General features: G+C 38.8%; 57 protein-coding genes, 3 pseudogenes and 1 riboswitch (2 of these 61 running past the window's edge). Of the genes and pseudogenes, 41 read left to right on the top strand and 19 right to left on the bottom strand.

Features of this window, described 5'->3' with window-relative positions; translation table 11 throughout:
- From TSYNT_RS12125 to TSYNT_RS08580, 15 genes and pseudogenes are all read left to right on the top strand, one after another.
- Positions 1-107, top strand: partial view of a M56 family metallopeptidase gene (locus TSYNT_RS12125; RefSeq protein WP_059033127.1) — the 3' end only. 139 nt of this gene lie to the left of the window's left edge; 107 of the gene's 246 nt are visible here — the last part of the coding sequence; its start codon lies off the left edge, out of view; its stop codon occupies positions 105-107.
- 139 nt (positions 108-246) lie between these two features.
- Positions 247-372 (top strand): hypothetical protein, encoded by a 126-nt coding sequence (locus tag TSYNT_RS12050; protein ID WP_272947405.1) that lies wholly within the window; start codon positions 247-249, stop codon positions 370-372.
- A gap of 111 nt (positions 373-483) precedes the next feature.
- Positions 484-708, top strand: a pseudogene (locus TSYNT_RS08645) (DNA methyltransferase); the annotation flags it as partial.
- 150 nt (positions 709-858) lie between these two features.
- On the top strand, positions 859-1,347 hold the full coding sequence (locus TSYNT_RS08640) for a type IV toxin-antitoxin system AbiEi family antitoxin domain-containing protein (RefSeq protein WP_238142678.1): 489 nt from the start codon (positions 859-861) through the stop codon (positions 1,345-1,347).
- Between the two features lie 184 nt (positions 1,348-1,531).
- A pseudogene (locus TSYNT_RS08635) lies at positions 1,532-2,176 on the top strand (terminase TerL endonuclease subunit); the annotation flags it as partial.
- A 596-nt stretch (positions 2,177-2,772) separates the two neighbouring features.
- Positions 2,773-4,704: an oxidoreductase gene (locus TSYNT_RS08630; RefSeq protein WP_059033122.1), complete on the top strand. Its 1,932-nt coding sequence runs from the start codon at positions 2,773-2,775 to the stop codon at positions 4,702-4,704.
- Between the two features lie 368 nt (positions 4,705-5,072).
- Positions 5,073-6,065, top strand: coding sequence for an Rpn family recombination-promoting nuclease/putative transposase (locus TSYNT_RS08620; protein ID WP_059033119.1), 993 nt, complete (start codon positions 5,073-5,075; stop codon positions 6,063-6,065).
- Between the two features lie 165 nt (positions 6,066-6,230).
- A complete protein-coding gene (locus TSYNT_RS08615; protein ID WP_059033117.1) occupies positions 6,231-6,473 on the top strand; it encodes a hypothetical protein in 243 nt (80 codons plus the stop codon).
- 200 nt (positions 6,474-6,673) lie between these two features.
- Positions 6,674-6,901, top strand: a complete 228-nt coding sequence (locus tag TSYNT_RS08605; protein WP_059033113.1) for a hypothetical protein — start codon at positions 6,674-6,676, stop codon at positions 6,899-6,901.
- 95 nt (positions 6,902-6,996) lie between these two features.
- Positions 6,997-7,278, top strand: coding sequence for a hypothetical protein (locus TSYNT_RS08600; protein ID WP_238142676.1), 282 nt, complete (start codon positions 6,997-6,999; stop codon positions 7,276-7,278).
- 23 nt (positions 7,279-7,301) lie between these two features.
- Positions 7,302-7,559 (top strand): annotated as a pseudogene (locus tag TSYNT_RS08595) (Gp37-like protein); the annotation flags it as partial.
- A 48-nt stretch (positions 7,560-7,607) separates the two neighbouring features.
- Complete coding sequence (locus TSYNT_RS08590; RefSeq protein WP_238142674.1) at positions 7,608-7,889, top strand: hypothetical protein; 282 nt, start codon at positions 7,608-7,610, stop codon at positions 7,887-7,889.
- 241 nt (positions 7,890-8,130) lie between these two features.
- The gene (locus tag TSYNT_RS11835) at positions 8,131-8,304 is read left to right on the top strand and encodes a hypothetical protein (protein WP_162780997.1); all 174 of its coding nucleotides are present in this window, start codon (positions 8,131-8,133) and stop codon (positions 8,302-8,304) included.
- Positions 8,305-8,390: 86 nt separating this feature from the next.
- On the top strand, positions 8,391-8,846 hold the full coding sequence (locus TSYNT_RS08585) for a hypothetical protein (RefSeq protein ID WP_059033111.1): 456 nt from the start codon (positions 8,391-8,393) through the stop codon (positions 8,844-8,846).
- 337 nt (positions 8,847-9,183) lie between these two features.
- Positions 9,184-10,224, top strand: coding sequence for an Rpn family recombination-promoting nuclease/putative transposase (locus TSYNT_RS08580; RefSeq protein ID WP_059033109.1), 1,041 nt, complete (start codon positions 9,184-9,186; stop codon positions 10,222-10,224).
- A 169-nt stretch (positions 10,225-10,393) separates the two neighbouring features.
- Here the strand turns inward: TSYNT_RS08580 and TSYNT_RS08575 are convergent, their stop codons facing one another.
- Both TSYNT_RS08575 and TSYNT_RS08570 read right to left on the bottom strand, forming a co-directional pair.
- Positions 10,394-11,350, bottom strand: coding sequence for an L-lactate dehydrogenase (locus TSYNT_RS08575; protein WP_059033107.1), 957 nt, complete (start codon positions 11,348-11,350; stop codon positions 10,394-10,396).
- 218 nt (positions 11,351-11,568) lie between these two features.
- Positions 11,569-11,850: a hypothetical protein gene (locus tag TSYNT_RS08570; RefSeq protein WP_059033105.1), complete on the bottom strand. Its 282-nt coding sequence runs from the start codon at positions 11,848-11,850 to the stop codon at positions 11,569-11,571.
- 196 nt (positions 11,851-12,046) lie between these two features.
- Here TSYNT_RS08570 and TSYNT_RS08565 point away from each other — a divergent pair, with 196 nt between their 5' ends.
- Positions 12,047-13,453 (top strand): B12-binding domain-containing radical SAM protein, encoded by a 1,407-nt coding sequence (locus TSYNT_RS08565; protein ID WP_059033103.1) that lies wholly within the window; start codon positions 12,047-12,049, stop codon positions 13,451-13,453.
- A 42-nt stretch (positions 13,454-13,495) separates the two neighbouring features.
- Here the strand turns inward: TSYNT_RS08565 and TSYNT_RS08560 are convergent, their stop codons facing one another.
- The 4 genes from TSYNT_RS08560 to TSYNT_RS08550 form a co-directional block, all read right to left on the bottom strand.
- Positions 13,496-13,843 carry a hypothetical protein gene (locus TSYNT_RS08560; RefSeq protein ID WP_238142673.1) on the bottom strand — a complete coding sequence of 116 codons (348 nt, stop codon included), beginning with the start codon at positions 13,841-13,843 and terminating at the stop codon, positions 13,496-13,498.
- Complete coding sequence (locus tag TSYNT_RS11995) at positions 13,819-13,980, bottom strand: hypothetical protein (protein WP_238142672.1); 162 nt, start codon at positions 13,978-13,980, stop codon at positions 13,819-13,821. Before TSYNT_RS11995 ends, TSYNT_RS08560 begins: the two co-directional genes overlap by 25 nt.
- Positions 13,981-14,142: 162 nt before the next feature.
- Positions 14,143-15,549: an ISLre2 family transposase gene (locus tag TSYNT_RS08555; RefSeq protein ID WP_059033101.1), complete on the bottom strand. Its 1,407-nt coding sequence runs from the start codon at positions 15,547-15,549 to the stop codon at positions 14,143-14,145.
- 267 nt (positions 15,550-15,816) lie between these two features.
- Complete coding sequence (locus tag TSYNT_RS08550) at positions 15,817-16,113, bottom strand: helix-turn-helix domain-containing protein (RefSeq protein WP_059033099.1); 297 nt, start codon at positions 16,111-16,113, stop codon at positions 15,817-15,819.
- Between the two features lie 187 nt (positions 16,114-16,300).
- Here TSYNT_RS08550 and TSYNT_RS08545 point away from each other — a divergent pair, with 187 nt between their 5' ends.
- From TSYNT_RS08545 to TSYNT_RS08495, 11 genes are all read left to right on the top strand, one after another.
- Positions 16,301-16,501: a helix-turn-helix domain-containing protein gene (locus tag TSYNT_RS08545; protein WP_059033098.1), complete on the top strand. Its 201-nt coding sequence runs from the start codon at positions 16,301-16,303 to the stop codon at positions 16,499-16,501.
- Between the two features lie 46 nt (positions 16,502-16,547).
- A complete protein-coding gene (locus TSYNT_RS08540) occupies positions 16,548-17,735 on the top strand; it encodes a MalY/PatB family protein (RefSeq protein WP_059033096.1) in 1,188 nt (395 codons plus the stop codon).
- A gap of 28 nt (positions 17,736-17,763) precedes the next feature.
- Positions 17,764-19,101 carry an APC family permease gene (locus TSYNT_RS08535; RefSeq protein WP_059033094.1) on the top strand — a complete coding sequence of 446 codons (1,338 nt, stop codon included), beginning with the start codon at positions 17,764-17,766 and terminating at the stop codon, positions 19,099-19,101.
- Positions 19,102-19,361: 260 nt separating this feature from the next.
- Positions 19,362-20,693, top strand: coding sequence for a type I glutamate--ammonia ligase (gene glnA / locus TSYNT_RS08530; RefSeq protein WP_059033091.1), 1,332 nt, complete (start codon positions 19,362-19,364; stop codon positions 20,691-20,693).
- A gap of 71 nt (positions 20,694-20,764) precedes the next feature.
- The gene (gene gatC / locus TSYNT_RS08525; protein WP_059033089.1) at positions 20,765-21,052 is read left to right on the top strand and encodes an Asp-tRNA(Asn)/Glu-tRNA(Gln) amidotransferase subunit GatC; all 288 of its coding nucleotides are present in this window, start codon (positions 20,765-20,767) and stop codon (positions 21,050-21,052) included.
- Positions 21,053-21,065: 13 nt separating this feature from the next.
- The gene (gene gatA, locus TSYNT_RS08520) at positions 21,066-22,529 is read left to right on the top strand and encodes an Asp-tRNA(Asn)/Glu-tRNA(Gln) amidotransferase subunit GatA (RefSeq protein ID WP_083497720.1); all 1,464 of its coding nucleotides are present in this window, start codon (positions 21,066-21,068) and stop codon (positions 22,527-22,529) included.
- Positions 22,530-22,538: 9 nt separating this feature from the next.
- Positions 22,539-23,969, top strand: a complete 1,431-nt coding sequence (gene gatB, locus TSYNT_RS08515; RefSeq protein WP_059033087.1) for an Asp-tRNA(Asn)/Glu-tRNA(Gln) amidotransferase subunit GatB — start codon at positions 22,539-22,541, stop codon at positions 23,967-23,969.
- Between the two features lie 84 nt (positions 23,970-24,053).
- The gene (locus TSYNT_RS08510) at positions 24,054-24,821 is read left to right on the top strand and encodes a transposase (RefSeq protein ID WP_059033085.1); all 768 of its coding nucleotides are present in this window, start codon (positions 24,054-24,056) and stop codon (positions 24,819-24,821) included.
- Between the two features lie 55 nt (positions 24,822-24,876).
- On the top strand, positions 24,877-25,077 hold the full coding sequence (locus tag TSYNT_RS12120) for an RNA 2'-phosphotransferase (RefSeq protein WP_420340975.1): 201 nt from the start codon (positions 24,877-24,879) through the stop codon (positions 25,075-25,077).
- A gap of 216 nt (positions 25,078-25,293) precedes the next feature.
- Positions 25,294-25,815, top strand: coding sequence for a sigma-70 family RNA polymerase sigma factor (locus TSYNT_RS08500; RefSeq protein WP_059033082.1), 522 nt, complete (start codon positions 25,294-25,296; stop codon positions 25,813-25,815).
- Complete coding sequence (locus TSYNT_RS08495; protein WP_059033080.1) at positions 25,812-26,885, top strand: DUF4179 domain-containing protein; 1,074 nt, start codon at positions 25,812-25,814, stop codon at positions 26,883-26,885. Before TSYNT_RS08500 ends, TSYNT_RS08495 begins: the two co-directional genes overlap by 4 nt.
- 77 nt (positions 26,886-26,962) lie before the next feature.
- On the opposite strand, the gene aspA is transcribed toward TSYNT_RS08495, so the two are convergent.
- From aspA to TSYNT_RS08460, 7 genes are all read right to left on the bottom strand, one after another.
- On the bottom strand, positions 26,963-28,363 hold the full coding sequence (gene aspA, locus TSYNT_RS08490; RefSeq protein ID WP_059033078.1) for an aspartate ammonia-lyase: 1,401 nt from the start codon (positions 28,361-28,363) through the stop codon (positions 26,963-26,965).
- A gap of 36 nt (positions 28,364-28,399) precedes the next feature.
- On the bottom strand, positions 28,400-29,125 hold the full coding sequence (gene cuyB / locus TSYNT_RS08485; RefSeq protein WP_059033076.1) for a cysteate racemase: 726 nt from the start codon (positions 29,123-29,125) through the stop codon (positions 28,400-28,402).
- A 64-nt stretch (positions 29,126-29,189) separates the two neighbouring features.
- Complete coding sequence (locus tag TSYNT_RS08480) at positions 29,190-30,425, bottom strand: dicarboxylate/amino acid:cation symporter (RefSeq protein ID WP_059033075.1); 1,236 nt, start codon at positions 30,423-30,425, stop codon at positions 29,190-29,192.
- A gap of 188 nt (positions 30,426-30,613) precedes the next feature.
- Positions 30,614-32,629, bottom strand: coding sequence for a sigma-54 interaction domain-containing protein (locus tag TSYNT_RS08475; protein WP_059033073.1), 2,016 nt, complete (start codon positions 32,627-32,629; stop codon positions 30,614-30,616).
- Positions 32,630-32,940: 311 nt separating this feature from the next.
- Positions 32,941-33,843: an ABC transporter substrate-binding protein gene (locus TSYNT_RS08470; RefSeq protein ID WP_059033071.1), complete on the bottom strand. Its 903-nt coding sequence runs from the start codon at positions 33,841-33,843 to the stop codon at positions 32,941-32,943.
- Between the two features lie 13 nt (positions 33,844-33,856).
- Positions 33,857-34,507 (bottom strand): ABC transporter permease, encoded by a 651-nt coding sequence (locus tag TSYNT_RS08465; protein ID WP_059033069.1) that lies wholly within the window; start codon positions 34,505-34,507, stop codon positions 33,857-33,859.
- Complete coding sequence (locus tag TSYNT_RS08460; RefSeq protein WP_059033067.1) at positions 34,504-35,637, bottom strand: ABC transporter ATP-binding protein; 1,134 nt, start codon at positions 35,635-35,637, stop codon at positions 34,504-34,506. The genes TSYNT_RS08465 and TSYNT_RS08460 overlap by 4 nt, the downstream gene beginning before the upstream one ends.
- 106 nt (positions 35,638-35,743) lie before the next feature.
- A riboswitch (cyclic di-AMP (ydaO/yuaA leader) is annotated at positions 35,744-35,876 on the bottom strand.
- A gap of 654 nt (positions 35,877-36,530) precedes the next feature.
- Here TSYNT_RS08460 and TSYNT_RS08455 point away from each other — a divergent pair.
- Complete coding sequence (locus TSYNT_RS08455; protein ID WP_059033065.1) at positions 36,531-36,869, top strand: encapsulin-associated ferritin-like protein; 339 nt, start codon at positions 36,531-36,533, stop codon at positions 36,867-36,869.
- 16 nt (positions 36,870-36,885) lie between these two features.
- Positions 36,886-37,674: a family 1 encapsulin nanocompartment shell protein gene (locus TSYNT_RS08450; RefSeq protein ID WP_059033063.1), complete on the top strand. Its 789-nt coding sequence runs from the start codon at positions 36,886-36,888 to the stop codon at positions 37,672-37,674.
- A gap of 50 nt (positions 37,675-37,724) precedes the next feature.
- On the opposite strand, the gene TSYNT_RS08445 is transcribed toward TSYNT_RS08450, so the two are convergent.
- From TSYNT_RS08445 to TSYNT_RS08420, 6 genes are all read right to left on the bottom strand, one after another.
- Positions 37,725-39,146, bottom strand: a complete 1,422-nt coding sequence (locus TSYNT_RS08445; RefSeq protein ID WP_059033061.1) for an FAD-binding oxidoreductase — start codon at positions 39,144-39,146, stop codon at positions 37,725-37,727.
- Positions 39,136-40,134 (bottom strand): electron transfer flavoprotein subunit alpha/FixB family protein, encoded by a 999-nt coding sequence (locus tag TSYNT_RS08440; protein ID WP_059033059.1) that lies wholly within the window; start codon positions 40,132-40,134, stop codon positions 39,136-39,138. The genes TSYNT_RS08445 and TSYNT_RS08440 overlap by 11 nt, the downstream gene beginning before the upstream one ends.
- A gap of 14 nt (positions 40,135-40,148) precedes the next feature.
- A complete protein-coding gene (locus tag TSYNT_RS08435) occupies positions 40,149-40,943 on the bottom strand; it encodes an electron transfer flavoprotein subunit beta/FixA family protein (protein WP_059033057.1) in 795 nt (264 codons plus the stop codon).
- Between the two features lie 45 nt (positions 40,944-40,988).
- On the bottom strand, positions 40,989-42,566 hold the full coding sequence (locus TSYNT_RS08430) for an L-lactate permease (protein WP_059033055.1): 1,578 nt from the start codon (positions 42,564-42,566) through the stop codon (positions 40,989-40,991).
- Between the two features lie 126 nt (positions 42,567-42,692).
- Entirely contained in the window at positions 42,693-43,388 is a 696-nt protein-coding gene (locus tag TSYNT_RS08425; RefSeq protein WP_059033053.1) for a FadR/GntR family transcriptional regulator, read from the bottom strand.
- Positions 43,389-43,403: 15 nt separating this feature from the next.
- Positions 43,404-44,153 carry an acyl-ACP thioesterase domain-containing protein gene (locus tag TSYNT_RS08420; protein ID WP_059033248.1) on the bottom strand — a complete coding sequence of 250 codons (750 nt, stop codon included), beginning with the start codon at positions 44,151-44,153 and terminating at the stop codon, positions 43,404-43,406.
- 310 nt (positions 44,154-44,463) lie between these two features.
- Here TSYNT_RS08420 and TSYNT_RS08415 point away from each other — a divergent pair, with 310 nt between their 5' ends.
- The 12 genes from TSYNT_RS08415 to TSYNT_RS08365 form a co-directional block, all read left to right on the top strand.
- Positions 44,464-46,032, top strand: coding sequence for a sigma 54-interacting transcriptional regulator (locus TSYNT_RS08415; RefSeq protein WP_059033050.1), 1,569 nt, complete (start codon positions 44,464-44,466; stop codon positions 46,030-46,032).
- On the top strand, positions 46,025-47,200 hold the full coding sequence (locus tag TSYNT_RS08410) for a trans-sulfuration enzyme family protein (protein WP_059033049.1): 1,176 nt from the start codon (positions 46,025-46,027) through the stop codon (positions 47,198-47,200). Before TSYNT_RS08415 ends, TSYNT_RS08410 begins: the two co-directional genes overlap by 8 nt.
- Before the next feature lie 39 nt (positions 47,201-47,239).
- A complete protein-coding gene (locus TSYNT_RS08405; protein ID WP_059033048.1) occupies positions 47,240-48,442 on the top strand; it encodes a M20 family metallopeptidase in 1,203 nt (400 codons plus the stop codon).
- A gap of 18 nt (positions 48,443-48,460) precedes the next feature.
- Positions 48,461-49,861, top strand: a complete 1,401-nt coding sequence (locus tag TSYNT_RS08400; RefSeq protein WP_059033047.1) for a YfcC family protein — start codon at positions 48,461-48,463, stop codon at positions 49,859-49,861.
- Positions 49,862-50,051: 190 nt separating this feature from the next.
- Entirely contained in the window at positions 50,052-51,137 is a 1,086-nt protein-coding gene (locus tag TSYNT_RS08395) for a copper amine oxidase N-terminal domain-containing protein (protein ID WP_059033046.1), read from the top strand.
- A gap of 81 nt (positions 51,138-51,218) precedes the next feature.
- Complete coding sequence (locus TSYNT_RS08390; RefSeq protein ID WP_059033045.1) at positions 51,219-52,583, top strand: sigma-54 interaction domain-containing protein; 1,365 nt, start codon at positions 51,219-51,221, stop codon at positions 52,581-52,583.
- 240 nt (positions 52,584-52,823) lie between these two features.
- On the top strand, positions 52,824-54,206 hold the full coding sequence (locus tag TSYNT_RS08385) for a tryptophanase (protein WP_059033044.1): 1,383 nt from the start codon (positions 52,824-52,826) through the stop codon (positions 54,204-54,206).
- Between the two features lie 90 nt (positions 54,207-54,296).
- Complete coding sequence (locus TSYNT_RS08380; RefSeq protein WP_238142670.1) at positions 54,297-55,337, top strand: sodium-dependent transporter; 1,041 nt, start codon at positions 54,297-54,299, stop codon at positions 55,335-55,337.
- A 23-nt stretch (positions 55,338-55,360) separates the two neighbouring features.
- Positions 55,361-55,657: an SLC5/6 family protein gene (locus TSYNT_RS11990; protein WP_238142669.1), complete on the top strand. Its 297-nt coding sequence runs from the start codon at positions 55,361-55,363 to the stop codon at positions 55,655-55,657.
- Positions 55,658-55,764: 107 nt separating this feature from the next.
- The gene (locus TSYNT_RS08375; RefSeq protein WP_059033043.1) at positions 55,765-56,199 is read left to right on the top strand and encodes a pilus assembly PilX family protein; all 435 of its coding nucleotides are present in this window, start codon (positions 55,765-55,767) and stop codon (positions 56,197-56,199) included.
- A 98-nt stretch (positions 56,200-56,297) separates the two neighbouring features.
- On the top strand, positions 56,298-57,113 hold the full coding sequence (locus TSYNT_RS08370) for a transporter substrate-binding domain-containing protein (protein ID WP_059033042.1): 816 nt from the start codon (positions 56,298-56,300) through the stop codon (positions 57,111-57,113).
- Positions 57,114-57,132: 19 nt separating this feature from the next.
- Positions 57,133-57,671, top strand: partial view of an ornithine cyclodeaminase family protein gene (locus tag TSYNT_RS08365; RefSeq protein ID WP_059033041.1) — the 5' portion only. Its footprint extends 478 nt past the window's final position; 539 of the gene's 1,017 nt are visible here — the first part of the coding sequence; its start codon is at positions 57,133-57,135; its stop codon lies beyond the right edge, outside the window.

The following is a 57,671-nucleotide window of genomic DNA, read 5'->3' as shown; positions in this document are numbered from 1 at the left end:
TTCTTGTATTAATAAGACTATTGATGCCTTTTGCCCCTGAAAGCAACCTAAGCATATTCAACCTTTTGCCAGGCAGCAAAGACAGCATATCACTTGTGAGGCCCTAATACCCAGCACAAAAGAAACGGAACCCTTTACTAAAAGGCAAATAGACATGGCAATAAACACGCAAATTGAGTTTTTCTGTGGTAAAGGCTCTATGCATATTTTTATGAAGGCAAAGAGCAAATTGAGAGGAGAATTATCATGATAAACATGTTTAAAAAGGGTTCATACAAACTATCGGCTATTGCTCTGATATTTTTCATAGCCCTTGGCTGCTGCACCCTTACAAATGCTGAGACTGGTACCAACACAGCTTTAAAGCCGTAAAAAAATACGGAAACAGAGCAATTTAGCTTTGATGAGGCCGAAAAAGTTTTTTCCACTTTAGATATAGCCATAGATTTTATTGACTTTGACCTTAAGGTGCCCGACAAGATGCCTACAGAGAAACCGGTGGCCCTTTGTGCATATCCCATACAAAATAGCAGCGCTCCCAATAGCATTGTTCTCGACCCTTTCTCTGGAAGTTTTTCAACAGGCATCGCTTGTGAGCAGCTAGATCGCATCTGCTATGCTATAGAACTAGACGAAAAATATGTAGATGTAGGAGTAAAAAGATGCGTTGAGTATGTAGGCTCGGATGATGAGGTAAAATGCACTTAAGAACACGCTTTGAAAAACAAAAGCGGGTCGCGAGGTGCAGAATGGTTATAATTGGAGAGTTGAAAAAAGAATTTCAGAGACGAGGAGGAATCCTCAAAACAGCGGAGCTCAATGAACTTGGACTTTCAAGCCGCCAAATAAAAAAAACTTTTGGATGCTGGAGTTATTACAAAGGTTAAACGTGGCTTTTACGAGCTGACAGACTATGTTAGCCGGGAAGAGGCGATTATAGCACGGCTATTTCCACAAGCGGTTATATTTCTCGAAAGTGCATTACTGCATTATGGCTATACAGATCGTATACCGATGGCGTGGCAAATAGCGGTTGATAAAAACAGTACAAAATCACAGTACGCAATTAAGTATCCCTTAATAGAGCCTTTTTATTTGGAGCCTAAATTTCTACAGGTCGGCATAGACAAAATAAAAATTGAAGGGGTAACTGTTAAAATATATGACAGAGACCGCACTATATGTGATGTCCTTCGCTATGAAAAGAAACTTGAGGAGGAAGTATTTACTAATGCTATAAAACGTTATATAAAAGATCCGAAGAAAAATGTGAGAAAGTTGTTTGAGTATGCTGAAATATTTAATATAAAAAATAAGGTGCAGACATATATAGGAGTGTGGCTGTAATGGGTAATATTGCGGCATCAGTTTTAGCAAGACTAAAAAACCAACCGAAAGAACAAGGCATCCCATTGCAACAGCTACTAAATTTATTTTGCCAAGAAGAATTTATTCGAAGGCTTTCTGGGAGCAACTATAAATAAAATCTTATTCTTAAAGGCGGTTTTCTATTGTATTCAATGTGGATGCGGAAAAAATCAAAGGCCGAGTATGCTTCGGCGGTTTGGATTTATCAAGTACCACTGATATCACAGCCTTTGTTTTAGTTTTTCCTCCCATACCAGGTGACGATAAATATTACGTCCTGCCCTACTTCTGGCTGCCGGAAGAGACCCTGGATTTAAAAGTGCGGCGAGATCATGTGCCTTATGATATTTGGCAAAGCCAAGGATACCTATTAACCACCGAGGGCAATGTGATACACTATGGTTTTATTGAAAAATTCATCGAGGAACTAGGCCAGGATTACAACATCCAGGAGATTGCCTTTGACCGCTGGGGAGCAGTGCAGATGGTGCAGAATTTAGAAGGGCTAGGCTTTACCGTGGTGCCTTTCAGCCAGGGTTTTAAGGATATGAGCCCGCCTACCAAAGAGCTGATGAAACTGGCCCTGGAGAAAAGAATTGCTCATGGTGGCTATCCGGTTTTATCCTGGACGATGGACAACATCCATATCCGCACTGACCCAGCGGGGAATATTAAATCGGATAAGGCGAAATCAACAGAGAAGATTGATGGTGCGGTGGCCTTGATTATGGTTTTAGATCGGTGCATCCGGAATGAAGGAGTAAGCGATAAATCGGTGTATGATGAACGGGGATTGCTAGCGTTTTAAACCTGCGGATAAGGTAGCCGAGCGCATCAATAGGGAATATGGGCATGAGTTATAAAATTATTTATACCGAAATGGCATCTCAAACGAGGTGCTTTTTTCATGCCCATTACTATAGGAGAGGTTATGTAAAATGGCGCAGGTAGGACTTGATGATTTACACTTTGCTATTTTAAGCGAAGACACTATAGTGTTTTGTAATATCTGCGTAAAAATTTTAAGAGAAAGCAGTAAGAGCACCTTGCAATTAGGTGCTTTTTTCATGCCCAAAAGGTGGTAAGGAACTGGCTAAAGGCTCGCACTCGCTTCAAATAAATATGATAATAATTTTGTTTGCTTTTTTGGGAAAACTCTGGTATACTTTTAACATAAGCAATATTAATTATCAATATTATAATAGATATTTTCTAAAATATTACTTTTCCTTCCGTTTACTCTAACCCTTCTTGAGTTTTACAACTTTTGTTTTCAGTCTTTCTACGTTCTTTTATTGTGTCCAAGTTTTAATATTTCCCCTAAATCAGCTTTTAACTATGGCTACATTTTGGTATAGTTATAGTTTTAAGAATAAAATTAAAGTTTAGAGAGGAGCTTATTTTATGAAATTTCCTGTATTGCTGTCACCCATTAAAATAGGGACTATGGAGGTTAGGAACAGGTTTGTGGTTCCACCCATGGGAACAAATTTTGCAAATCCGGATGGCAGTGTTTCAAAACAGTTGATTGATTATTTAGCTGCAAGATCAAAGGGCGGTTATGGCTTGATTATTGTTGAGGTCACCGCAATTGACCCCCTTGGAAAGGCTATACCGTGGCAGCCCGGCATATGGGATGACAAGTTTGTACCCGGCTGGAAGGAGCTTGTAGATGAAGTACATAAATATGGAGCAAAAATCGTTGTTCAGCTTCACCACGCAGGCAGGCAAACAACCCATGAAGTTATTGGAAGTCAGCCTGTAGCGCCATCACCCATCCCCTGCCCTGTAGATAGAGAAATACCTAGAGAACTTACCACAGAAGAAGTGTATGACTTAATTGAAAAATTTGGAGATGCAGCAGTAAGAGCCCGCGATGCCGGATTTGATGGGGTGGAAGTGCATGGAGCCCACGGCTATCTTATAGCTCAGTTTATGTCGGCATACTCCAATAAGAGAATAGACGAGTTTGGCGGAGACCTTACCAGCAGAATGAAATTCCCCGTGGACATTGTAAAGAATATCAGAGCCAAAGTAGGAAACGGTTATCCTATAATATTCAGATTCAGCGGTGATGAAAGAGTTCCGGGCGGAAGAACCATTGACGAGTCGAGAGTTGTGGCTGAAAAAATGGAGAAAGCAGGAGTGAATGCGCTTCATGTTTCCACCGGAGTCTATGGAAGCATACCGTGGCTTATTGCGCCATCTGCAGTTCCCCCTGCATATAATGTGTATGCGGCGGAAGAAATAAAGAAAGTAGTCAAAATACCGGTAATAACGGTTGGCAGAATAAATGATCCAAATCTTGCAGAGGACATATTAGAAGGCGGAAAAGCTGATTTGGTTTCTCTGGGCCGAGAATCTATAGCAGATCCCGAGCTTCCCAACAAAACAGCAGCAGGCATGATAAATGAAATTTCACCATGTATAGGTTGTATGCAGGCGTGCGTAGGCTACTTATTTGATCCGAAATACTTGAAGATTTCCTGCTTGGTCAATCCCTTTACCGGCAGAGAAGGAGAACTTAAAATCGAAAAAGCAGCAGCGCCTAAGAAGGTTGTCGTTGTGGGCGGAGGTCCCGGCGGTCTTGAAGCAGCATGGGTTGCAGCTAAGAAGGGTCACAAAGTCACGGTTTATGAAAAAGAGGAAGTGCTGGGCGGTCAGTATAGAATAGGCGCTATACCACCGACGAAACAGGATATACTTAAAGCCTTAAGATATTATATAACAATGGGCAAGAAATACGGAGTAGAGTACAAGATGGGGGTCGAGGCGACAGAAGAGCTTATCCTAGAGGAAAATCCCGATGCAGTTATACTTGCAACTGGCGGAGTGCCCTTAATGCCGAATATCAAGGGTATAGATAATCCGAAATTTGTAAAAGCCATCGATGTCTTGGAGGGCAAAAAAGAGGTTGGAATGAACGTCCTTGTAGTTGGCGGCGGTATGGTAGGCGTTGAGACTGCAGACTTTTTGGGCGAGCATCTTCACAAAGTAACTATAGTTGAAATGCTGCCAGAAATCGCAAAAGACGAGCAGGATGCGGTTAAGTATTTCCTTCTCAAGAGACTTAATGAATACGGTGTGAAAGCAATTACTGGCGCAACAGTAAAGGAATTCCTCGATGATGGTGTTGTATGTGAAAAAGACGGTAAAGAGGAAAAGATAGCAGGTTTTGACACTGTAATTCTTGCAATGGGTGCAAAAGCATATAATCCGCTAGAGGAAAAAATTAAAGGCAAAGTTCCGGAGCTTTATGTAATTGGTGATGCGGTTAAGGCAAGAAAGGCTGTTGAGGCAATCGAAGAAGGCGCAAGAGCTGCAGTAAAGATTTAAAAGAACAGAAAAAGAAGAACACAAGGGTCAGTCTCTCAAGAACACAAGGGGTCAGTCCCTCTGTGCTACAATCAAGAAGAACCAGCCTTAACCGGTTGGCTCTTCTTTTTTTATTACCAGAAAGAAGGCACAAACTGCACGCGGGGACGGTTCTTTTGTGTTGTTGCGCGCCACCACGCCAGGAGGAACACGCGGGGACGGTTCTTTTGTGTTCTTTTGTGTTGCTTTCACGCTGTTTGGGAATGACGAGCTGCTGACAACACAAGGGGTCAGTCCCTCTGCGCTCATCTGTCCTACTTGTTTCTTAAGATCTTACCCCCTACTATCTTCTTAAATTATAAGGTATAATAGGGTAAAGAGGTGATGAAATGGGAATCCAAAATCCCCATGACAAATTCTTTAAAGAAATATTCGGCAATGTAGAAGTAGCAGAGGACTTTTTTACTAACTACTTGCCTCAAAGCATATTAGACATTATAGACCTTAAAACTATTGAACTTCAAAAAGACAGCTTTATAAACAAGGACTTAGAAGAAAACTTTTCAGATCTTCTCTTTAAAGTAAACATAAATAATACACAAGGCTATATCTACTTTCTCTTTGAACATAAAAGCTATCCATCAAAGGACATAGCATTTCAACTCTTAAAGTATATGATAGAAATCTGGGAAGCAAAGGTTAGAAAGGAACAGCTAAATAAACTTCCAATAATAATACCTCTTGTAATATACCACGGAAAAGAAAGATGGAAAGCAAGTACCGCTCTTAAAGAGATGATAAATGGATATGATAAGCTTGCCGAAGATGTAAAGATATACATACCAAACTATGAATATTTACTTTATGATATATCAAGATTTACAGATGAAGAAATAAAAGGAAAAGCACAACTTAAAATATTCTTTACCACAGTAAGAGACATATTTACTAAAAGCGGTAAAGGAGCATGGGATTCTATTGATAGAGCAATAGCATATCTAAAAGAACTTGAAGATAAGCAAACAGCAACCGAATACTTTGAAACACTTATGCGCTATATATTCAGTGTAGACAAGAGCTTAACAAGCTCGGACGTTAGCAAGATAGTTAAGAAAATCGAAACTACTTACCCCGAAGGGAGTGAAGTTGTGATGACACTTGCTGAAAAACTTAGAGAAGAAGGCTTAAAAGAAGGGCTGGAAAAAGGTGAAGTAGCAGCTCTTGCGAAAACTGCACTAAAACTACTTAGTAGAAAGTTCGGCCCTTTGCCGGAAGAACTTAAATCCAAGATATCAAAGCTGGATTCAGTTACCTTAGAGATAATAATTGATGGCATCTTTGACTATGAAAGCTTAGATGATGTGAAAAAGTATATAAAATAAAGGTGTCAGGCACTCACTTATACACTTAAGTAAATGACACACGAGAGAACAGGAACATTTCGCTACTCGCTACTGCTAAGGTATGCAAAAGAACTAGGTGTGCAAAATATCGCAAGAAATTACCTAGAGATATTGCTGTGAAAAAATTAAAGCAGGTGAAGATTTATGGCTAAGAAGAATAATATAAATTCGGATACTGGTATGAGAAAAGCCAGGAAAGACCTTTATTCAAGCACAGAACTATTGTTGTTAGATGCGAAGGATGTCTTTAAAGGCTTAAAGGGAAAATATATCAAAGCGACAAATAACAAATCAGAAGGCATGCAGATAAGTGATGAGAAAGTAGATAGAGTAGCTAAGAAGATAATATCTAAGCACAGAAAGGCTTTTGAAGAGCTATCAAAGTAAAAAATCTGTTAGTAGATACTGTAAAAATAAAGATCCATTACATCTTACATCAGCTGTCTATGGGAATTGCGAATACTTTATAACCCGTGATGATAAATTTATAAAAACAGTAGAAAAAAACAGAGATAGATTAAAGGATACAATTAAGAATATTAAACTATACAATCCCATAGATTTTCTGAGAAAGGAGATGGACATTGATGTTATTGAATGAGAAAAGTAAATTTACAGATAGAGAAATTATAGAAAAAGGTTCTAGGGCGTTGATAAAGGAATTAGGATATTCTGGATTTTTAAGGTTTATACGCTATGCTGAGGGCATAAGCAAAGAAGATTATTTAAAACTAGAAGATGAAATCTTTGAGGGCATGTCTTTAGATGAGATATATGATAACGCAAAGAAGTATTGGGAAAGCAAAGAACGATAAGTTATCGGTTGGACGAGGAATAGAACCGCATACTTAAACCTTAAGCAGGCACCTTGCAATCAGGTGCTTTTTTCATGCCAAAAGGTGGTGAGAAATTGGCTAAAGAAACCGGGCAGCTAAATGTAAAAATAGGTCTGGACTCCATTGACTTTCAAAATGGAATAAGTAGTTTAAACCGAGAGATGAGAAAGGTGCAGTCCGAATTTAAGCTAGCAAGTGCCGAGATGGGAAAGCACGGTAAAGAATTAGACAGCTTAAAACTTAAATCTGATAGTCTAACCAAACAGACAGAGCTGCAAAGACAAAAGGTAAAGGCACTGGAAGAAGCCCATCAAAAGTCTGTAGAGACTAAGGGAGCCGATGCTAAAGCTACCTAGGATTTAGATAACTTGCTGAACACAAAAGGATTATATTGCTTCAATCCGAGGTACTTATCAAGGGTCCATTTCAGTATCAGAAGGACTGGGATGTGGGGGATATCGTGACTGTACAAAATAAGGATTGGAATATCACCATGGATACCCGTATTACAGAAGTAGAGGAAATTTATGAAGCCGGTGGCTTTAAGCTCAACGTTACCTTTGGCAAAAACACACCAACCCTTACTCAAAAGCTAAAGTCTATACTTCGAGAAATGAAAATTGAAAGCACAAGATAGGGCATCTAAAAAGCGGGTGCTTTTTTTGTATTTGATAGGAGGGAAAAAATGAGCGATAATAAACCGATTTATGATACAAGGGTAAGAAAGATAATAGAGCTCTTAAAGTTTATGACAAGGGATGAAGCTGCACAAAAGCTGGGATATAAGAACTATAGAAGTCTTGACATGTATATGAGAAGGAAGAACTTTAAATATGACAGCGAAAGCGGGCAGTATGTGCCAAATGAAAATATAGCAGATAAACTCAAAAGGACCCAAAAAGCTATGCACCCACAAAGGTTGCAAGCATCATCACTGCCTTTAAAAAGGCAAATGCAGACCCTATGATGATTGCAAAGCAAGAGGGATTCAAAGACCATAAGGAAATGGCAGAATACATGGCAAAAAGAGGCTATGAGTGGAATGCCTAAAAATTAATAAAAAATTTTGGATTTAACCTTTTAAAGCAAAGCGGGTATAATTATAATAGTAGTAATATAAGCTGTCTCGGCCAATAAAAAATTTTGATTTTCAATTCATTCTATTATATAATATTAACTAGGATAGCTAGATTGAAAGAGGTGATATTATGGCTACAGTTTCATTTTCAAAGGATTTTGCCATAACAAAAAAAGAGACGGTTGAAAGGCTAGAGAAAGGTATTCAAAACATCAAACCTTTAAATATAAACTCCAAAAATGCTATTTCAGATATGAGAAGGAGAGAAGAAAGATTATTGGCTATACTTCGCTCCAAAGCCTAATTGAATCTGAAGACATTGATGAGAGTTTATGGAGAGACTCGCTCTCTCTTTTTTGTTGTAATAAAGATGAAGATATTACCGATTTCATGAGGAATAAAGCTATCGAATATGAGAAACGAGATAAATGCAGGACTTATGTTTATTTTGATGAAGAATACCTTGAAGAAACAGGTAAACTTAAAGTGGTGGCATTCTTTTCACTGGCTTTAAAAACAATAAGAATTCCGGTAATAAATACTATGTCAAAAACACTTCAGAGGAAACTTGGAAAGCTGGCCGATAAAGACGAAAACATTGTAGCCTATTTAATAGGACAACTTGGAAGGTCTTCCGATTACGATAAATCAGTTATTAACGGGAAAAAGATACTTCAAGATTGTTATGATTTAATAGGCAGTGCTAGAGATATAGTAGGTGGAAGGCTTATACTTATAGAATGCAAGCGTATTGAAAAATTATGCCGATTCTATGAAAATGAAGGCTATATCGATATCACTGAAAACGGTGATGATTTGAAACAATATGTAAGGTTTATGAACTAATAAAATTAGAAAACCTTTATGAATTATAAGCTTATAAAACCTATCAGTATGCATAATGATACTCATTATATGAATGAAGACTAATTTAGGCATGTAAGGAGGCTCTAAACCCTTGATATAAGCGGGGTTAGGGCCTTTTTCTTATACATAAAAACAGTAACTGCACGCGTGGACGGTTCTTTTGTGTTCTTTTGTGTTGCTTTCACGCTGTTTGGGAATGACGAGCTGCTGGCAAGACAACACAAGGGGTCAGTCCCTCTGTCCTACTTGTTTCTTAAAATCTTAACCCTACTATCTTCTTAAATTATAAGGTATAATAGGGTAAAGAGGTGATGAAATGGGAATCCAAAATCCCCATGACAAATTCTTTAAAGAAATATTCGGCAATGTAGAAGTAGCAGAGGACTTTTTTACTAACTACTTGCCTCAAAGCATATTAGACATTATAGACCTTAAAACTATTGAACTTCAAAAAGACAGCTTTATAAACAAGGACTTAGAAGAAAACTTTTCAGATCTTCTCTTTAAAGTAAACATAAATAATACACAAGGCTATATCTACTTTCTCTTTGAACATAAAAGCTATCCATCAAAGGACATAGCATTTCAACTCTTAAAGTATATGATAGAAATCTGGGAAGCAAAGGTTAGAAAGGAACAGCTAAATAAACTTCCAATAATAATACCTCTTGTAATATACCACGGAAAAGAAAGATGGAAAGCAAGTACCGCTCTTAAAGAGATGATAAATGGATATGATAAGCTTACCGAAGATGTAAAAGCATACATACCAAACTATGAATATTTACTTTACGATATATCAAGATTTACAGATGAAGAAATAAAAGGAAAAGCACAACTTAAAATATTTTTTACCACAGTAAGAGACATATTTACTAAAAGCGGTAAAGGAGCATGGGATTCTATTGATAGAGCAATAGCATATCTAAAAGAACTTGAAGATAAACAAACAGCAACAGAATACTTTGAAACACTTATGCGCTATATATTCAGTGTAGATAAGAGCTTAACAAGCTCGGACGTTAGCAAGATAGTTAAGAAAATCGAGACTACTTATCCCGAAGGGAGTGAAGTTGTGATGACACTTGCTGAAAAACTTAGAGAAGAAGGTTTAAAAGAAGGTTTAAAAGAAGGACTAGAAAAAGGAATGGAAAAAGGGCTTGAAAAAGGGCTTGAAAAAGGAAAAAGGGAAGAAAGAATAACTACTGCAATAAAGCTTCTGACTAAAAAGTTCGGCCCTTTGCCGGAAGAACTTAAATCCAAGATATCAAAGCTGGATTCAGTTACCTTAGAGATAATAATTGATGGCATCTTTGACTATGAAAGCTTAGATGATGTGAAAAAGTATATTAACTAACTGAAAAGACCTAGTGCCCTACTTTTTCGAAAACAGACAGGTGCGGCAAAGAACACAAGGGGACTAAAGAACACAAGGGGACTGACCCCTTGTGTTCTTTGCCATTCCCTTGTGCCACTACACTATAAAATAAAGGAGTATAAGGACAGGACAAAACTGAACTTGATAATTATTTTAATTCATTTTCCACTTGCCTTATTGTTTCTTTTAGTTTAGTAGCTGATTCATTTAACATCAATTGTTCGTCTTCACTTATGTTAATATTAAATATTCTGTCTATACCTTTAACATTTACTACCGACGGTAAACTCAAAGCCACATCTTTTATTCCGTATTCGCCGTCTAGCACGCTTGAAACAGTCAATACAGAATTTTCGTTGCCCAGCATTGCTGAAAGAATGTTTGTTGTAGTAAGACCGATGCCATAATATGTTGCACCTTTCTTTTTTATTATCTCAGCACCCGCATCTCGAACATCTTCTATTAATTTTGACTTTTCTACAGCACCGTCCTTACCCGAATCTGCCCAAAATTCCTCTAATGGTTTACCGGCGATATTTGCAGTGCTCCACAAAGGCACTTCACTGTCACCGTGTTCACCTATTATGTAAGCATGAACATTTCTTACGTTGACTTCACAGTTTTTGCCAATTAAATACTTAAATCGTGCCGTATCCAGTGTTGTGCCTGTACCTATAACTTGATAACGAGGTAAACCGGATATCTTTTGAGCAAAGTAAGTAAGAATATCCACTGGATTCGATACTACCAAAATAATAGCATCACTGGTGTACTTGGTAACATTTACAATCACATCTTGAACAATCTTAACGTTGATTTTTGCAAGGTCTAGCCGCGACTGTCCGGGTTTTCTGTTGATGCCTGCAGTTATAACGACGATATCGGCATCTTTACAATCACTATATTCGCCTGCCCTAATGTCTACTTGCTTTACATAAGCAAGTCCATGGCTCATGTCCATAGCTTCTCCTTCAGCCTTGTCCCGATTGACATCGACAAAAACAATTTCAGATGCGATTCCGCTTACCACTGCCGTATAAGCAATAGTTGAACCTACGAAGCCCGCACCCACCATTACAATTTTCCCTTTTGCTTTCTTTTTCATAAGTTGTCCACTCCCCAGATCAGTTTCTGATTTATGTTATAATACAATCTACTACACATTGTATATATTATACATCCTGTTATATATAAGTAAATGAATAAGCAAGATAAATTTGGATAAATTTTCGCGGTTTTACAATACTAAGATATGATTTTAAGGCTAAATCTTATTAATGTGCCTTTTTTCACTAAATATCAATTATTAAATTAAGCTTGAAATTAACCGGCCTTTAAAGTGCTAGACAATACTATACTAATTACACCTAAAATGCCCATAATCACATCAAGTTGCCACCTAGGTTTAGATACAAGCATAAAATAAGTACCAGGAATTAACGAAAATAGTGCTATTAGACCCCATGGTGTGCCAATAAACGCATAAACAAACATGTTCAAAGCATTTTTTAGTATAAGCACATGAATAAACATAGCGACCGCATAGCCTACTATTCCAAGACCGATTAGGAAACGGACGACCTCAGCCCTTTTTGGTTTTTCCATAATTTTGGCCTCCAATAGAAATATTAAAATTTATTACATTATACCATATATTCACTAAGTATAAAATATTTATGTTTCTTATCTTTTACTGATAATAAGTAAAATCATCAGAAAATGTAATTTTGCAAATATTCGACATAACCTAAATAAAAGTGATACAATTATTTATATATTCTATTTACAGGAAGTGTGTGAGATGAAAGTAGTATTTATAACGCCGGCCAGTGATTTATGCCGGATGTTCCTCTACAGGTTGGGGAGCAAGGTTTACGGACAGAGAAACTCCATCACAGGTCCATTAATTCTTGGCAGAATATTAAAGGATGCAGGCCATGATGTCTCTGTATATGAAGAACTTTATGCAAATGTTGATTACTCCAAAATCATGGATGCTGATGTATACTGTATATCAACAATGACATCAACTGCTCCAAGAGCGTATTTTCTCGCAGATAGGTTACACAAAGAAACAAAAGGGCGTGTTATTATAGGTGGGATGCATGCAAGCGCATTACCTGAAGAAGCGGCTTTACACGCAGATCAAGTGGTTGTGGGAGAAGCTGAAACCGTAATACGCGACGTCATAGAAGGCAAAATCACCGACAAAATAGTTTATGCACCGCGCCTTGAAAATCTTGATGATGCACCGTTTCCTGATTATTCTCTTTTAAAAACTCCCTGCTCATGCGCAAATGTTATGACAACAAGAGGATGCCCTTTTTGCTGTTCTTTTTGCACTACTTCACGCATGTTCCATCCTTATAGGGAAAGAAGTGTTGATAGTGTGATGGAAGAACTTAGATACTATAAAAGCATTGGTTTTAAATACATGAACTTTGAAGATGATAATTTTACTGCAAATAAAAAAAGAGCAAAAGAAATTTGCCGTAGAATGATAGAAGAGGACCTTGTTTTTAGAGAAACATTTTTCTTTGGCAGGACCGACATGGCAAATGATGAAGAATTATTGGATCTTTTGGAAAGAGCGCATCTTACAAGGGTGCTTATAGGAATTGAATCGTTAAATCAAAAATCATTAGATACAATAAATAAACACCAGACGGTTGAAGATATAGAAAAATGTGCAGAGACTTTATCCCGCCACAAAATCAGAATTATTGCAAGTTTAGTGCTAGGCATTGATGATGACGGTAAAGAAGATATTAGAAAAAGTGTTGATTTTGCAAATAAAATCAATGCTTATCAGCTTCAGCCTGCAATTCTTACACCATTCCCGAAAACCGCAGTATATGAACAATATGAAAAAGAAAACAGGATGATGACAAAAGATTGGAGCCTATTTAATATGGCATATGTAACATTTATACCAAAAAAGATGAGCCCTTGGGAGCTCCAAATAGAAATAATAAGGGCATTAAAGAGATTTTATGCTTTTCTGCCGTCTTTTAAAATAGGAAAAATCTTTGGTATAGGTTATGGACTTCGCCGGTTGGGCATCTGGCTTATTGCAAAAATCGGAATCCCGGGAGTAAATCTTATAGCAAATTTTGCAAAAGGCACCTATATTTATAAACTAAAGCATATGACGCCTGAAGAAATTATAAAATCCGAAAATATTGGCACGCCAGCAACTAAATCTTAATAAGCAAATAAGCAAGTGCCTGGTAAGTTAACCGGTACTTGCTTATTTAAAGTACACAGCAATAAAACCTATTATGACCGTCACTATTAATCCAAATGCCCATTTTTGAATCCCAATGATTTCTTTATGAATGTCATCGAATTTCTCATCTACTTTATCAAACCTTGAGTCCATTTCCTTTCTCATAGACTCAAACTTAGCATCAGTTTTATCTGACAGAGCTTTTATTTCTCCATGGACTACCTCAAATTTTGTATCTACTTTATCAAACCTTGAGTCTATCTCTTTTTTTAGGGACTCAAACCTTGTATTAGTTTTATCTGATAGATCCTTTATTTCTCCATGAACTACCTCAAATTTAGTATCTACTCTATCAAATTTTGCATCCATACGTCTCTTAAATCGTTTATTTGCTGTGACAGATAAAAATATCCGGATGCATAAATCTTCGGTTCTGCAGGTCTTTTTGCGTTTTGTCCGTCATTTCCTGCGCCTCTGCCATCGATTTCCTTTTCCGCCATATCCATCACCTTCTTCCTTTCTATAACCATTATAGCATGAATTTCTATAATTTTCTATTAAACTGTCATCCTTGATCGCGTCAAGTAATCTTAGGTTTTTTTGTAAGACCTCTGCCAACCTTATACAGAACAAGCAAAAGAAATTAAATCTGTTTTAACTTATTGATTTTAAATACTGCAGCTTTCAAGAAGAGATTTAATGGCATCTGATGTAAAGCTCTTCTTGTAGTTTAAGATGGGAAGAGATGTCCCACCTGCACGTATCATTGAAGTTGCCTTCTTTAGTTTTTGTTTTTCATAAGAGATAACATCTGGTAAAAGGCTAATTGGTTCTAAAGATTTATAGCGCTCCTTTAATATGGCATCTTTAACAGATATGCCGCTTGCTTTTGCAGCGCGAAGCTTTCCCATTTTATGTGCCCCGGCTTTACTCTGCGATATAGGACCTCTTGAAAGCCTTTCTGAAAGCACATGGCTTACATGGCTTTCGGCACTGCAGCCTATGATTTCATCCTTGTAAATGCTGTAGGATAATATGCCGTCTAAGTTGCTATTTACGTAAGTTATGCATTTTTCTATCTGGTCTTTTGATTCTATCTGTGTTTTAAGTTTTTCATTTAGAATGTCATTTACTGTTTGTATATCTTTTTTAAAGATAGCTTTTAGCAGCTTTTTCTTTGATTTTTTATCGTCTTTTAACGCGGATGTTATGTATTTTTGAAGGTGAAAAAGGTCTAGGACGTAAACTGTATTGGGAAGGTAGTCTACGCCGAATTTTATCCATTTTGCTCCGTCACCAAAGATGTATATGCGTTCTATTTTGTCCTCCTCGTATGTATCTTTGATGTATTCCCATACTTTTTCCCATAGGTCTTCTATTTCTTCTTTCTCATATATCCCTGAGAAGTACATGGGGTTTTTAAGGGCATATCTTCCCTTTAAAGTTTCTTTTTTCCCTTCATGGACATATACGAGCTTTACTTCGCATGATTTGCCGTTTTGTAGATGTATATGATCTTCGTCCGCCTCTATATAAAGGGTATTTACAGTCTTTTTAGCATTTACTTTTTCATTTGATGCAATCTGTTTTGTCTTTCTTATGGTGTTCATTACCGTTTGGCGGCTAAGACTTGCTTTACCTGTATATCTTGTAAGTTCATCTTTAGTTTTTTGATATGAAAGGTTAGTTGAAATATCTACTATGTCAGCTCTTAATGCGGTATCTATCCTTTCATGTTTTTCTATTCCTATCGCATTATCTAAAAGATAAGCTCTTTTGCCTGTACTTTTGTTCTTGTAGTACCTTCTCTCGTAGTTTACGTCTCCAAAGGGTGTTACGATTGTCCTTTTACAGCCCTTTTGTACCACCTTCCAGTCCTTTCTCTTATCTTTGTCCTTGTATATCTTTTCATCTAGTTCATTTAGTACATCTTGGCATACATCTTTACCTAGATCGCTTAGTACTTCCTTTAGCTCTTGTTCAAATTCAGGGTATGTATAGCTCCCATCTAAAAGCTTAAATATTTTTTCTTCTACAAGCAGGAATTTATCCATTACAAGTCGAATTAGTTCCATAAAGACCTCACCTTTCTATGAGTTTATACTCATCCTGTGGAAAGGATGGTGAGGTCTTTTTTCTACGTCCGAATGAATTTTTCCTGCAAAAAACCTAGAAATATTTTACACTATCGTCATCCTTTCATCTTTATGAATTATTATAATTGGAAATGCATCTATCACTTTTAAGATTTTTGCTAAATACTTCAAGATGTTTAACGATAGTTTATATATCATAACTTTGGTATATCGATTAAGGAACAGGAAATCAGAAGCAAAAAGTGGCTAAAAGTTTTCTATGATATCATTTAATATTTTCAGTTGTTTAGGTGTAAGATTTTTTGCATTTTGCATAAGGCGCAGATACTCAGGAGGCATTTCTTCCGCATCTGTGCTAAAAAAGTCCACCAGTGTAATACCCAAAGCCTCACATATCTTTTCTAGTGTCTCGATGTCGGCTTTTCGGTTGTTATTTTCTAGTTTGCTTATGACAGGTTGAGATATGCCAGTAATTTCAGATAATTCATATGTTGTTATCTTCTTTGCCATCCTAATATCTTTAAGGTGTTTTCCTACATTCATATTTATAACCCCTCTAAAAAATTCCAAAATAGAATTTCGATATATTCATTTTACTTAAATAAGAGAGAAATAGCAAGGTATATCAAGAAAAGAACGAATAAATTAAGCCTATTAAGTTTATTTTGGAATTATTGATTTGAAAATTATTCTAATTAATTCTATAATAGAATTAAAAGGAGGCTCGCTTATGTTTGGCCAGAAGATAAAACAAATCAGAAAGCAGCATAATCTTTCTCAATCTGAGCTTGCAAGGAGGACTAAGATATTTAACCAATCTCAGATTAGCAAAATAGAAAACAATACGCGATTTCTGAAGGCCAATGAGCTAAAAATTATTGCTGAGGCACTGGGGGTGAGTATAACAGAGATATTGGACAAACCGGCCTAGGCCGGAAGAAAAATTCCAGACAATAAATGCAAAGGAGAGGGTTTTGTTGAAGTATGATTTTGATGAAATAATTGATCGCTCAGGAACAAATTCGGCGAAATGGGACAAGAATACGTTAAAAGAAATGTTCGGCGCAGAGGATGTTCTGCCTTTTTGGGTAGCCGATATGGACTTTAAGGCAGCTCAGCCTATTATCGATGCGGTGGTAAAGCGAGCTGAGCATGGGATTTATGGTTATAGCAGCAGAACTGATTCGTATTATGAATCGATAATAAACTGGACAAAGAGGCGGCATGGATGGGAAATAGAAAAGGAGTGGATTAATTTTACCCCTGGTGTCGTGCCTGCCATAAACTACGCAATTCAGGCTTTCTGCATACCCGGTGACAAAATAATAATTCAAAATCCGGTATATTACCCTTTTCATGACGCAATAAAAAACAACGGCTGTCACATAATAGACAGCACACTTAAATTTAATGGCGAATACTATGAAATGGATTTCGAAGACTTTGAAAACAAGGCGAAAGACCCAAAGGTCACGCTATTTATATTATGTAGTCCCCACAATCCCGTATCAAGAGTATGGACAAAAGAAGAACTGGAAAAAATAGGAGACATATGCTGCAGAAATAATGTTTTAGTTATTGCTGATGAAATTCACAACGATTTAGTTTTTTCAGGGTATAAGCACACCATGTTTGCATCTATAAAAGAAGAATTTGCCCTAAACTCTATCACATGCACTGCACCAAGCAAAACCTTTAACCTTGCCGGCATGCAGGCTTCCAATATCATTATACCAAATCCCCTGCTTCGAGAAAGATTTCAAAGGATTTTGGAGAAAAATGCAATCGGCGGTCAAAACCCCTTTAGTATTGTGGCGCTTGAAGCTGCATATAACGAGGGGGAAGACTGGCTAAATCAACTTTTGGCCTATCTTGAGGGGAATATTGAATTTATCCATGAATACTTAAAAAAGCATCTTCCGAAAGCAAAACTTATTGACCCACAAGGCACTTACCTGGGCTGGCTTGATTTTAGAGGATATGAAAAGGATGGCAAAAAACTAGAAAGCCTTGTTTATGGCAAGGGAAGGGTAGCGTTGGACGGTGGAACATGGTTTGGAAATGGAGGAGACGGATTTATAAGGCTAAACTTTGCATGCCCGAAAATATTGCTTAAAGAGGGGCTTGAGAGAATAGCCAAAGCAATAAATGAGGAATACAACTAAAATAAAACTTGCATAAGGAGAGAAGGCAATGGACGATACGACTGTCAGCACCAAGGATCTAAACAGGGTTCTAGGCAGATGGGACCTTATGGCGATGGCTGTAGGTCAAATTATCGGAGCAGGCATTATGTCGATGACCGGAATTGCTATCGGTATGACGGGTAAATCAGTATTCTGGGCGTTTCTGATTGCTGCAGTTTTTGTGCTTATACAGGAAATTCCTGTTATAATATTGGGCGGGACAGTGAGAATGAGAGGAGGAAATTATACTCAGATAGCATTTTTGACAAGTCCTAAGTGGGCCGGTATGTATATAATTACATATATCGTAAGCAATATATCAATAGCAATGTATGCACTTTCATTTGCTGATTATTTTCTGTCTCTTGTGCCGGGAGTGCCTCACAAACTTGTGGCCGGCGGCATAATGACGCTATTTTTTATAACGAACTATTTTGGAATACAGCAGGCTGCAAAGCTGCAAAACATAATGGTTGTGGTTCTGGCGACCGCTCTTGCGGTGTTTACAGCATTTGGAATACCTAAAGTGCAGCCGGGGTTTTTTAGCGAACCATATTATATGACGTCAGGCATAATTGGACTCCTTTCCACAGCTGCGTTTTTGACCTTTGCTACAGGTGGAGCAAGTATCATACTAAACTACGGAGCGGAAGCAAAAGATCCGGTAAAAGACATGCCATTTGTGATAGTAGTAGCGACATTGGGCGTTGCCCTTCTTTACGGTTTGATGTCAATTGTTGCAGCCGGAGTTCTTCCTGTGCCGGAGGTTGCAAATAAGCCGCTAACAGTAGTAGCGGCTGAAATCCTTCCAAAGCCTCTATATGTATTTTTTATAGTATGTGGAGCGCTTTTTGCACTGACAACTACCCTAAATTCTCAAATAGGCGGCATGACAAAACCAGTGCTTCAGGCATGTGTTGACGGCTGGTTTCCTAAAACCCTCGGCAGGCTTCATCCAAAATATAAGACGCCGGTTTACCTGCTCTTGCTTTTCTATATAGTTGGAATGCTGCCGATTTTGACAGGATGGGATATTGGATTTGTAGGAAACATGGTACTATTTATAAACCGGGGGTTTTTAATAGTTCTTTCTGTTTCCATAGTGAGACTGCCTAAGGTTATCCCTGAAATATGGAAAAAATCCAAGTTTCATGTAAGCAGTGGTATGCTTTGGTTTTTTGCGCTGATTTCTGTAGGAATAAATATAGTGCAAACCTTCCTGCTGGCAAGAAATATTTCTAAGGCTGCGGTTATCGGTAATCTCTGCATCTTTGCTTTTGCCATAGCCTACGGATTTCTTTTAGAGAAAAAAGTAACCATGGAAATCAGCTATGAAGAAAGCTAATTAGCCATGGTCACAATAAAAACTGAGCTTAATAGAATAATAACACAAACAGCATAACAAGACAACAAAAGGCCGGACTTTATTTAGAGTCCGGCCTTAAACATTTAATAAAAAATTTTTATTGCATTTGTAAATTGTTTTTGATAATATAAATTGTAATTTTTTGCAAAGGGGGAATGGCGTTCTTAACATTAAAAGCGTTAAGGCGCCTTTTTCTTATTTACATCCTAAAAATTTAATAAACGGGAGAGCGCATATTTATGCCAAAGTATTCAAAAGAAGATGTAATGCGAATGGCCAAAGATGAAAATGTCATGTTTATAAGGCTGCAATTTACCGACATATTCGGTGTGCTGAAAAATGTAGCTATAACAGTAAAAGAACTGGAAAAAGCTCTAAATAATGAAATCATGTTTGACGGGTCTTCTATTGAGGGATTTGTGCGCATTGAGGAATCAGATATGTATTTAAGACCTGACCCATCAAGTTTTGTAATATTTCCATGGGGGCAGAACAACGGCAAGGAAGCTCGCCTCATATGCGACACTTACAATCCTGACGGCACGCCGTTTATCGGATGCCCTCGGAATGTGTTAAAGAAAGCGCTGGCAGAAGCTGCTCAAATGGGCTATGAAATGTCGGTGGGACCCGAATGCGAATTTTTCTTGTTTTTAACGGATGCAGAAGGAAAGCCTACACTTAACACTCATGATAAAGCCGGTTATTTTGATTTAGCTCCGGTAGATTTAGGTGAAGATGCACGCCGGGATATGTGCCTTACGCTGCAGCAAATGGGTTTTGAAATTGAGGCATCCCATCATGAAGGCGCTCCCGGGCAGCATGAAATTGATTTTAAATATGATGATGCCCTTATGACGGCTGATAAGATAATGACATTTAAAATGGTGGTCCGCACAGTTGCCAAACGCCATGGTTTACATGCAACCTTTATGCCCAAACCTATATACGGTATAAGCGGCTCGGGGATGCATACAAACCAGTCGCTCTCTAAAAACGGTAAAAATATATTTGATGACCCCAGCGGTGTGCTAGGCTTGAGCCAAGAAGCTTATTATTATATGGGCGGCCTTATGAAACATGCAAAAGGAATAACGGCTATTACAAATCCGACAGTAAATTCCTACAAAAGACTTGTAACAGGCTACGAAGCTCCTCTTTATATAGCTTGGTCTCCTAAAAATCGCAGCCCGTTAATACGTGTTCCGGCAAAACGCGGATCTGCAACAAGACTTGAGCTGCGCAATCCGGATCCTACAGCCAATCCTTATCTTGCACTGGCAGTAATGCTAAAGGCCGGTCTTGACGGAATAAGAAATAAAATTCAACCACCTCCACCTGTTGATAAAAACATATTTGACATGAACCAGGATGTAAGAGCAGAGTATGCCATAGAAAGCCTGCCCCAGAATTTAGAAGATGCTATTTGCGAGATGGAAAAGGATCCTCTGATTCGCGAAGCCTTAGGTGAACATATTTATACTAAATATGTAGAAGCCAAAAAATTAGAGTGGGACGAATACAAGACAAAGGTATCTTTGTGGGAGATAGAAAGATATATAAGCGAGTTTTAACATATTTAGGAAGCGGCACTTTTGTTGAATCAGAAGCTAAATAGTGATAAAATGCCAGTGAGGTGTTGCAAATGAAAGTTAAACCGGAAGAAGTAGATTATATAGCTTCATTATCAAGACTAATACTTTCGCAAGAAGAAAAAGAAATATACGCAAATCATTTAAGCCAAATACTAGAACATGCCGAACGCTTAAAAGAACTAGATACAGATAACGTAAAACCTACAGCACATGTTTTACCCATGACTAATGTTTTTCGAGAAGACGAAGTCAAACCCTCCCTTGATAGAGGTGTATTGCTCAGCAACGCACCGGAAGTGGAAAGCGGCTGCTTTAAAGTGCCTAAAATTGTGGAATAAGGGGTGTAATTAGGTGGAATTATATAGACTTACTGCTTGCCAGGCTTATGATATGCTAAAAAAACGTGAAATAAGCTGCCGTGAGCTTACCCAATCGGTCATAAAACGTATCGAAGATGTGGAAAAAGACATTGATGCATATCTTTACCTTGATACTGAGCAAGCTCTCAAACAAGCTGACGAGGTGGATAGATTAATTGCATCAGGAAAAGAACTTGAACCCTTAGGCGGTCTACCGATAGGGATAAAAGACAATATGTGTACAAAAGGCATGACGACTACGTGCGCATCCAGAATGTTGGCAAATTTTGTTCCGCCTTATGACGCTACTGTAGTTAAAAAGCTCAAAGATAGACATGATATAATTCTTGGGAAACTGAACATGGACGAATTTGCCATGGGATCCTCCACGGAAACCTCTGCGTTTAAAAAAACAAAAAACCCTTGGGATATTTCCAGAGTGCCGGGAGGTTCTAGCGGCGGGTCGGCTGCAGCTGTTGCAGCGGATGAGGCATTTTTTACGTTAGGTTCTGATACGGGAGGTTCCATCAGACAGCCCGCCTCTCTGTGCGGAGTTGTAGGCATGAAACCTACTTATGGAGCAATATCCCGTTATGGCCTTATAGCTTTTGCATCCTCTTTGGATCAGATAGGACCCTTTACAAAAGATGTGACAGACTGCGCCATGGTACTAAATGCCATAGCAGGTCACGATGCAAACGACTCTACATCTGCTGTAAGGGAATGTCCGGATTATAAGTCTGCTTTAATAGACGACGTAAAAGGTCTCAAAATAGGTGTCCCGAGGGAATACTTTGGCCAAGGCATAAATGAAGAAGTGAAAAAAGCTGTAATAGACGCAATTGAATTGCTTAAAACCTTGGGAGCAGATTATGAAGAAACTTCGCTCAAATATACGGATTATGCCCTGTCGGCTTACTATCTAATAGCTTCGGCTGAGGCAAGCTCTAATCTTGGACGATATGATGGGGTAAAATACGGCTACAGAGCGGCAAACTATGAAGATATGATAGATATGTATAAAAAGACACGCAGCGAAGGATTCGGCAGTGAGGTTAAGCGCCGGATAATGTTAGGGACTTATGCACTAAGCTCCGGGTATTACGATGCCTATTATCTGAAAGCACTCAAAGTGCGCACACTTATAACAGAAGATTTCAAGAAGGCCTTTGAAAAATATGATGTATTAATAGTTCCTACATCTCCTACGACGGCATTTAAAATCGGAGAACGCATAGATAACCCCATGGAGATGTACTTATCAGATGTTTGCACAGTACCTGTTAATATAGCAGGCCTGCCGGCCTTGTCAATGCCCTGCGGATTCGACAGCCGCGGCTTACCGATAGGGCTGCAAATTATAGGAAAGGCATTTGACGAAGAGACTATACTGCGTGTTGCTTATACCTTTGAAAAGAATACAGAATTTCACAATAAGAAACCTGACGAAAGGTGATAAAAGGAAATGGATATAAAGACTCTTATAGGTTTAGAAGTCCATGCCGAACTGGCTACAAAAAGCAAGATGTTTTGCAGCTGCAGCACCCAATTTGGAGCAGAGCCTAATACCCAATGCTGTCCTATATGCACAGGAATGCCGGGCGTGCTGCCGGTGCCCAATAAAAAGGCTATAGAATATGCTGTAAGAGCCGGATTAGCATTAAACTGCACTATTTCGGAATTTAGCAAAATGGACAGAAAAAATTACTATTATCCGGATCTTCCCAAGGCGTATCAAATATCTCAATATGATTTGCCTTTGTGTGTAGGTGGGTATATAGATATAGAAACCGACAACGGTCCTAAACGGATAAACATCAGGCGGGTTCACATAGAAGAAGATGCAGGAAAGCTACTGCATGAAGGGTGGGGCGATAGCTCACTGGTAGACTACAACAGATCAGGGGTTCCGCTGATAGAAATAGTAACTGAGCCTGATATGAATTCGGCGGCGGAGGCAGGGGCTTTTCTTGATAAGTTAAAAGCGATACTTCAGTATATAGAGGTATCCGACTGCAAAATGGAAGAAGGGTCTTTACGCTGCGATGTAAATGTAAATGCCGTATCAAGTGATGGATCAAGAGCCACGGCAATTACCGAGATGAAAAATCTTAATTCATTTAAAGCAGCTATTAAAGCTATGGAATACGAAGAAAAGCGCCATCATGATGCCATTGTGCATGAGACGGCTACGGTCCATGAAACTCGCCGCTGGGATGAAGCAAATGGTGAAACAGTGCCAATGAGGAGCAAAGAAGAAGCCCATGATTACAGATATTTTCCTGAACCGGATCTTGTTCCGATAGTATTGAGCAGAGAATATGTAGAAGAAATAAGAAAAAGTCTTCCTGAGCTGCCTGACGAAAAATATCGCCGCTTTATAGCCCAATATGGCCTGCCTGAATATGATGCAATGGTTCTAACATCCTCAAAGGATTTAGCGAATTACTTCGAAGAATGCGCAGCAATTTACAAAGACGCAAAAGCCGTAAGCAATTGGCTGATGGGGGATGTCCTAAGGGTATTAAATGAAAAAAGCTTATCTCCTTCGGATATACCGTTTCCCCCTGCATATTTAGCACAGCTCTTAGAATACATCGATGAAGGAACTATAAGCACTACCATAGCAAAGAAAGTATTTGATGAAATGTTTGCAACCGGCAAAGCGCCCGGCACAATAATTGAAGAACAAGGCTTAGTGCAGATAAGCGATGAGGATGCCCTTTTAAAGGTAGTAAAGCAGGTTCTTGAAGAGAATGAGCAATCGATAGCAGATTACAAAGCCGGCAAAAAGAAAGCAATGGGATATCTTGTAGGTCAAGCTATGAAACTTACAAAAGGAAAAGCCAACCCTCAGCTTTTAAATAAACTACTAGAAGAAGAGTTGAACAAATAAGTACACAGAGGGACGGTTCTTTTGTGCTATTTTGTGTTGCCTTTTATGCTGTTTTAGTTTACAATTTACATCAGGGGCGAGAATATGCCAAGAGCAGCGAGAGATAAAAGCAGTACCGGGATTTATCACGTGATGTTAAGAGGCGTTAACCACCAAATCATATTTGAGGATGACGAAGATTATCAAAAGTTTCTGCGGACACTGAAGCACACCAAGGAAAAAAGCGGCTACATAATTTATGCCTACTGTCTTATGAGTAATCATATTCATTTATTGATAAAGGAAGCAGAAGAAGACTTGGGGATAGTGTTTAGAAGAATCGGAGCTAGTTATGTATATTGGTATAACCGGAAATATGGCCGCCGGGGTCATTTGTTCCAGGATCGATATAAAAGTGAAGCGGTGGAGACGGACAGTTATTTTCTAACAGTGCTCCGCTACATTCATCAAAACCCATACAATGCCGGAATAGTGGAAAATATAGCTGATTACCCATGGAGCAGCTATCATGAGTATATTGAAGAGCCAAGACTTTGTGATACTGAATTTGGGCTCAGCCTCTTTTCTAGCGATAGGGTAAAGGCAATAAAATTATTTGAGGAATTTAACTTAGCGGAAAATCAGGACCGATGCCTGGACTATGATCAAGGTGTCAGATTAAATGATATGCAAGCTACCGATTTTATTAAAAGTATATGCGATGTCCAGAGCCCAAGCGAGATAGCGCTTTTTGAAAAGGGTAAGCGCAATAAAGTCATAAAACAGTGTAGGGAAAAAGGCTTATCCATCAGGCAAATTGAACGGCTGACCGGTATCAGTTTTGGAGTGATACGGGGCGTAGATAGTCGCTAAAGCAATAACTTGCGAATTATTAAAACAAGGCATTATTATTATAATCCAACCGACAGTGAAAAAGAAAGCCATTTTGTGGCTTTCTTTTTCGTTAAAAGCAGCTTCAAGATTCCTTGCTCCGCAAATTTTATATCACGGTACAACACCTAAGTCAGCAGAAAACATATTAAAGACCGGGCTAAAACCTTGTGGCAGGCAATATGTACATCTTTTCTCTGATATAAAGCAGGCCGGCGCAGGACAAAAGAGCCTGTAATCTTAGAATTGATGGCACCTATAATGCAGGATTAATTTTTATCAAAAAGAGAGCGGAATATGGCTTAACGATGCGATGCCGGCAAAATTTATTAAAGCTTAGCAGTGTTTTTGCCATTTCATTCGTCTAATATATGAAGCAGCTTCAAAAAAAGATGGAAGGGAGCGAGAATGGTGACTGGTAAAATAGATTTTTACCGATAGAAGGGAGTAGAAAATGATCGATGAAATAAGTTTTAAACGAGCCAAAAATAAAGATGCAGAAAGTTTCTATAAACTACTGGAACCCATAAAAGACCAGCTATACAGAACGGCTTTCATGTATATGAAAAATGAAGATGATGCCTTAGACTGTGTCCATGATTCTATCGTGAAAGCCATACAGTCTATTGATAGCTTAAGAGAACCCAGGTATTTTAATACATGGATTACCCGCATAACCATAAATACCTGCAAGGACAATCTGAGAAAGGCCCAAAATTCCATATCTCATGATACATCGGAATTTGAAAAAATACCGGCCCATAATGATGCGAGCATAGAAGATAATATAGATTTACACAAGGCGCTTGATAATTTAAAGGACGATGAAAAGGAATTGATTGCAATGCGGTATATGGAGGATATGAGTATAAGGGATATTGCAGAAACAGTTCATTCACCTCTGGGGACGGTAAGCAGTAAGATTTCAAGAACAATAAAGAAGCTAAGGACGTATATGGAGGGGGAATGTAAGTGAATTATAAGGATTTAGATAAAATCAAGGTATCATCCAGACTTGATGATACTATCAGATTTGCTATCGAGGAAGGATACAGCAAGAGAGCGAAAACAAAGAAAAGAGGACTAAAAAAACATATAGCAGCAGCGGCAGCAGCTTTAATAATTGGGACAACGGCTTTTGGCATGGCCTTTCCCACCCAAGCCAAGGAAATTCCCATCATCGGAAATGTATTTGCCTATTTAAGCGAATACGCCCATGGAAACTATGCAGAATACAAGGACTTTTCCAAGTCGTTGGATATGGCATGCGAAGATAAAGATGTCAAAATTACATTAAACGATGCCATATATGACGGGACAACAGTGATGGTGACATACACATTAGAAAGTGAAAAGGATTTAGGTGATGACATATATATTAGGGATGACCTTGATATCAAGGGGTATTTTGGAGGGATGACAGGAAGCAGCGGCATCTATAAGGTAAATGAAAATACCTATATCGGTTTTATGAGAATGACTATGGATAAGGTTTTCGATGAACTTGATGTCAGATTAAAATTCGATAATATAACTAATCACAAAGATTTAGACATAAAGGGCAAATGGGCTTTTAATTTTAACATTAAAAAGACGGATACAGACATCTTGGTGGCTAATAAAGGCGTAACAAAGGATGGAGCAACTGTAAAGATTGATAAAATAACCTTCACCCCTATGTCTACTATCATACATTACAGTCAGCAGGTTCCCGAAGAGGCGATAAAAGGATACTTTGGCGCATATACATCTCTAGTAGAAGTCAAAGATGATTTAGGCAATGTGTATTCCGGTGAAGGCAATGGCGGCAGCGGGACCAAAAATCTTATGAAATTCTCGTCTACCTATGGGAAAATAGATAAAGACGCTACTAAGCTCATTATAACTCCTAAGGTAGAATTTGAAGTATTAGGCGAAGACGGACATCGGATAATTGGCCCCTCAATTCTTAAAAGTGATGAAAAAGAAGTATTAGATTATTTAAAGCAGAAAGGGACATTGCCAAAAGAGGTATTCTTAGATGATATAGTTATAGATTTGAAATAGAATTAAGCAATATGGAAGAAATAATACCTGCTTTTTCTAAAGATTGATACTTATAAACTCGCCCTGGGGCGAGTTTTTTATCTGTGAGAATAGATAGGTTGCGTCATGTTCTGAGGACTCAATATGACTTTCGTTTCTTCCGGTGTCAAAATAGACTTTTCGAGGATTATTTCAGGCACACTTTTGCCGCTGATTATAACCTCTTTAGCAAGCTTTGACGCACCTTCATATCCTATATGAGGCACTAATGCCGTGATAATTCCTACACTTCTATTGACCATATCTTGGCATCTTTCACGATTTGCTGTTATCCCCATTATGCACTTTTCTCTAAAGACCTTTATAACATTCGTAAGTATCTCTATAGATTGTATTATATTAAAGACCATTACCGGCTCCATAACATTTAGTTCAAATTGGCCTGCTTGTGCCACAAGAGCAACAGTGTGGTCATTTCCCATGACTTGAAAAGCTACTTGGTTTACCACTTCTGCCATTACAGGGTTTACTTTACCGGGCATAATCGATGAACCGGGTTGAACCGGCGGTAGGTTGATTTCATGAAGGCCGGCTCTTGGGCCCGATGCCATCAATCTTAAATCATTAGCTATCTTTGATAGATTTAATCCTAGAATCTTCAAACTTCCTGAAAAAGCTGCAAGTGTATCTACATTTTGTGTTGCATCTACTAAATCTTCAGCACTATAGACTTGAAAGCCGGAAATCTTTCTCAGGTTTTCTATCGTGGATTCGATATATTCTATTTGAGCATTTAGACCGGTACCTACAGCAGTTGCTCCAATATTCACTTCTTTTAGAGCTTCGGAAGCTGCTTTGATTCTGAGCAAATCTCTGTTAATCACTCGGGCATATGCTCCAAATTCCTGCCCTAAACGAATAGGAACCGCATCTTGAAGATGGGTACGACCCATTTTTATAACATCATCAAACTCTTCGGATTTTTTTAGAAGTGCCTCATGCAAATGTTCTAATTCTGCCAAAAGGCTTTTCACTAATTTTAATATGGCAACTCGAACAGCAGTAGGGAAAACATCATTAGTAGATTGAGACATGTTTACGTGGGAGTTTGGTGAAATCAGCGTGTAGTCACCTTTTTTACCTCCGAGAATCTCTATTGCTCTGTTTGCAATTACTTCATTGACATTCATGTTCAGTGATGTTCCGGCGCCGCCTTGTATAACATCTACAACAAATTGGTCTAAGAATTGTCCTGACAAGATTTCATCGGTAGCTCGGATAATTGCATCAGCTCTTTTTTTATCTAATTTCCCCAATTGCATGTTGGCAAGTGCAGCTGCCTTTTTAACCATAACCATAGCAAGTATTAGTTCTTTATGAGGCCTGTAGCCTGTAATAGGGAAATTTTCCAATGCACGTTGAGTTTGTATGCCATAGTAGGCATCAATTGGCACCTTTTTTTCACCTAACAAATCATGCTCTATGCGATACTGTTCCATTTTTTAATCACCTTCCATGTTGATTTTTACAGTAATTTACATAAAACAGCAAGTATTTACACCTACACTGCTCTTTTTTTCCGCTTCAGCAACATCAACACAACGCTTGGCGAGTATCGAAAGAGGATCTATATACTCCTCGGAAAATCCTATTTTCTGTGCCAGCAAAGGCAATTCAGTGCATCCTAAAATTGGCAAGACAGTTTTGCCTCCACAATATTTATTAATAACAAAGGTAAATTCATTTAAAGATATATCAAAGTTTGAAGATTTTACATTATAAATCCAATCCATGATACGCTCTTTATCGTTATTGTCTGGTTCGATTATTCTTAAACCTACTGCATCAAATGTTTTCCTATAAATTCCCGAGAAATATGTGCCTTTAGTTGCTAAAAGTAAATAATCCTTACAATCTGGTTTCGTATCTTTTAAAAAGATTGCTGTTTCATGTATCATGTTAAGTATTTTTACTTTTGTATATTTAGTTAAATCATCGTAAAAATAATGGGCAGTATTGCAAGGAATTGCTATATAATCGGCTCCCATTGCTTCTAATTTTATAACTGAACGAATCATCTCAACCCTGGGATCTTCTCCGGAACCACAGATATAACTTGTTCGGTCAGGTATTTCTACATTATTGTCAATAATTACATGCAGATGTTCCTGATCGCTTTTTGCATCAGTGCAGCTAATTATTTTTTTAAAAAAATTACTAGTGGCTGCAGGACCCATGCCGCCTAATATTCCAAGTATCATAGCTACCACCTCGAATAGTAAAGTTTATGTTGAATGAATAGGCAACTTTTTCGATATTTAAATTTTAAGCCAAGACTGATTCTTGTTCTTTAACAGATTCTTGCAGCTCTCCTTCAGTAGATGCTATCACCACAGCGCAAGCCATATTGCCAGTTGTATTAACACAAGTTCTTGCCATATCTAATATCCTGTCAATTCCGCCAATGAGAGCAACGCCCTCTAAGGGAAGGCCAACTGATTGAAGAACCATTGTAAGCATGATAAGTCCTCCGCCGGGAACCCCAGCAGTGCCTATAGAAGCTAAAGTTGCTGTTAATACTACAGTCATCTGCTGTGCAAGATTAAGGTCTAAACCATAGACTTGAGCTACAAATAGTGCGCAGACTCCTTGGTATAAAGCTGTGCCATCCATATTGATCGTTGCTCCTAAAGGCAGCACAAAACTGCTAATGGATTTTGGAACACCTAAATTTTCCTCTGTGCATTTCATAGTAATAGGCAGTGTACCTGAGCTAGAGCTTGTAGTAAATGCGAGCATCATAGCAGGAGCTGCTCCTTTAAAAAACATGATAGGGTTCATCTTTGTAAAGAGATAAACTGCGCCGGAGTAAACTACAACAGCATGGACGATACAGCTGAGATAAACTGCAATAATCACCTTCAAGAGGGGAAGCAACGCCGATGCTCCGTGCTCTGCTACAACAGGAGCAATTAAACCAAAAACTCCTATAGGTCCAAATTCCATTATTATAGCAACTATCTTGTAACATACTTCTGCCATACTATCAAAAAAATCAAAGAATGGTTTAGCTTTATCGCCTACTAGCGTAATTGAAATTCCCAAAAATAGAGCGAAAATAATAATTTGGAGCATATTAGCCTCAGCCATAGCTTGAATAGGATTTGTTGGAACAATATTTAATAAGGTATCTAACATAGAAGGAATTTCCCCAGCTTCGGCTGTGGCATCTAAAGGAATACTTAAACCAAGACCCGGCTGTAAAATATTAGCAAAAAACAGCCCTAAAGTAACAGCTAAAGCAGTAGTAATTAAAAAATAAGCCAGGGTTTTGATACCTATTCTGCCTAGCTTTCCCACATCGCCGGTGCTCGCGCTACCTACTACTAATGAAGATAATACTAGAGGAACTATGACCATTTTAATAAGATTTAAAAACAAAACTCCTAATGGCTTAATGTAAGTTATTGCAACTTCTGGCGATGATTGAAAAATAAGACCTACCACTATACCTAATACCAATCCGATAAATATCTTTACAGGCAAACTGAGTTTTTTCATAATTACCCTCCCCTACATTTTGCTAAATATATTAAAAATATAATGCAAATTACATGCCAAATATCAAAGCACTAAGTATTGCGTATATCTTGTAATTAAAATTAAGAAACGGGAGATATTTTTTCCCGTTTCTTAATTAATTTGACCCATTTAGTTTTAATTAAAAAGAAAATAGATTTGGGCAGGTATTAGATTTTAATTAATGATATAACAGCATATCCTTTTTCGGTCAGTATAGTACCTTGCCTTCCTGTGTAAGATTTTACAAACCCCAGAGATTCCGCCTTATTAATCAAATTTCTTATCTGTCCTTCCGTAAGAGGAATATTTTCATTTTTGGCAAACTCTGCTAAGTAGCGCCTTCCCAAGCCGTCTGAGTTCTTTAATTTACTTAAAAGCCACAGCATATCCTTGCCCAATATGTCTAAAAGGAGGGTGTTTTTAGAGACATTGCTGCCTGATATGATGTATTCAGGAAGATCATTCTTGCTTAATTTTTTACCATTTTGCCAAATAACAGCTAAATACTCCATAGCATTTTCTAATTGCCGTATGTTTCCCGGCCAATCATATTCGTATAGTGCCTTAATAGCTTCATTATCTAAAATTTGTTCGATATTGATAATTTGACCATTGCTATAGTTTTTTATAAAATGGTTTGCTAAAACAAAAATATCCGACTTTCTTTCTCTCAGGCTCAATGTCCTAAGAGGCAAGATATTTAATCTGTAGTATAAATCTGATCTAAAATTGCCCTTATTAACTTCTTCTACCAAATTTTTATTTGTTGCAACTATAATCCTTACATCTACAGGGATTTCTTTGATGCTTCCAACCCTTCTTACTTGCCTTTCTTGAATTACTCTCAGTAATGTGCATTGAGATTCTAATGAAGCATCTCCGATTTCATCTAAGAAAATTGTTCCTCCATGCGCCTCTTCAAAAAGCCCCCGCTTTCCACCTCTTATAGCACCTGTAAAAGAGCCTTCTTCATAGCCGAAAAGCTCAGATTCAATTAGATTTATAGGTATAGATGAAAAATTAACAGGTACAAAAGGTCCATTTGCTCGCCTCGAGTCAGAATGAATTGCCTGGGCGAATAATTCCTTACCTGTGCCGCTTTCTCCCTCTATCAAAATTGTGGAATCTGTAGCCGCAAAAGTCCTAGCTTTCTCAATGAGTTTTTCCATCTCTTTACTTTCATAAATGATATCATCAAAGGTGTAATAACTCTTGACAGCCTTTCTTGTTGTCATTCGGCGAATTTTGTGCTCGTTTTTTTCAATTTCTTCGCTTTTTTCAAAAATATAAATGATTCCATCCTCACTGTTTTGGCCTTCTATGACTTTGGCAGTAACAAATAGTGTATTATTATGGATTGTGACAATTTCTGACTTATTATGGTTTCGCACAGTTATTTGGGGCAATATGTCATTAATATTTTTTCCAATGATATTCTCGCTGCTATATCCCAAAATATTATGTAATTCCTGATTGCTGACTAAGATAGTGCCATCGTTTTTAATGTATAGAATTGCCTTTGATAGACAATTAGCAATAGTATTAAGCCTGCTACTAACTATTTTTAGACCTTTTGCGTAATCGTTTATTTGATTTAGCAGTTCTATTATTTCATTTACATATTGAGAAGACAGCTTATCTGCTAGTTTGTCAATTAATCCGAGCCTTCTTGCTATATCTGCTAATGTTATGATATCTATTTGTCTTGTGCCTATATTAATTACCTTCTTGACTGCATATGGGACAAGATTTGGCTCTCCAACCGTTACGGCAATATTAAGCCTTGGATATGAATCTATACCGGGATAATAAGGGTGATATTTTATATAATTTATCCCTAGCGCCTCTAGCTGTTCTATGGTCTGATATGTTGTCTCGGCTCTGTCGTTTACAAGCAGAACCTCAGTTGCCTTAGGAAGGTCTAATAATTCTGAAATATATCTATGATTTATTACTCGCTGAGCTATAATATAATTTAATCCACGATCTACTAATGATTTAATTTTACCCTTTATAATGCGAGGAGAGGACAGCACAACAAGTGAGTTTGTAATATTAAAATCTAAATCGTCTTCTAGACAATATGGCTCTATTTTAATATATTTGCCAAAAACTTCCTCAAGCTGCACAGATAAATTAATCGAAGTTGTTCTGCCGGGACTCAGCATTATGAGTTTTTCCATAATATTTCACCTCTTGTTCATCTTGTTGTGAATAAAAGAAAAAGAGCGCTTTGCAAGGCTATTTTAACACAAATACGGGAACTTTCCCATCTTAAGACCTTCTTAAAATAACAGAGACTGATACTTCTAAACTTGCTCCGGCAGCAAGTTCTTTATCTGCTCTCCGACATTTTAATTATTATCGATAAAAGTTGCCAAGATTTGTCAGGAACCGTATATACGGTCTGAACATATGGTTATGTAAAAACGCCGTGCTAATTATCAGACGGCGTTTAACTAATGCCCGTTATTTTAATTAATATATATTCTCGCTATTTTTTGCCTATAAGACCTTCTTCTTCAAGAAACTTTCTTGCAACATCAGCAGGCTCTTGTTTATCCAGGTCTACTGCAGCATTAAGTTCAGCCATTTTCTTATCGTCGATGCGCCCGGCAAGCTTATTTAGTAAATCTTCTAGTTCAGGGTGTTTTTCTAACACTTCCCCTCTTACTATAGCTGTTGCGTCATAAGGAGGGAAAAACTTTTTATCGTCTTCAAGGGTCACCAAGCCGAAAGCAGCTATTCTGCCATCGGTTGCAAATCCGCTAATTACATCAACACTGCCTTGAACCAGGGCTTGGTACATCAGTGAAGGATCCATCCCCCGAACATCGCCAAATTTGAATCCATAGTGTTTGCTAAGCCCGGGATAGCCATCGTCTCTTTCGGTAAAGACGTAAGTGCACCCGAGGGTCAGTTTGTCTGCCACCTTAGCAAGGTCGGATATTGTTTTTAAATTATATTTTTCAGCGGTTTCTTTTGTAACTACCATTGCATAGGTATTATTGAAGCCATAAGGCTTCATCCATTTTATGTTAAACTGTTTGTCAAATTCTTCTTTGACGATTCTATAAACTTCGTCGGGATCGCTTATAGGATCTATACCAAGGTTAGTCAATGCAGTTCCGGTGTATTCCAAGTATAAATCTATATCACCGGATTTTATCGCATCGAAAATAACAGTTGCTGCTAAATTAGTCTTAACACTGGTGGTAAGATCGGTATTTTCTTCGATAAGGATCCTGAACATTTCTGCCATTATAAATTGCTCAGAGAAGTTTTTGCCTCCGATTTTTATATCAGGTTCTTTTGGACCGCCACAGCCGATTAAGCTTGTTGCCAAAAATACGCCAATAATTAACAATCCCATAGCAGACAACCATTTTCTCTTCATTTAATATACCTCCCTATGATGATTTTTTTGCCTTACGGATACTTCTCGGCGTTAGCCTATATTCAACATATCCAAGCAACTGATCCGCCAAAATCGCGAGAATTGCAGCAGGAATAGCTCCAGCCAGTATCATTTCATTTCGATATATTTGGATTCCGGTAAAAATTAATTCTCCAAGTCCTCCTGCGCCGATGTATGCTGCTATAGTAGTTGTGCCGATGTTTATTACAGTTGCAACCCTTATACCCGCCATGATTACAGGCAAAGATTGGGGCAATTCTACCATTCGCAGTATTTGAAAGTCCGTCATTCCCATGCCTCGTCCTGCTTCGATCATAAAAGGCGAGACTTCCTTTATACCCGTATAGGTGTTTTTTACTATGGGAAGCAGAGCATACAGAAACAAGACCAATATCGCAGTTTTCCTGCCGATGCCAAGAAAAGGTATCAGGAGGCCAAAAAAGGCTATACTGGGAATTGTTTGAAATATACTAGAGATGGCAAGTATTGGGCTTGCCAGGTATTTATAGCGGGTTATTGCTATGCCGATAGGGACACCAATTGCTATAGCAGCAAGTATTGCGGTTCCGGTAAGTGTGAGGTGTTGAAGCAGCAATTCAAATATACGATCGTAATTATTTATGAAAAATGTAATTAGCTTCATTTTTTGTCCTCTCCTTTCCCTCGATTAGCCGTTGCCCCCAAAACATTGACTAAACTGGATCGGGTGACAAGCCCTACAAGCCTATTGTCGCTGCTGACGACTGGCACATAACCCACTTGTTTTTGTGCCATTATTGAAAGCACCTGGCTTACGTTAGCATCTTCATTTACATAATAAACCTCTGTCTTTACTATTTCGGATATTTTTTCTACTTTGTCGAAGCTTTGAAGCACATCGTTTGCGGTAACAAGCCCTATAAACTTTTCAGATCGGTCTACGACCATAAGGCTATCAACTTTTTCTCTTCGCATTTTTTCCAATGCTTGAGTTAAAGTTCTTTCCGGAAGAATTGTTACAGGTTCTGTTATCATAATATCTTTAACTTTGATTAATTCAGGCCTTTTGAGCAATCGATCTCTCCCAATGAACTCCTCTACAAAACCATGAGCAGGATTTTTCAATAATTGCTCGGGAGTATCATATTGGAGTACCTTTCCGTCCTTCATAATAGCTATTTTATTTGCAAGCTTTAACGCCTCATCCATATCATGGGTAACAAAAACAATGGTTTTTCCAAGCTTATCCTGCATGTCCAAAAGTTCGTCTTGGAGGGTTGCTCTGGTAATAGGATCGAGCGCTCCGAAGGGCTCATCCATCAAGATTATATCCGGATCTGCCGCAAGGGCTCTGGCTACGCCTATTCGTTGCTGCTGACCGCCGCTTAGCTCATCAGGATAGCGGTTGTAGAATTTAGACGGGGGCATCCCCACCATTTCGAGCAGTTCTTCTATTCGCTCCTTGCGCTTGGCCTCAGGCCAATTTTTTAGATATGGCACAAGACCGACGTTTTGAGCAATGGTCATATGGGGGAAAAGCGCAATTTGCTGTATGACATAACCGATATTTCGCCTTAGCTCTACCGGATCTACTTTGCTTATGTCAGTTCCGTTAATGTAAATTACACCCTCGGTCGGTTCTATCAAACGGTTAATCATCCTTAAAGTCGTGGTCTTCCCGCAACCGCTGGGACCAATCAATACAGTGATTTCGCTGGAAGGCAGATCTATTGTCAAATTGTCTACAGCGATTTGCTCTCCAAATTTCTTAGTGACATTTTTAAAGCTTATCAAAAAAAGCCCTCCCTTCTTTTTTGCAGAAATTTAAGCAACTGATAAAATAAAAACAAAGCCATGGAGATCCATAGCTTTGTTTTATCAACAAGCTCAACAACTATCAACCTCCTCTTGGCACGCTTACGAGGTTAGCTGACGGGTTCAGGTCCAAGAGTAACCCTACTTCGTATAAGAAGATACACCCCAAGAAATTGGTTCCCCCGTTCCTTTATAAAAGGATTAAGCGATATATTCAGAATATGTTTTTCTTTATTATAACAAATATTATAAAATATTGTCAATGCATAGAAACTTTAGTACATCTTGACATACATCTTTGCCTAGATCGCTTAGTGCTTCCTTTAGCTCTTTTTCAAATTCAGGGTAGGTATAGCCCCCTCTAAAAGCTTAAATATTTTTTCTTCTACAAGCAGGAATTTATCCATTACAAGAGAATTTTCTCCATAAAGACCTCACCTTTCTGTGAGTTTCCACAGCACAGAGGGACTGACCCCTTGTGTTCCCAACAATTAGCACAGAGGGACTGACCCCTTGTGTTCTTTCTTACCAGCAATTAGCACAGAGGGACTGACCCCTTGCGCTATACTACGCCCGAATGAATTTTTCCTGCAAAAAACCTAGAAAACAGCACAGAGGGACTAAACAGCACAGAGGGACTGACCCCTTGTGTTCTTCTTACCAGCAATTAGCACAGAGGGACTGACCCCTTGTGTTCCTCCGGTTGTGTTCTTCTGGCCTCCCCTTGTGTTCTTTACAGGATTGACCTTGTATTTGTCAAATGATATAATGAAGGTGTTGATGTGGCAGGAAAAGCACCTGTATATGCACACAATTTGCCGCAACATATACCGTAAAAGTGCTTATAAAAATTACTTAGGGAGGTATGTGTAATGGCGTACACTGAACCTGTTGACAAGTTAGACAATCATACCCTTAATATTTCCAGAGCACTAACCAGTTTAAAAGAAGAAATTGAAGCAATAGATTGGTACAACCAAAGAGTCGATGCATCGGATGACGCAGAGCTAAAGGCTATAATGGCACATAATCGGGATGAGGAAATCGAACATGCAACTATGCTAATCGAATGGCTTAGAAGAAACATGGACAAATGGGATGGCGAGCTTAAAGACTATCTGTTTACAACAGCTCCCATTACAGAACTGGAAGGCCAAGCAGCCGATGATGGAGAAGCAAAGCCCGGATTAAATATTGGAAATTTAAAATAAGGGGAGGGTGTGCATTATGTTTAACAGAGAGCAAGCTCCTATAAGCGCAAAAGCGTGGGAAGAAATAGATGAAAGAGCAGAAAAGGTTTTAAAATCCTATCTTTCGGCAAGAAAAGTTGTGAAAGTAAATGGTCCTTACGGATTAAGCTTTAATGCGATATCAGAAGGAAGATTAACAGATGTTGAAGAGGCTGGAGCGCTTTGCTGTGGGGTTTACAAAGTACAGCCTTTAACAGAAGTAAAAGTTGAATTCGAAATGGACAGATGTGAATTAAACAATATTGACCGAGGAGCGCGCGACATCGATTTTGGACCTCTAGAGGAAGCGGCTAAAAATATTGCACTGTTTGAGGAAAATGCTGTATTTAACGGCTTGGAGAAAGCCTCGATTGTTGGCATAAAGAATTCCGTAAAGCACGATGCGATACCTTTTGGAAAAGACCAGACAGCAATAATGGAGGCAATATCAAAAGGTCTCATAACCCTCAGGAAATCATACCAGGAAGGCCCTTATGATCTTGTGGTAAGCGATAAGGTGTACACAAGAATCATGGCGGCTGATGGAGAGTATCCTCTTGATGAAAAAATAGAGGATCTGATCGGCGGAAAGATAGTATTCAATCACGTTATAGATGGAGCGTACTTACTGCCTCATGACCATGATGATTTGGAATTTACGATTGGTCAAGATTTTGCAATAGGATATAAATGCCATACTGCTGATAAAATCAAATTCTTTATAAAGGAATCCTTCACCTTTAGAGTCTTGGATCCAACCCTGATAGTTAAATTTAATCTTGATTAAATAATGTAGGCAGGAGAATAAAATCTCCTGCCTTTACTGTATCAAAGTTCCTAATCTATATCGAATAACTTGCCCGGATTTAGTATCATGTTTGGATCGAAGGCTTTCTTTATGCGCTTCATCAATTCAATTTCTGTATCCTTTAGCACAAGAGGCATGTATGGTTTTCTCTTGTGGCCTATGCCGTGTTCACCGCTTATGGTGCCTCCGAGATTTGCTACGATCTTATACATCTCCGGCAGCAATTTGTTTAAGGTGTCATACCATTTGTCAAGTGACCATTCAGGGTCTTTGACCGGTGTTACGTGCAGGTTTCCATCACCTGCGTGACCGTAGCATGGGATTGATACATTATATTTTGTTTGAAGCTCTGCCAGTCTATCCATGAATGTGGGTATTTCAGATATTGGAACAACAATGTCTTCAAGGCTTTGGTGGGGGCTCACCAGTTTCCATGCCTCGGCAACGTTTCGCCTTATCCTCCACACTCTTTCAATGGTTGTAGCATTGTCGGCTACATAGACTTCTATAGCTCCGTTTTGCATGCAAAGCTCTCCAATGGTTTCATACTGTGATTCGATTATATCCATGTTATCACCGTCCAGCTCAATAAGAAGCATGGCTTTTGCGCTCTGATAGGGGAGCTTTTCGTTTAAGTATTCACATGATGTCTTAAATGACAGTTCATCCATAAACTCTATGGAAGTAGGTATTATTTTGCCGTTTGTCATTATTATGGGGACTATGTCGATTGCTTCCTTGACACTGTTAAACAGCACCAAAAGATCTGCTGTGGCAACAGGCATCGGCTGAAGTTTTACTATTATCTTGGTAAATATGCCAAGAGTGCCTTCTGAGCCAACCATAAGATGTAGGAGGTTGTAGCCTGTAACATCTTTTACTCTCTTGCCGCCTAAAGTTATGATATCTCCTTCCGGAGTTACCATTTCCAGTCCCATGATATATCTTGCGGTAACACCATACTTTATGGCTTTGCCGCCGCCGGCATTTTCAGCTACGTTTCCGCCTACATAGCATGTTTCTACGCTCATGGGGTAACCTGCATAATAGAGACCATATTCTTTTACAACATTGTTTATTTCATTGGTAACAACACCGGGCTCGACGACAGCCATCAGGTTTTGGGTGTCAATTTCCAAAATTTTATTCATCTTTTCTACAGATAAAACTATGCCTCCGCAGATGGGAACAGCGCCGCCGGAAAGTCCACTGCCTGCTCCTCTTGGTGTTACAGGTATCTTATATTTGTTTGCAAGCTTTACTATCTTTGAAATCTGCTCAGCAGAAGTTGGTTTTAGTACTACATCAGGCATGTGTGCATAATGTTTTTCCGCTACTTCGTCGTGAGAGTATGCTTCCATTGCTTCTATATCATCATATATGACATTTCTTTCGCCCACTATCTGTTTTAGCTCATCTACAATCTGTGGAGTTATGCTATTATACTTCACTTTTTGCCACCTCCAGCTTTTCTATAAGTGCAGGCACTAATTCGGTTACATCTGCTACAATACCTAAATCAGATACTCTAAATATCTGGGCATCAGGATCTTTGTTGACAGCTATTATTGTGTCGGATGTCTGCATACCTGCCAGATGTTGTATCGCCCCGGATATACCGAGAGCTATATAAAGTTTTGGATTTACTGTCTTACCGCTTAAACCTACTTGGTGAGGATACCCTATCCATCCTCTGTCTACCACATCTCTAGAGCCTCCTACCGCACCGCCCAAAAGTTCTGCCAGCTTGTAGACTATCTTAAAGTTATCTGCTTTGCCTACGCCCCTGCCTCCGGATACGATAACATCAGCATCTTGTATAGTGCCGCCTTGCGTCTCATCTTTTATAAAGTCCAGTCTTGCTGTTGGAAGGTCCTCTTGAGTAAGCTGAATCTTTATATTTATTATCTCGCCCTGCCTTTGCCCATCCATAATAGGCGCAGGTCTGGTAGAGTGAGGTCTTACTGTCGACATTTGAGGCCGTGTAGCTGTCTTTATGGTTGCCATAATATTGCCGCCTATGGCAGGTCTTGTCTGGAGTAAATTTCCTTCTTCATCGATATCAAGGCCGGTGCAATCAGCAGTAAGTCCTGTTCTTAACCTTACAGCGGTGTAAGGCATAAGTGTGCGTCCTTGAGTGGTAGCAGGCGCGATGATGATTTCAGGTGTGTATTCTTTTACAAGCTGGATGAGCACTTTTGAATAAGGTTCCACTAAAAAATCTTTAAGCTTAGGGTCATCTACATAGTACAGCTTATCCGCTCCTCTTTGAATCAGCTCCTGTTTATCCTCATCAGGTATATCATGGCCGATTAAGACAGCCGATACTATCGAGTTATCCAACTTTTCCTTTAAATCTAGAGCCCTTGTGAGCAGTTCGTGGGCAACTTCATTTACCCGTCCGCCTCTTGCCTCGGCATATATCCATATTTCCTTCAAATCTATTCCCTCCCTTATATTACTGCCTTCTCTTTGAGAAGTTCTAGTATTTCATCTAAAGCCTGATTAAGGCTATTTTCGTCTTTTACTTCTATAACCTTACCCTCTCGTGTTACCTTAGGACTAAATGTCTTGACTACCCTTGTAGGAGAGCCTTTAAGCCCCAAGCTTTCCGGGTTAGCTTCGATATCCTTTGCTGTCCACTGCTTTATTTCCAGCTTTTTAGCTTTAAGTTTCCCTGTAAGTGTAGGAAGCCGCGGATCTGCTATTTCTTTGACTACAGTTACCAAAGCAGGCATCGGCAGATTTAAGACTTCATAACCGCCTTCTATAAGTCTGTTGGCTATTATATGGCCATCTTCTACCTCTACTTTGCTGGTAAATGTTGAAAGAGGCAGACCTAAAAGAGAAGCAATACCGGGCCCTACTTGAGCGGTGTCGCCGTCTGTTGCTCTTTCGCCGCATAAAATCAAATCAAAAGGTTTTAATTTTTCTATTGCCTTAGAAATCGTGTAAGAGGTTGCAAAGGTATCTGAGCCTGCAAAAAATCTGTCTGTAAGCAGCACTCCATCGTCACAGCCCATTGCAATAGCTTCTTTCAAAGCTTCCTCGGCTTTTTTAGGTCCCATGGAAACTACAATAATCTCGCCGCCGTATTTTTCCTTTAACCTTATACCTGTTTCTATTGAATAAAGGTCTAAAGGATTTATTATGCTTTCCACACCCTCCCGAACCATTGTGCCGGTTTCGGGATCCATTTTAACATTGCTGGTTTCAGGAACCTGCTTGATTGGTATGATTATTCTCATAAGGTTTCTCCTCCCAAATTAATTATTTATTTAAACTTTCTTTTGCTATAAGCTGACTATGAAAACTTCTGCACCCAGTAAAAGTGCATATATCAGGCAGTATAAAAGAGTAGAATTGAGTATCTGCCCTTCGTGCTTTTCAAGACCCGTAGCTGAAGCTGCTATGGCTATGCTCTGAGGGGATATCATCTTACCGGCTGAAGCTCCGGTGGCATTAGCTGCCGCAATCCAAACAGGGTCTTTGCCTATCTGCAGCGCAACCTGTTTTTGCAGCGCTCCAAAGAGTATATTAGATGAGGTGTCGCTTCCGGTTACAAATGTACCAAGCGCTCCTATCATTGGCGCAACGAAGGGATATATGGGTCCTGCGGCGTTTGCCAGGGCTATTGCTACACTGGAAATCATACCGCTGTATCCCATTATTTTAGCCATGGATACTATCGAAAGTACTGTGCCGATAGTAGGCAAAAGCTGTTTAATCGTGCGCAGGAATATGGAAAATAGCTGCTCAAGGCTTGCTTTTTGTACCAAACCTCCTATGATAGCTGATATTAACATCAGAGTGCCCGGTGTTGTAAGCCACTGGAAAGTAGCGGGTTTGCCGCCGGGTCCAAAGTAAAGCTGTAGGCTGGATGCGAAGGGTGCCTTTCCTAAAAATTTTAGTGATGGCACAAGGTTTATGCTCATAATCAGTATAAAAAGGATAATATAAGGCATCCATGCAGCGGCAAGGCCTATTTCTTTATCTGAGTTAATTGCGATATTTGCTTTATTTGTTGCCTGGCTTTCACCGGGGAAAAGCCATATATTTTTAAGTGGAAATATTCTGACATATATTATTGTACCTACCAAGGATGCAAGTGAGCCAATGATGGCTGCTACTTCAGGTCCGATATATACTGCAGTGATGGTTTGGAAAAGGGCAAAAAGTACGCCGCTTACTAAGCATGCGCCTAATACATCCTTTAAACTTTTAAAAGATTTTGTAAGCAAGAGGACAAGCACGAAGGGAAGGATGATAATGAAAATAATAAGTTGGTATGCAATGCTTGCCGTAACAGCTAAAAGGTCCAGTTCTGCTACCTGGGCAAGAGTTATAACCGGTATGCCTACACCGCCGAAAGCTACCGGCACTGTGTTTGCGACAAGGCAAATTATTGCTGCAAAAATCGGATTAAAGCCTATACCCGCCAAAAGACTTGCAGGTATTGCAACTGCCGTGCCGAAACCTGCGGCAGCTTCGAGAAAACCTCCAAAGGAGAAAGCAAGTATCAGTGCTTGGATTCTTCTGTCGGGAGATATTTTAGCCAGGGTTGATTTAATAGTGTCCATACCGCCAGTTGCCACAGTAACATTGTATGTATACATAGCTGCGATGATAACCCATAGTATTGGCCAAAAACCGGTAAGAACTCCTTCAACTACAGACTGCAGCACAAAGACACCCGGCATTTTCCATGCGGTAAGTGCGATGATTGCAGTTAGGACAAGTGAAGTAAAACACACCTTGTAAGAAGGGAGTTTTAACCAGCCAAGGCCCAACAGTAAAAATAAAAGGGGAAGAAAAGCTACTAGGCTTGAAATAAAAAGGCTTGCAAAAGGAGACGTTACAGGCTCCCACATTTTTTAAAACCTCCTGTCAAAATATTTTAGCCTATATAAACATTTCTTACTATTTAGCTTAATTATATTATACTATTATACTGGTCAGACCGCAAGAGGAAAATAAAAAATATTTTGACAAATATTTCACAAGCTCTTTAATTTTTCTTCCACAAAATCTATGTGTATTTCCATTTCTTTGGCGGCAGCTTGTCCGTCTTTGTTTTTTATGTGGTTATATATGGCGATATGCTGCTGAAGCAGTGCGTCTGCATTGCCGGGATCCTGCATAAGTTTTTTTCTCGCATCTTTTATATACGCCTCTATGCCATCGGCTATTACCTCTACCATATCTATAAGTAGTTTGTTGCCGGTGGCTTCGCTTATAATCCTGTGCAGCTTTTTATCTGCTTCGGCTCGCTCGCTTTCATTATCGCTTTCCATCATAATCTTTATTTGCGACTGCATTTTTTCAAGGTCTTCATCTGTACGCATTTCTGCCGCTTTTTTCGCGCAGGCGCTTTCTAATATCTTTCTTAATTCAATAAAGTCGTCCTGATTTTTTTCTAAGGCTATAATAAGTGAGAGAGGCTTGAATATTGAGGAGGTAATCTCATTTACAATGTATGTGCCTTCACCGGGCCTACTGTCAACTATACCCATTACTTCCATTGCCCTTAAAGCCTCACGCATAGACGCCCTGCTGACGCCTAATATCTGACAGAGCTCTCTTTCCGGCGGGAGCTTGTCTCCTTTTTTAAGTTGTCCGTTGTATATCATATTTTTAAATTGCTCTATTATATCTTCATATACTTTTTGCACTCTAATTGGTGTAAAGTCCATTCCATATATTCCTTTCTAGCTATTTTTAATCCATCTGCCTTCTAAAAGGCAAAGCTGTTTTCCTTCTTCGCTTAATATGTTGTGCCTTGTAGTAACGTGGTCATCATTTTTGATAACCTGACATTGAGATCTTATAATCATGCCATAGGTTGTTTCCTGCTTATATGTAACCTTTAAATTTCTAAGTTCATAGTTTGAAATTATATCATAAGGCAAAGCCTCTAATGCCCATGTGACATATACTACATTATTTACATGGCTATTGGTGTCTATGTCACTGTATCTTACCTGAAACTTTTTTTCTATATCACAGGAGGAAAGCTCCGTTATTTCCCCGATTTCCAGAGGCTCATCAGAAGTTACCTGATAAGCTTCATACATCACATCGGGAATTTTAAGAGGGCGCCTTTTGTCTTTATCTACAAAAAGCCAGACAGAATTAGCCGTTACCAGCCTTTCCCCATCCTTATTTAGGACATCAAACCAGCGGTAGGCGTAAAATTTTCTAAAAGAGTAAGGGGCGGTTCTGACCTTAATAGTTTCTCCGTATCTTGGATATTTATTTATTTTAATATCCCATCGATATAGCATCCAGGCTACATTATGCTCTTTAAGATAACTTATGCCGACTCCCAGTTCTCGGCTTTGCTGTGTTGCAATATCATCGAAATATCTCATCAAGCTAGTAATTAAAATCCTTCCCTTGACATCTGCTTCGTAATAATGAATGCGATATTCTTTTTCAAGCATGTTGCTGCCGCTCAAAACCATGACACCTCCGAGAAAATAGGGCTTTACAATCACTATAATATTATCATAAGATTGAGGTAAAGTCATTGCTCCTTAAAGAAAAAATAAATAGGAGGCGGAGATAAAAAACGATATACAGAAGTCATAAGTAAAGTGGTTCGAATTTGTTCCGATGTAATGAGTTTAAACCGGAGGCTGTCATTAATAGAAGTTCAGTAAAATATTAATGGAATAAATTTGTTCCATATATTATTATATATTTGTGCCATTTCGATGTTTTAAGGAATGGCATAAATTTTGCATATATCAAAATGAGGTGAATTACATGCAAACAACGAGAATTAAAATTGAAACCATCGATCGGCCATATATGACGTATGATATCCTTTCGGTTTTGGTGAAATACGAATTAAGTGTTACATGGATGGAGGTATACACCTATGTAGTTTACATAAAGCTTCCCAAAATAGATTCTAACCTTTGGAAAACTATAAAATCGGAGATATTAGAGATACCGGGAGTAAAAAGCGTTACAGAAATTGATTTGATTGATTTTGAAAAAAGAGAAATTGAGAAGAAAGCCATTTTAGACTTACTCCCCTATGGTATTTTATTGCTTGATAAAGAAAAAAAGATAAAGTATATTAATAAATTTGCGGCAAAAACTATCTTAATGACAGATGAACACGGCGCCATAGACAAAAGTATATGGGACTTTATTCCAAGAAAAAGCTTAAGTAGCTATATAGGTTCGGATTTGTCATTTTACGATGATATTGAAAATATTGAGATAAGATTAAAGAATAAATCCTATCTAATGGATATTTATGGTTTAAAAACCGAGGAAGGCGCAGTTTTTGGTTACATATTTACAATGCAGGATTCAGGAAAAATTAGTGAGATTATAAATCTTAAAAGGTATGATAACCCGATTACGTTCGATGACATTATCGGCAGTAGTGCAAAACATCATCAAGTAATTGAACAGGCCAAAGTATTTTCTCAATCTGATTCTCCTGTACTGATTCTTGGCGAAAGCGGAACAGGAAAAGAACTTTTTGCACGAGCAATACATAACGCAAGTTTAAGATCGTCAAAGCCTTTTATACCTGTTAATTGCGCAGCTGTACCGGATCAGTTGCTCGAAAGTGAACTTTTTGGATATGAAGAAGGCGCTTTTACAGGAGCAAAAAAACATGGTAAAACAGGGATATTTGAAATAGCTAATGGAGGCACGATTTTTTTAGATGAGATAGGCGAAATGCCGCCGCATTTGCAAGCAAAATTACTTCGTGTGCTTCAAGAGAGCAAAATAAGAAAAGTCGGGAGCAATACCTTTGAAAATATAAACGTAAAAGTTATAACAGCAACCAATAAAAACCTATATAAAATGGTAGAGGACGGTCAGTTTCGCCTTGACCTGTTATACAGAATAAATACATTTTCTTTAACTGTGCCGCCGCTTAGAGAAAGGAGGGAGGATATCAATGAGCTAATAGAACACTTTATAAAGATTTATAGCGGAAAGTACGGTAAAAAGATTAACGGCATTGCGCCTCAAGCTTTAAAAAAGCTCCTGGCGTATAATTGGCCGGGGAACGTAAGAGAACTTCAAAATGTCTTAGAGAGAGCAATAGCGTTTACAAAAGGAAATGAAATTGATGCAGAAGATATAGTGTTAAATAATTTGTCTGTTCAAAATCAAATCAATGAATCAATGTCTCTTAAAAGTACACTTGATGAAGTGGAAAGGAATATTATTTTAAACACATTAAAGCATAGCAGCAGCATACGGGAAGCTGCAAGAACATTGCAGGTTACTCATACTATGCTTATCAACAGAATTAAAAAATACGGAATAAAAAATTCCGAATGGAGGTTTCAAAATGAATAAAAAATATATGACTAAATTAACTCATACAGGAGAGAAAGTTATGCCTTCAGTATCTGCTCCCAAGGTTCCGCCTATTTATATGAGTTCGGTTTTTTCTTTTGATAGTGTTGAAGAATTAGATGAAGTATATGAAGGCACTCCCGGATATGTGTATTCTCGCATGGGAAATCCCAACCATGATAGCTTGGAAGAGATTTTAGCTACTATAGATGAAGGAGAAGACGCACTGGTCTATTCTTCCGGAATGGGCGCAATTTCTATGTCGCTGCTTGCGAACATAAAATCCCAAGATCATATTATATCGAGTAATGTCTTGTATGGCGGGACATGGGAGCTTTTGACGGAAGAACTGAAGAAATTTAATGTGGAAGTTACGTTTTTGGATTTTAATAAGGATGACATTGAACCATATTTTAAACCTAATACAAAAGTTGTTTATATGGAAACTATCTCTAATCCGCTCATGGAAGTTGCAGACATACGAAAAATAGCAAAAATTGCCCACCAGCATAATGCAAAATTAATAGTAGACAATACTTTTGCAACACCGGTAGTATGCCAGCCGCTAAAACTTGGAGCAGATATAGTGGTTTACAGTTTGACTAAATATATGGGCGGCCATAGTGACGTTATAGGCGGGGGTGTGGTTTCTGATAAAGAAACTATTGAAAACATAAGACATGTCGGTGCAATTTACGGTCCTACAATGAGCCCGTTTGATGCTTGGCTTATAACAAGAAGTCTTAGAACCTTAGAACTTAGGATGCGCCAGCACAGTCAAAATGCCATGAAGCTTGCGGAATACCTGGAAAATCACAAAAAGGTCAAAAAAGTATATTATCCGGGACTTGCATCATCACCTTCAAAAAATATAGCAGAGGAAATATTTTATAACGGGCTTTTTGGCGGTATGATGAGCGTGGATTTGGTAGGCGAAGAAGAAGAGGCATGCAAATTCATAGACAGCCTTGAAAAAGTAAAACTGGTTCCCAGCCTTGCAGGAGTGACAACTACAATGTCCTACCCTGCCAAAACATCCCACCGGTCTATGAGCCGCAAAGAACGGCAAGATGCAGGAATATCCGATAGCCTACTTAGAATTTCTGTGGGTCTTGAAGAAATAGAAGATATAATCGAAGAATTTAATAAGGCATTTGAAAAGATATGATATAATCTTGATATTAAATAAGTAAAGGAGTGGCGTGCGATGAAGGAAAAATTCGAATCACTGGTAAAACAATATAAAGATGAAATTATAAAAACCGCTTCTGAGATGATACAAATTAATTCCCAATCAACACAGGAAGGTGAGTTTGCTCAATATGTAGTGAAAAAAATGCAAGATCTGGATTACGATGAGGTAGTTGTTGATACTTACGGAAATGTCTTTGGGACAGTGAAAGGCACCGGCGGTGGAAGCTCTGTCATGCTCAACTGCCATCTGGATGTGGTAGATGAAGGTGACATATCAAAATGGAAATATCCTCCCTACAGCGGCACAATTGCTGAAGGCAGGATATGGGGAAGAGGGGCTTCGGATACCAAAGGGACCTTTGCTATCCAGATTTACGCTCCTATTATGCTTAAGCGGGCAGGGCTGCTGCCTAAGGGTGATATAGTCGTTGCAGGTGTCGTATGTGAGGAGATTGCAGGTTTTGGCGCAATGATGCAAGCTAAGGATAACTTTAAGCTTACAGACTATGCTATTGTAGGTGAAGCCACAGAAAACGATCTTGCGATAGGATGCCGGGGCAGATTCTGTGCTGTTGTTACCATAACAGGCAAGTCATGTCATGCATCTATGCCCCATATGGGCAAAAACCCCTTTGACTTTCTTGGTAAATTCCTTGTGGAATTAAAAACCGTAGAAATGGGTAAAGATGAATTATTCGGTTCTTCCACAATGTCGGTTACCAATATCGAATCCTCGGAAAAGGGAACCAATATCATACCGAATGAACTAAAAGTATACATAGATTATCGACAATCCAGCGTTGACACAGAGGAAGTCGCCCTTGCTAAAATTCAAGAGGTCATTGACAGATGTAAAATGGAAGGTATTACAGTCGACCTTAAATCCCTATATTTTCCACTGAAAACATATACAGGTTTTGAAGGTATGGCACACCAAGGCGAACCTCCTTTTAGTGTAAGCCCGGAAGAATCCTATGTTCAGCTGTGCAAGAAGACATTAGAAAAGATTACGGGTCACCCTATAAAAACAAAAACTTGGGAATTTGCTACTGATACCGGTCATTATGCGGCAAAAGGCGTAAAATGTATCGGTTATTCTCCGGCAGAAATAAGGCTTTGCCATACAACAGAAGATAGCATAGATATCAATATGATGGAAGAAGGCACATTGGGATATTTGGCACTGGCTTATACCCTTGCAAATATAGAAGACTAAAGGGAGGAAGACTAAACAATGAAAAAAGAGAAAAAACAAGTTGGCATTAACCCATTTGTTCTAATTTTTGCTGTAATATTTATCTGCGGATTATTAACATTTGTAATTACTCCCGGCACTTTGACGGATGGGGTCTATACCCCGCTTCCTAAAAATCAGTTGAATTTTAATAACTTATTTAATATTTTCAGAGCAGTTCCTTATGGCATAAAGGATTCAGCTAATATAGTCATACTTATTTTGACAGTGGGAGGCGCCCTTGAAGTTTACAAGAAAACCGGTGCTATTGATGCAGGAATCTTGACGGTGGTGCAAAAATTCGGGAAATCTTCGCAAACTATGCTTTTGGTAGCACTGATAGTGCTTTTTTCTGCCATTGGCGGCTTCTTGGGCTGGATTGAAACCCTTATACCTTTTGTTCCCCTTGTAGTTGCAACGGTACTAGCGCTGGGCTATGATGCTATGACCGCTGTCGCAGTCTGCATTATCGGTGCAATGGGCGGCTTTATTGCAGGACCTACAAATCTTTATACTGTGGGCGTTGCAAACGGGATACTTCAGAAAATGGGCGTTTTGCCCGAGGGCAGCGACTTGTTTGTGGGTCTGGGACTGAGGGTAATATTGTGGATTGTTATAACTGCTGTCAGCACAATATACATTCTTGTTTATGCAAATAAAGTATTAAAAGATCCCTCAAAAAGTCTGGTAGCCGATATTGATGTTTCAGATATTCGTCTGGATACAACTAAAGCTGACGAGGCAAAACTTACAACGCCGCAAGTTATGGTTTTGCTTACCATAGTAGGTGCCGTAGTGCTTACGGTAATCGGCATGAAATACGGCATTAATGGTGTAAAATGGGCTATTGATGATGTGTCTGCTGTATTTCTACTTTCAGGTATTCTTTCAGGCATTATTGGAAAAATGAGTGCAGGAGATATTGCCGACTGCTTGATTGCGGGCGCTAAGGGTTCAATTGGAGGCGCTATGGTAGTGGGTGTTGCTCGGGGAGTTTACTGGGTTCTAAATGCCGCTAATGTAAATGCCACCATTATTTACAGTGCAATAAAACTGCTGGAAGGGACTTCACCTTTTGTGGCAGCTATTGGCATTGTTATTATTGTAACCTTTATAAATGGTCTTATCCCATCAGGAAGCGGCAAGGGTGCTCTCCTTATTCCAATACTCGTGCCTATAGGCCTAAGTCTTGGCTTAACACACCAGACGACGGTTTTAGCTTATCAATTTGGAGATGGAATCACAAATATGTTCTGGTTTAGCTATGGAACATTGCTTATTTTTTTAAGCTATGGCAAAGTGCCTTTGGACAAGTGGTATAAATTCTTCATACCACTAATGGGTATTTTCTATGTAATTGCCTTCGTTTTTATTGTAATTGCGCTAAAAATAGGATACTAAGTTTAGATATTACATACTAATACAAAAACGGTCCTTTTTGACAGTATCTAAATGTCAAGAAGGCCGTTTTTATTTAACAAGTCGTCAGTTAAAATTTGCCACAATCTTGCATTCCTTGATGCAAGCAGGTATGATAGTATAAGAGTAACAAAATTACAATAAAATATAAATTCTTTGGGGGTTTTTAATAATGAATAAGAGGGTTGCGATCTTTACGGCGGTGCTGGTGTCAGCAGTGCTGCTACTATCGTCTGTAGCAATGGGTGCCACAGGGGCAAAAGACATCAAGGCATTTTACAGAAACATTAAAATCAAAGTTAACGGCAAATTAGTTGATGTCGGAAATACAGAGCCCTTTATTTACAATGATTCTACATATGTGCCCATAAGACTTATAAGTGAAGCCTTAGACAAGGTTGTTGAATGGGACAATAATCAGAGCACGGTGATAATAACCGACAAATCTACATCACAAACATCCCAGGAGATTGCAAACAAAGATGCTCAAATCCAAAATCTGACCTATCAAAATTCACTTTTGCAAAGCAAGATTATCGAGCTCAATAAAACCATTGATGATTTAAAGAAGGAAAAAGAGGAAAAGGAAAATGCCGATGAGTATTTAGAGGATTATCTATACGATGAATACTCTAAGTGGAACGATATCAAGTTTAATTATAAGGTTAAGGAATCGTCAAGCGGGGATTTGACACTGACCATTGAGTTTGACAAAAGTGACTACAAATCAGAGTGGAATAAGCTTACGGAAAGAAAGATCGAAAATTGGCTAAATGATATATATGATTACGTAAAAGATGAGTTTCCGAAAGCCGATTTTGAAGGAACAATTAAGGATACCGACAAGAAGGAAACCCTTGTTTCATTTGAAGAATCCGGCAGCAAATTGAAAGTAAAATTCTATGATAGCACCGTATCTTTTGCCGACCTGGAAGATGACTTGAACTATTTTTATGGCTCAAATCTTACAAAATACAGTAAAAACTTTGGAAGTCTGAAAGCTACTATAGAAGTAGAAGATTACGATGACGACGAAATCTATATAACTGTTATCGTAAATACCTCGAAATACGGCGATGAATGGGACGATGTCAAAGACACCGCAGCCTCTGATGACTGGCTGTATGACATAATGGAATATGCCCATAGCGAATACAAGGATTATATCATATCAGGACATGTAGAAAACAGCAGCGGCAAAACCCAAGCTACCTTCAGCTGTACTTCGTCCGGACGCATGAAAATAAATTGGAAATAAAAAACGAAATGGCTGGTTCGAAAGGATCGGCCATTTTTTAAAATGCAGCCTCTATATTAAAAACAGGGGGACGTATAGTTTATGGATAAACTTGAGAAGATAGTAAGGTCCATCGATTTTATTTTAAAGCATGTTCATGAAGGAATAGTAATAGCTGATAGAGAAGGCAGAGTTATCTATGTAAATGAAGCTAATGAAAGAATTACAGGGCTTGATAACAAAAAAATACTTGGACAGAAAGTCATCGATGTGGTTCCGACTTCTTCGCTTATCGATGTGCTAAAGTCAGGCAAAGAAAGGCTGGGTGTTAAAACACGGGTTAATAACAAATATGTTTATTCTAACATAGTTCCGATATATGAAAGCGGTGTGTTAATAGGCAGCATCTCGGTTTTTCTCGATCTTACAGAAATTCAGGATCTAAATCAAAAGCTAGAGTCGGCAAGACAGCAGATCAATAGCCTTTCTAAGCAGCTTTCGGGTTTTATCGGAGATAAAGATTTTATAGTAGGTCGAAATCCAAAGATGCAAAAGGTTTTGGAAGTGGCAAAAAAAGCTGCGGGAGTTATTTCAAGTGTTTTAATTACCGGAGAAAGCGGCACCGGCAAAGAAGTTGTGGCAAAGTTTATCCATAACAACAGCCCGCGAAAGAATGGCCCCTTTATAGAGGTAAACTGCAGCGCGATTCCGGAAACACTTCTGGAAAGCGAGCTTTTCGGATATGAACCCGGAGCATTTACCGGCGCTGATCCCAAAGGAAAGACAGGGCTGCTGGAAAAAGCAAATGGCGGTACTATTTTTTTAGATGAAATCGGAGATATGCCCTTTTCTATCCAGGCCAAACTACTTAGAATGCTGCAGGACAGCGAAATTAGAAAACTTGGCGGGGGACGCAAAATTAAACTGGACATTAGAGTTATATCGGCCACAAACAGATCTCTAGAAGCTATGGTAGAAAGTGGTGAATTCAGAGAAGATCTTTATTACAGACTAAATGTTATACATATCGAACTTCCTCCTCTTCGAGAAAGAAGCGAGGACATTCCTGTATATGCAAAATTGCTTATGGACAAAATTGGACAGCGGCTGAACAAGAAAATACAAGATATTTCACCTGCGGCTTTGCGCTGCCTCATAAACTATCATTTTCCGGGAAACATAAGAGAACTAGAAAATATCCTTGAAAAGGGCTTTGTTATGGATGAAGACGGAATTATAGGAGTTGATGATCTGCCGGAATTCCTGTCCTTAAAGCCGGAACATAATATCTTAAAATGGAACTTTGACGAAAATTGGCCTACACTTCAAGAGGCAGAAAAGGCCATAATCGAAAGAACATTAAAAGCTTTTCCCAATAAAACAAAAGCTGCAAAAGTACTAGGTATATCAAGAGCTACGCTTTATAGGAAGATGGAAGAAATGGGATTGGATAAGGATATTGTATAATTTTAAGACAATCCATATTAAAACTAAGTTCGCAAAACCGGCAAATTCTATTAACTGTCTAGAAATGATACAAATAACTCAAAGTGTATTATTATTTGACAAATATTCACTTATTAAATACGCTTTTACGCCCTGCGCATACCTTAAGATTCGGCGAAGAAGCGTATTTATTATATTGGCACGAAACTTGCAATTATATATTTTCAAATAAAATTTTTTCATAAACAGGAGGAAGCCGAGATGTACAAAAGAGTACCTGAGCCTTTTAAAATTAAAATGGTTGAACCGTTAAGAATAATAAGCAGGGAAGAAAGAATAAAAGCACTGGAAGAAGCCGGTTATAATCCATTTTTACTAAATTCCGATGATGTTTACATTGATCTTTTAACCGACAGCGGAACCGGGGCAATGAGCGACAACCAGTGGTCTGGCTTGATGCTGGGGGACGAATCTTATGCCGGAAGCAGAAACTTTAGAAATTTGAAGAAAACCGTTCAAGATTTATTTAACTACAATTATGTAGTGCCTGTTCATCAAGGCAGAGGAGCAGAAAAATCGCTTTTCCCTTGTCTAATTAAGAAAAAAGGACAGTATGTGCTGGGGAACATGCATTTTGACACAACAAAAGCTCATATAGAACTAAACGGTGCAAGGGCAGTGGATTTAGTTACCGAAAAAGCTTTTGATACAGCGACTCCTTATGAATGGAAGGGTAATTTTGATCTTGATAAATTAGAAGGCTTTATAAAGGAACACGGAGTTGAAAATATAGCTTTTATACTGATTACCATTACCTGCAACAGCTCCGGAGGTCAGCCTGTATCAATGGAAAATATTAAGGCAGTAAGCGAAATTGCCAAGAAATATAAGATAAGGCTGTTCTTTGATGCTGCAAGGTTTGCAGAAAATGCCTACTTTATAAAGAAGCGTGAAAAGGGTTATGAAAACAAGAGCATTGCAGAAATAGTCCGAGAGATGTTTTCATATGGCGAAGGCTTTACGATGAGCGCAAAAAAGGATGCAATAGTAAATATCGGGGGTCTTATCGGAATCAAGGAAGACGAAGAACTGTTTAATGAAGTGGCCAGTATGGTTGTACCCAATGAAGGATTCATAACATATGGAGGACTTGCAGGAAGAGATATGGAATGCCTGGCCAGAGGTCTTATAGAGGGTATCGATGAAAACTACCTCGAATATAGGATATCACAGGTTGAGTATCTGGGACACCGGTTGACAGAAGGCGGAATTCCTATTCAAACACCTACAGGAGGACACGCGGTTTTTGTTGATGCAAAAAAGGTTTTGCCGCATATACCCTATTATCAATTCCCGGCCCAGGTCCTTGCAAATGCCCTTTATATTGAATCAGGCGTGCGGGCAGTGGAAGTGGGTTCCTTCTTGCTGGGAAGAGATCCGGAAACCGGAGAACAGTTAGAATCTCCACTGGAGCTTTTAAGGCTTACAATTCCTCGCAGAGTTTATACTAATGATCATATGGACTTTGTAGCTGATGCGTTAATTTCGATTAAAGATAAAGCAAAAGACTTAAAGGGTCTGGAATTTACTTATGAGCCAAAAGTCCTAAGACATTTTACCGCAAGATTAAAACCTATCGAGTAAGGACACGCAAATCTATCATAATATGGCCACTATAGGCGTAATGCCTGTAGCGGCCTAACTTTGCAGTATAAAAAGAGGGGAGAGGAAATAATGGAAAGCGAAAAACCCAAAAAATCCGAACGCGGCCAGTGGGCGACAAGTATAGGTTTTGTAATGGCTGCTGCAGGTGCGGCAATTGGTTTAGGCAATGTGTGGAAATTTCCCTATCTTGCAGCAAAGTTCGGAGGCGGAACATTTCTTTTTGCCTATATCTTGATGCTGCTGTTTTTAGGGATACCGGTTTTAATAACGGAAATGGTGCTGGGTAGGCGGGGAAAACTAGATCCTGTAGGCACTTATTCAAAGCTTTCAGGAGGCAGTAAGTTCTGGAGATCTGTGGGCTATGTTGCTATTGCGGTAAACTTTATAGTGCTTTCGTTTTATGCTGTAGTTGGCGGATGGATTACTCACTATATGTTCCGCTACATTACAGGAGGCATTAAAGGAGACATTGTCGGATATTTCGGAAGTTTTGTCTCTAATCCTTATGCTCCCCTGCTGTGGCATGCTATATTCATGGGCGTTACGATTTATATAGTAGCAAAAGGGGTGTCCGGCGGTATAGAAAAAGCCAGCAACATCCTTATGCCGACACTATTTGTGCTATTTATTGTTTTAGTAATTCGAGCAGTCACATTGCCCGGCGCACTCGAGGGCATAAAGTATTACTTAATGCCGGATTTCAGCGAGCTTACAGGAACTACTTTTCTTATGGCTATGGGGCAGGTATTTTTCAGCTTGAATATTGGTGCAGGATGCACCATGACTTATGCCAGCTATTTGTCCGAAAATGAAAACATACCAAAATTAGCTAATATTGTGCCTATAATGGACTTTTTAGCGGCGTTTCTTGCGGGAATGATAATCATACCTTCGGTTTTTGCATTTGGCCTTGATCCTGCAGCAGGACCTCCGCTATTGTTTATAACAATGCCCCATGTCTTTGAGAAAATGCCGCTGGGGGCGCTGTTTGGCTTCATATTCTTTGTATTAATGCTTTTTGCAGCCCTTACATCTGCAATTTCTATGCTTGAGGTAAACACTGCTTTCCTAGTGGACAACTATAAGATAGATAGAAAAAAGCAGCGCTGACCGCAGGAATCTTAATATTCATCATGGGAATTCCATCTTCGCTGTCACAAGGAATACTGGCGAATTTCAAGATATTCGGCCTAGATTTTCTCAGTGCCATGGACTTTTTAGCATCATACATCTTAATGCCTTTCGGAGCTTTTATGATGACACTTTTTGTAGTAAGAGTTTTGGGACTTGATGAAGCAATTAAAGAAGCCACAAATAACGGCACCGTGCATTTTGGCTTAGAAAAAATATGGAGTGTATTGGTAAAATATGTTGTTCCTGTAATAATATTTTTGGTATTTTTAAGTTCCACAGGTATTATTAAAATCTAGCAATTGAAAGACTTGACTTTACCTTTAAAAAACAATACCATTTAGATAACAAGAGCAAAATGGCTGGTTCGAAAGGATCGGCCATTTTAACATGTGGAGAGATTGCTGTGAGAAATAATAGCGGATACGTCTTGGTGATTGTTTTATTTGTTTGCGCAATTACAACAACGCTTGCGATATCTTTGCTTAACATTGCATCTAGCGAGTATATGATGGGGTGTTATGCAAGGGATTATACTATGGCGTATTATCTTGCAGAAGCCGGTGTTCAAGAGGCGCTTTCCGCTTTAAAAAATGATCCTTATTATAGAGGGGCAAACAATTGGAAGGCTTTGGGAGAAGGCAGATATAAAACGAAAATCGCATCAAAAGGCACTGACTCGCTAACCGTAACTTCTACCGGCAAAGTCAGAAAAGCCGAGGCAGTGCTTACTGTCTATGTAGATTTATATATTGAAACAGATCCTGAAATTTACCCTGATCCACCTTATATGAACACCGAAATAAGGGTTACATCCTGGAATTTCTATGGCCCTATTTGAAAAACAGAGAAAATTTTTATATGAATTCAGGTATTGAATAATTATACATAACAGTGTATAATTATATCCAGCATTTTAAACCAAGGGGGATAATGAAGATGAAAAGGACAGTTAAGATAATAACTTTTATTTTATGCTTAAGTTTGGTGTTGGGTGTGGTATCCGGCTGCGGAAACAGTGGACAGCAAAGCCAAAGCGGCGAAAGTTCAAACCAACAGTCAGGAGAAAAGGAAGTATGGGTTGTAGGCACATCTCCAGACTATCCGCCTTTCGAGTTCGTTGATGAAAACGGGAATTTTGCCGGTTTTGACATAGACTTAATAAACGAAGTCGGCAAGAGATTAGGAGTAGAAGTTAAGATTGAGTCTTTAGAGTTTGAAAGCCTTATTGCTTCTTTGAAACAGGGCAAAATAGATGCGATTATTGCATGTATGAGTCCAAATGAAGAAAGACTTAAAGAAGCAGATTTTACAAAGCCTTATTACAAGACGAAACACGGTGTGCTTGTAAATCCTGAAGGTAAAGCGGAGATAAAAGAACTTAGTGATGTTCTAAAATACGAGTTTGGCGTTCAAAGCGGCACAACAATGGCTGCATGGGCACAAAAGCAAATAAAAAGCGGTGCGGTAAAAGAATCTCAAGTAAAATATTACACTGATGCTAATGCCGGAGTGCTGGACGTTAAAAACGGTAGACTGGCGGCATTTGTAATAGATTTACCTGTGGCTTATGCAAAAGCAAAAGAACTGGGACTTAAAGTAGCAGTAGAGACAACCCTTGATAATGATGAAGATCCAGGGATTGTACTTAAAAAAGGCTCTACTGAAATGGTAGAAAAGCTAAACAAGATAATAGACGATATGGTAGCAGACGGAACTATAGCAAAATTAGAAGACAAGTGGTTTAGACAGTAATAAGGAGGCAAAAACAATCATGAAAAGCGAATTGCTATTTATGAAACAAGAGGACGTAATAGCAGCCGGCGTACTGGATATGAAAAAAATATTAGAGCTTGTAGAGAAGGTTTTTTATCTGCAAGGACATGGACAGATAATTAATCCGCCTAAGACGGTATTTGGCATACCTATAGGTGAAGAACCCCAATCCCATTTTTTTTCAATGCCGGTCTATATAGGCGGAGATATAAATCGACCAGGCACTAAATGGGCAGCGGAGTCACGTGCAAATGCGAAGATTGGTAATCTTCCAATGGGAATAGATATGGTGATTTTAAGCGATCCCGTGACGGTGCAGCCTGTGGCAATTATGGACGGTATGGTTATTACGGCTATGAGAACAGCGGCAGCGGCAGGAGTTGCGGCAAAATACCTTGCACCGAAAGATGCACAGGTTGCAGGGTGTGTAGGAGCAGGTGTTATAGGCAGAACCATGATTATGGCATTACGAGAGGTTGCTCCGAGCCTTAAACAGATAAAACTATGCGATCTTAATCTAGAAAAAGCGCAAAATCT

The sequence above is a fragment of the Tepidanaerobacter syntrophicus genome (genome assembly GCF_001485475.2).
Lineage (GTDB): Bacteria > Bacillota > Thermosediminibacteria > Thermosediminibacterales > Tepidanaerobacteraceae > Tepidanaerobacter > Tepidanaerobacter syntrophicus.
The sequence above is the reverse complement of the archived record's forward strand: the minus strand, read 5'-3'. Positions and strand labels throughout refer to the sequence as shown.

Coding starts and splice junctions, on each gene's coding strand:
- TSYNT_RS12050 (WP_272947405.1), top strand. CDS start 247: ATGATAAACATGTTTAAAAAGGGTTCATACAAACTATCGGCTATTGCT.
- TSYNT_RS08630 (WP_059033122.1), top strand. CDS start 2,773: ATGAAATTTCCTGTATTGCTGTCACCCATTAAAATAGGGACTATGGAG.
- TSYNT_RS08620 (WP_059033119.1), top strand. CDS start 5,073: ATGGGAATCCAAAATCCCCATGACAAATTCTTTAAAGAAATATTCGGC.
- TSYNT_RS08615 (WP_059033117.1), top strand. CDS start 6,231: ATGGCTAAGAAGAATAATATAAATTCGGATACTGGTATGAGAAAAGCC.
- TSYNT_RS08605 (WP_059033113.1), top strand. CDS start 6,674: ATGTTATTGAATGAGAAAAGTAAATTTACAGATAGAGAAATTATAGAA.
- TSYNT_RS08590 (WP_238142674.1), top strand. CDS start 7,608: ATGAGCGATAATAAACCGATTTATGATACAAGGGTAAGAAAGATAATA.
- TSYNT_RS11835 (WP_162780997.1), top strand. CDS start 8,131: ATGGCTACAGTTTCATTTTCAAAGGATTTTGCCATAACAAAAAAAGAG.
- TSYNT_RS08585 (WP_059033111.1), top strand. CDS start 8,391: ATGAGGAATAAAGCTATCGAATATGAGAAACGAGATAAATGCAGGACT.
- TSYNT_RS08580 (WP_059033109.1), top strand. CDS start 9,184: ATGGGAATCCAAAATCCCCATGACAAATTCTTTAAAGAAATATTCGGC.
- TSYNT_RS08575 (WP_059033107.1), bottom strand. CDS start 11,350: ATGAAAAAGAAAGCAAAAGGGAAAATTGTAATGGTGGGTGCGGGCTTC.
- TSYNT_RS08570 (WP_059033105.1), bottom strand. CDS start 11,850: ATGGAAAAACCAAAAAGGGCTGAGGTCGTCCGTTTCCTAATCGGTCTT.
- TSYNT_RS08565 (WP_059033103.1), top strand. CDS start 12,047: ATGAAAGTAGTATTTATAACGCCGGCCAGTGATTTATGCCGGATGTTC.
- TSYNT_RS08560 (WP_238142673.1), bottom strand. CDS start 13,843: ATGGATGCAAAATTTGATAGAGTAGATACTAAATTTGAGGTAGTTCAT.
- TSYNT_RS11995 (WP_238142672.1), bottom strand. CDS start 13,980: ATGGATATGGCGGAAAAGGAAATCGATGGCAGAGGCGCAGGAAATGAC.
- TSYNT_RS08555 (WP_059033101.1), bottom strand. CDS start 15,549: ATGGAACTAATTCGACTTGTAATGGATAAATTCCTGCTTGTAGAAGAA.
- TSYNT_RS08550 (WP_059033099.1), bottom strand. CDS start 16,113: ATGAATGTAGGAAAACACCTTAAAGATATTAGGATGGCAAAGAAGATA.
- TSYNT_RS08545 (WP_059033098.1), top strand. CDS start 16,301: ATGTTTGGCCAGAAGATAAAACAAATCAGAAAGCAGCATAATCTTTCT.
- TSYNT_RS08535 (WP_059033094.1), top strand. CDS start 17,764: ATGGACGATACGACTGTCAGCACCAAGGATCTAAACAGGGTTCTAGGC.
- glnA (WP_059033091.1), top strand. CDS start 19,362: ATGCCAAAGTATTCAAAAGAAGATGTAATGCGAATGGCCAAAGATGAA.
- gatC (WP_059033089.1), top strand. CDS start 20,765: ATGAAAGTTAAACCGGAAGAAGTAGATTATATAGCTTCATTATCAAGA.
- gatB (WP_059033087.1), top strand. CDS start 22,539: ATGGATATAAAGACTCTTATAGGTTTAGAAGTCCATGCCGAACTGGCT.
- TSYNT_RS08510 (WP_059033085.1), top strand. CDS start 24,054: ATGCCAAGAGCAGCGAGAGATAAAAGCAGTACCGGGATTTATCACGTG.
- TSYNT_RS08500 (WP_059033082.1), top strand. CDS start 25,294: ATGATCGATGAAATAAGTTTTAAACGAGCCAAAAATAAAGATGCAGAA.
- aspA (WP_059033078.1), bottom strand. CDS start 28,363: ATGGAACAGTATCGCATAGAGCATGATTTGTTAGGTGAAAAAAAGGTG.
- cuyB (WP_059033076.1), bottom strand. CDS start 29,125: ATGATACTTGGAATATTAGGCGGCATGGGTCCTGCAGCCACTAGTAAT.
- TSYNT_RS08480 (WP_059033075.1), bottom strand. CDS start 30,425: ATGAAAAAACTCAGTTTGCCTGTAAAGATATTTATCGGATTGGTATTA.
- TSYNT_RS08475 (WP_059033073.1), bottom strand. CDS start 32,629: ATGGAAAAACTCATAATGCTGAGTCCCGGCAGAACAACTTCGATTAAT.
- TSYNT_RS08470 (WP_059033071.1), bottom strand. CDS start 33,843: ATGAAGAGAAAATGGTTGTCTGCTATGGGATTGTTAATTATTGGCGTA.
- TSYNT_RS08465 (WP_059033069.1), bottom strand. CDS start 34,507: ATGAAGCTAATTACATTTTTCATAAATAATTACGATCGTATATTTGAA.
- TSYNT_RS08455 (WP_059033065.1), top strand. CDS start 36,531: ATGGCGTACACTGAACCTGTTGACAAGTTAGACAATCATACCCTTAAT.
- TSYNT_RS08450 (WP_059033063.1), top strand. CDS start 36,886: ATGTTTAACAGAGAGCAAGCTCCTATAAGCGCAAAAGCGTGGGAAGAA.
- TSYNT_RS08435 (WP_059033057.1), bottom strand. CDS start 40,943: ATGAGAATAATCATACCAATCAAGCAGGTTCCTGAAACCAGCAATGTT.
- TSYNT_RS08430 (WP_059033055.1), bottom strand. CDS start 42,566: ATGTGGGAGCCTGTAACGTCTCCTTTTGCAAGCCTTTTTATTTCAAGC.
- TSYNT_RS08425 (WP_059033053.1), bottom strand. CDS start 43,388: ATGGACTTTACACCAATTAGAGTGCAAAAAGTATATGAAGATATAATA.
- TSYNT_RS08415 (WP_059033050.1), top strand. CDS start 44,464: ATGCAAACAACGAGAATTAAAATTGAAACCATCGATCGGCCATATATG.
- TSYNT_RS08410 (WP_059033049.1), top strand. CDS start 46,025: ATGAATAAAAAATATATGACTAAATTAACTCATACAGGAGAGAAAGTT.
- TSYNT_RS08405 (WP_059033048.1), top strand. CDS start 47,240: ATGAAGGAAAAATTCGAATCACTGGTAAAACAATATAAAGATGAAATT.
- TSYNT_RS08400 (WP_059033047.1), top strand. CDS start 48,461: ATGAAAAAAGAGAAAAAACAAGTTGGCATTAACCCATTTGTTCTAATT.
- TSYNT_RS08395 (WP_059033046.1), top strand. CDS start 50,052: ATGAATAAGAGGGTTGCGATCTTTACGGCGGTGCTGGTGTCAGCAGTG.
- TSYNT_RS08390 (WP_059033045.1), top strand. CDS start 51,219: ATGGATAAACTTGAGAAGATAGTAAGGTCCATCGATTTTATTTTAAAG.
- TSYNT_RS08385 (WP_059033044.1), top strand. CDS start 52,824: ATGTACAAAAGAGTACCTGAGCCTTTTAAAATTAAAATGGTTGAACCG.
- TSYNT_RS08380 (WP_238142670.1), top strand. CDS start 54,297: ATGGAAAGCGAAAAACCCAAAAAATCCGAACGCGGCCAGTGGGCGACA.
- TSYNT_RS11990 (WP_238142669.1), top strand. CDS start 55,361: ATGGGAATTCCATCTTCGCTGTCACAAGGAATACTGGCGAATTTCAAG.
- TSYNT_RS08370 (WP_059033042.1), top strand. CDS start 56,298: ATGAAAAGGACAGTTAAGATAATAACTTTTATTTTATGCTTAAGTTTG.